Source organism: Spirosoma harenae (assembly GCF_054776975.1).
Genome location: NZ_BAAHBD010000004.1, coordinates 173,014 through 214,320, shown reverse-complemented (window position 1 = coordinate 214,320; position 41,307 = coordinate 173,014). Strand labels below are relative to the sequence as shown.

General features: G+C 47.3%; 33 protein-coding genes and 3 tRNA genes (1 of these 36 only partly in view). 20 read left to right on the top strand and 16 right to left on the bottom strand.

Features of this window, described 5'->3' with window-relative positions:
* Positions 1 to 114: 114 nt before the first annotated feature.
* Together ACYVE4_RS03165 and ACYVE4_RS03160 are read right to left on the bottom strand one after the other, a co-directional pair.
* Positions 115 to 918, bottom strand: coding sequence for a ferritin-like domain-containing protein (locus ACYVE4_RS03165; protein WP_460995455.1), 804 nt, complete (start codon positions 916 to 918; stop codon positions 115 to 117).
* Positions 919 to 930: 12 nt separating this feature from the next.
* Complete coding sequence (locus tag ACYVE4_RS03160; RefSeq protein ID WP_460995454.1) at positions 931 to 1,683, bottom strand: ferritin-like domain-containing protein; 753 nt, start codon at positions 1,681 to 1,683, stop codon at positions 931 to 933.
* Positions 1,684 to 1,770: 87 nt separating this feature from the next.
* Here ACYVE4_RS03160 and ACYVE4_RS03155 point away from each other — a divergent pair, with 87 nt between their 5' ends.
* The 5 genes from ACYVE4_RS03155 (at position 1,771) to ACYVE4_RS03135 (ending at position 5,156) form a co-directional block, all read left to right on the top strand.
* Positions 1,771 to 2,010, top strand: a complete 240-nt coding sequence (locus tag ACYVE4_RS03155; protein ID WP_460995453.1) for a hypothetical protein — start codon at positions 1,771 to 1,773, stop codon at positions 2,008 to 2,010.
* Between the two features lie 149 nt (positions 2,011 to 2,159).
* Positions 2,160 to 2,432 (top strand): hypothetical protein, encoded by a 273-nt coding sequence (locus ACYVE4_RS03150; protein WP_460995452.1) that lies wholly within the window; start codon positions 2,160 to 2,162, stop codon positions 2,430 to 2,432.
* A gap of 244 nt (positions 2,433 to 2,676) precedes the next feature.
* Complete coding sequence (locus ACYVE4_RS03145; protein ID WP_460995451.1) at positions 2,677 to 3,141, top strand: response regulator; 465 nt, start codon at positions 2,677 to 2,679, stop codon at positions 3,139 to 3,141.
* 377 nt (positions 3,142 to 3,518) lie between these two features.
* Complete coding sequence (locus ACYVE4_RS03140) at positions 3,519 to 4,769, top strand: cation:proton antiporter (RefSeq protein ID WP_460995450.1); 1,251 nt, start codon at positions 3,519 to 3,521, stop codon at positions 4,767 to 4,769.
* Between the two features lie 39 nt (positions 4,770 to 4,808).
* Positions 4,809 to 5,156 carry a hypothetical protein gene (locus ACYVE4_RS03135; protein ID WP_460995449.1) on the top strand — a complete coding sequence of 116 codons (348 nt, stop codon included), beginning with the start codon at positions 4,809 to 4,811 and terminating at the stop codon, positions 5,154 to 5,156.
* 306 nt (positions 5,157 to 5,462) lie between these two features.
* On the opposite strand, the gene ACYVE4_RS03130 is transcribed toward ACYVE4_RS03135, so the two are convergent.
* From ACYVE4_RS03130 to ACYVE4_RS03115, 4 genes are all read right to left on the bottom strand, one after another.
* Positions 5,463 to 5,547, bottom strand: a tRNA-Leu gene (locus tag ACYVE4_RS03130).
* A gap of 60 nt (positions 5,548 to 5,607) precedes the next feature.
* Positions 5,608 to 5,680: transfer RNA gene (locus ACYVE4_RS03125), tRNA-Gly, on the bottom strand.
* A 150-nt stretch (positions 5,681 to 5,830) separates the two neighbouring features.
* The gene (locus tag ACYVE4_RS03120) at positions 5,831 to 7,516 is read right to left on the bottom strand and encodes a hypothetical protein (protein WP_460995448.1); all 1,686 of its coding nucleotides are present in this window, start codon (positions 7,514 to 7,516) and stop codon (positions 5,831 to 5,833) included.
* A gap of 21 nt (positions 7,517 to 7,537) precedes the next feature.
* Positions 7,538 to 8,749 carry a hypothetical protein gene (locus tag ACYVE4_RS03115; RefSeq protein WP_460995447.1) on the bottom strand — a complete coding sequence of 404 codons (1,212 nt, stop codon included), beginning with the start codon at positions 8,747 to 8,749 and terminating at the stop codon, positions 7,538 to 7,540.
* Between the two features lie 254 nt (positions 8,750 to 9,003).
* Here ACYVE4_RS03115 and ACYVE4_RS03110 point away from each other — a divergent pair, with 254 nt between their 5' ends.
* The 6 genes from ACYVE4_RS03110 (at position 9,004) to ACYVE4_RS03085 (ending at position 18,914) form a co-directional block, all read left to right on the top strand.
* The gene (locus ACYVE4_RS03110; RefSeq protein WP_460995446.1) at positions 9,004 to 9,624 is read left to right on the top strand and encodes a hypothetical protein; all 621 of its coding nucleotides are present in this window, start codon (positions 9,004 to 9,006) and stop codon (positions 9,622 to 9,624) included.
* A 39-nt stretch (positions 9,625 to 9,663) separates the two neighbouring features.
* A complete protein-coding gene (locus ACYVE4_RS03105) occupies positions 9,664 to 10,821 on the top strand; it encodes a helix-turn-helix domain-containing protein (protein WP_460995445.1) in 1,158 nt (385 codons plus the stop codon).
* Between the two features lie 51 nt (positions 10,822 to 10,872).
* On the top strand, positions 10,873 to 12,246 hold the full coding sequence (locus ACYVE4_RS03100) for a serine hydrolase (RefSeq protein ID WP_460995444.1): 1,374 nt from the start codon (positions 10,873 to 10,875) through the stop codon (positions 12,244 to 12,246).
* Between the two features lie 33 nt (positions 12,247 to 12,279).
* Positions 12,280 to 13,800: a S41 family peptidase gene (locus tag ACYVE4_RS03095; protein WP_460995443.1), complete on the top strand. Its 1,521-nt coding sequence runs from the start codon at positions 12,280 to 12,282 to the stop codon at positions 13,798 to 13,800.
* Positions 13,801 to 13,879: 79 nt separating this feature from the next.
* Complete coding sequence (nfi, locus tag ACYVE4_RS03090; RefSeq protein ID WP_460995442.1) at positions 13,880 to 14,587, top strand: deoxyribonuclease V; 708 nt, start codon at positions 13,880 to 13,882, stop codon at positions 14,585 to 14,587.
* Between the two features lie 196 nt (positions 14,588 to 14,783).
* Entirely contained in the window at positions 14,784 to 18,914 is a 4,131-nt protein-coding gene (locus ACYVE4_RS03085) for a DUF5689 domain-containing protein (protein ID WP_460995441.1), read from the top strand.
* 86 nt (positions 18,915 to 19,000) lie between these two features.
* Here ACYVE4_RS03085 and cydB read toward each other — a convergent pair whose 3' ends face one another.
* Both cydB and ACYVE4_RS03075 read right to left on the bottom strand, forming a co-directional pair.
* Positions 19,001 to 20,035: a cytochrome d ubiquinol oxidase subunit II gene (gene cydB, locus ACYVE4_RS03080; RefSeq protein WP_460995440.1), complete on the bottom strand. Its 1,035-nt coding sequence runs from the start codon at positions 20,033 to 20,035 to the stop codon at positions 19,001 to 19,003.
* A gap of 50 nt (positions 20,036 to 20,085) precedes the next feature.
* Positions 20,086 to 21,468: a cytochrome ubiquinol oxidase subunit I gene (locus ACYVE4_RS03075; protein ID WP_460995439.1), complete on the bottom strand. Its 1,383-nt coding sequence runs from the start codon at positions 21,466 to 21,468 to the stop codon at positions 20,086 to 20,088.
* A gap of 209 nt (positions 21,469 to 21,677) precedes the next feature.
* Between ACYVE4_RS03075 and ACYVE4_RS03070 the strand changes: the two genes are divergently transcribed.
* A complete protein-coding gene (locus ACYVE4_RS03070) occupies positions 21,678 to 22,025 on the top strand; it encodes a winged helix-turn-helix domain-containing protein (RefSeq protein WP_460995438.1) in 348 nt (115 codons plus the stop codon).
* 4 nt (positions 22,026 to 22,029) lie between these two features.
* Here the strand turns inward: ACYVE4_RS03070 and ACYVE4_RS03065 are convergent, their stop codons facing one another.
* From ACYVE4_RS03065 to ACYVE4_RS03055, 3 genes are all read right to left on the bottom strand, one after another.
* A complete protein-coding gene (locus tag ACYVE4_RS03065) occupies positions 22,030 to 23,238 on the bottom strand; it encodes a rhomboid family intramembrane serine protease (protein WP_460995437.1) in 1,209 nt (402 codons plus the stop codon).
* 28 nt (positions 23,239 to 23,266) lie between these two features.
* Positions 23,267 to 24,637 carry a PQQ-dependent sugar dehydrogenase gene (locus tag ACYVE4_RS03060; RefSeq protein WP_460995436.1) on the bottom strand — a complete coding sequence of 457 codons (1,371 nt, stop codon included), beginning with the start codon at positions 24,635 to 24,637 and terminating at the stop codon, positions 23,267 to 23,269.
* A 336-nt stretch (positions 24,638 to 24,973) separates the two neighbouring features.
* Entirely contained in the window at positions 24,974 to 27,253 is a 2,280-nt protein-coding gene (locus ACYVE4_RS03055; RefSeq protein WP_460995435.1) for a tetratricopeptide repeat-containing sensor histidine kinase, read from the bottom strand.
* A 137-nt stretch (positions 27,254 to 27,390) separates the two neighbouring features.
* Here ACYVE4_RS03055 and ACYVE4_RS03050 point away from each other — a divergent pair, with 137 nt between their 5' ends.
* The 8 genes from ACYVE4_RS03050 to ACYVE4_RS03015 all read left to right on the top strand — a co-directional run bounded on the left by ACYVE4_RS03050 (position 27,391) and on the right by ACYVE4_RS03015 (position 37,571).
* A complete protein-coding gene (locus ACYVE4_RS03050) occupies positions 27,391 to 29,097 on the top strand; it encodes a PA14 domain-containing protein (RefSeq protein ID WP_460995434.1) in 1,707 nt (568 codons plus the stop codon).
* 2 nt (positions 29,098 to 29,099) lie between these two features.
* On the top strand, positions 29,100 to 29,438 hold the full coding sequence (locus ACYVE4_RS03045; protein ID WP_460995433.1) for a tRNA-binding protein: 339 nt from the start codon (positions 29,100 to 29,102) through the stop codon (positions 29,436 to 29,438).
* Between the two features lie 58 nt (positions 29,439 to 29,496).
* Positions 29,497 to 31,521 carry a plastocyanin/azurin family copper-binding protein gene (locus ACYVE4_RS03040; protein WP_460995432.1) on the top strand — a complete coding sequence of 675 codons (2,025 nt, stop codon included), beginning with the start codon at positions 29,497 to 29,499 and terminating at the stop codon, positions 31,519 to 31,521.
* A gap of 114 nt (positions 31,522 to 31,635) precedes the next feature.
* Positions 31,636 to 32,169 carry a hypothetical protein gene (locus tag ACYVE4_RS03035; RefSeq protein ID WP_460995431.1) on the top strand — a complete coding sequence of 178 codons (534 nt, stop codon included), beginning with the start codon at positions 31,636 to 31,638 and terminating at the stop codon, positions 32,167 to 32,169.
* An 82-nt stretch (positions 32,170 to 32,251) separates the two neighbouring features.
* Entirely contained in the window at positions 32,252 to 33,637 is a 1,386-nt protein-coding gene (locus ACYVE4_RS03030; protein WP_460995430.1) for a M20/M25/M40 family metallo-hydrolase, read from the top strand.
* Positions 33,638 to 33,668: 31 nt separating this feature from the next.
* On the top strand, positions 33,669 to 34,943 hold the full coding sequence (locus ACYVE4_RS03025; RefSeq protein WP_460995429.1) for an aminotransferase class V-fold PLP-dependent enzyme: 1,275 nt from the start codon (positions 33,669 to 33,671) through the stop codon (positions 34,941 to 34,943).
* 34 nt (positions 34,944 to 34,977) lie between these two features.
* On the top strand, positions 34,978 to 36,975 hold the full coding sequence (locus ACYVE4_RS03020) for an alpha/beta fold hydrolase (RefSeq protein ID WP_460995428.1): 1,998 nt from the start codon (positions 34,978 to 34,980) through the stop codon (positions 36,973 to 36,975).
* A 140-nt stretch (positions 36,976 to 37,115) separates the two neighbouring features.
* Positions 37,116 to 37,571, top strand: a complete 456-nt coding sequence (locus ACYVE4_RS03015) for a lipocalin-like domain-containing protein (protein WP_460995427.1) — start codon at positions 37,116 to 37,118, stop codon at positions 37,569 to 37,571.
* A 138-nt stretch (positions 37,572 to 37,709) separates the two neighbouring features.
* Here the strand turns inward: ACYVE4_RS03015 and ACYVE4_RS03010 are convergent, their stop codons facing one another.
* From ACYVE4_RS03010 to ACYVE4_RS02990, 5 genes are all read right to left on the bottom strand, one after another.
* Entirely contained in the window at positions 37,710 to 38,000 is a 291-nt protein-coding gene (locus ACYVE4_RS03010; RefSeq protein WP_460995426.1) for a hypothetical protein, read from the bottom strand.
* Positions 38,001 to 38,155: 155 nt separating this feature from the next.
* Positions 38,156 to 38,242: transfer RNA gene (locus ACYVE4_RS03005), tRNA-Leu, on the bottom strand.
* A gap of 81 nt (positions 38,243 to 38,323) precedes the next feature.
* Complete coding sequence (locus ACYVE4_RS03000) at positions 38,324 to 39,661, bottom strand: dihydroorotase (protein WP_460995425.1); 1,338 nt, start codon at positions 39,659 to 39,661, stop codon at positions 38,324 to 38,326.
* The gene (hemB, locus tag ACYVE4_RS02995; RefSeq protein WP_460995424.1) at positions 39,658 to 40,632 is read right to left on the bottom strand and encodes a porphobilinogen synthase; all 975 of its coding nucleotides are present in this window, start codon (positions 40,630 to 40,632) and stop codon (positions 39,658 to 39,660) included. Before hemB ends, ACYVE4_RS03000 begins: the two co-directional genes overlap by 4 nt.
* 103 nt (positions 40,633 to 40,735) lie before the next feature.
* Positions 40,736 to 41,307, bottom strand: the 3' portion of a protein-coding gene (locus ACYVE4_RS02990; RefSeq protein ID WP_460995423.1) for a response regulator transcription factor. 127 nt of this gene lie beyond the right edge of the window; only the last 572 of its 699 coding nucleotides appear in the window; its start codon lies beyond the right edge, outside the window; its stop codon occupies positions 40,736 to 40,738.

The following is a 41,307-nucleotide window of genomic DNA, read 5'->3' as shown; positions in this document are numbered from 1 at the left end:
CACCGAACGGGAAAGCGGTGCCGAGAAGCCTCAGCACCGCTTTATCGTATCCGAATTGCTTTCACCCACTTATGGAATCAAAATTCGGGATGACTCATGTTTGTAAGTAAAGGCCTATACCACAAATGGACTGGCAATGGCCAGCACTTTTTCCTTAGTCAACGGCTCGTCAAACGATTCGCGAACAATCTTCTCCGCCGTCATTTCCGGATTACCCTCCTGCTGTTTTAGCTTGGGCGTAACCAGCGAAATTAAGTCAATAGCGTCGTGATGCTTCAGCAGGTTTTCCCCTTCGTAGACGGCCGCTGACGCACCGCCCGTTTCCTGCTCCGATGTCCAAACGCGCAGACCGCGAATGAGCCGTACCTCAGCCGCATGACGCGCTTCTACTGAATGAATCTTAAGCGCCGACAAAAGTACATCTCTATTACCTTTTAATCGGGGAGCTTGTCCTTTATAGGCACGGACGCCCAGATCTTCAAACGACTGGGATAAAACCAGAAACGTACCGTAATTCGACAGTGCGTCCGGGTATTTCCCTTTTGCCGTAAAATCAAAGGTAGGTTTGGCAATGGCACTACCGCCCAGGGCTGATTTGAGAAACTCGACATGCTGTTTTTCGTGTTCGCCAATCTTCATAAATGCCATTCGGTCACTCTCCGGGATCAGGCCCCCTTTTTCTAAACCTTTGGCGTAGAATTCAGCCTCCAGGTATTCCAGCAGCAACGCAAAGTTGAGCACATCCACCACATCGCTGTCGGCAGCAAAGGCTTTGTTGAGGGTTGTTGTCAGCAGACCAGCCGTACCTGCCGTCGCCCAAGCCGTTGTTTTTAGTAACTTCCGACGCGTAAACTCAACCCGTTCAAGGGCCTCGGCGTCCTTATTTTCAATTTCCGAAAAAATGTTAAACAGATTCATAAGACAGTCGAGTTAATATTTTGGCAGATTGGCTACACTAATTTTTTGTTTGATAAACTTTTGGGCTTTCATTACCACCTCTTCCGGTGTTAACGCCCAGTCGCGTCCCTGCGGATCGATCATCTCATGACCCAGCGAGAAATACGATTTGGGTTGAAGCATGTAGCGGGCCAAGGTGGCATGGCGGGCTTCAATCGAAACCATTTTACCGGCTATTTTCAGCACTTCCAGATCTTCAATCAGCGGACCAGTTCCGTTAAAAGCTGCTACCCCAACGTTTTCAAATTGCTGAGCCGCATCGAAGATCGAATTACGATCATTGAAACTGATTCCACTGAAATCAAAGTCGAGCATAGGAATGGCATTGCTTCCTAGAAATGCTTTAAAAAATTCACGGTGAACCACTTCATGGTCGTGTAGTTCAGCGAGTATCTTTCGGTCTTGCTGGCTAACGCCATTGGCTTTCTCGTAGGCTGTCGCATAAAATGCGGTTTCTAGCTGATCCAGCGTATAAGCCAGGTTAGAAATACCAATGTCGCCTGATCCTAAATCAATTGTTCCATCGGGTAGAACAGATGCGCCGGTGCGAGCGCCCTTTAGCGGATTGGCAGCTTCAGGCATTTCGTGGGTGCAGGAGGCCAGAAGGGCAGCCGTTGTGGCTGATACTAAGCCCAGTTGGCGCATGAACATTCGCCGTTCCACCGAAGGAATGGACGGTACGCTTGGTTTACTGGTTGATTTTTGTACTTCGTTGAGTTGTCTCATACTTTTGCTTGTTTTATAGCCTAGCCTGTCGTAGGCTACCTGTACAAAGCAATGGCTCTAAAACTTTGTTAAACGGGAAAAAATATAGTGAGGAAACGTGTCTTACCTGAGCTCAATCTCCAGCTACATCAAAAAGCCCAGTACATTGTACTGGGCTTGGAAGCGCACCGCAATGATGATCTGGCAACTTCACTAGAGCGGATCAGTGAAGGAATCGCTAAAAGCCGGTTGTCCGTTGAGCACCAGAAACCGACAGTAATCCACAGAACCACTCCCCTCAAACAGGTACTCGATCCCGATAATGTCGGAAGCCTGGTGAGGAATTAAGTACTATTACCAGCAAAAGCCAGGGCGATTATTGGCGCGCATCCCTCCTTCTTTAATTAGGAAACGTGCTTATTTTTAGCCAGTTTTGTCGCTTGGCTACCCTTGCTGCTTTCCCACGACGGTCAGATTTCGCCAATTACCGACCGTCTATGTTCGTTCTTATTTCTAGTATTACTACTCAAGGAGAGGTGAAATACTTCTCATTTCGGGTTCCTACTCTCGAAATCGTCTTCAATGTGCTAAGTCAAATCAGAAAGACAGGTGATAGCTTATTATCTATTCAGGTAATCGACGGAAACCAAGTACTGTTCCTACCGGCTGAGGCCTTTGATGGTCAGGATTTTAGCCAGCCTCTTTCCGAATTAGAGCAGCAGTGGAAACGTTTACTCGAGATAAATTCAGGTAATGTAGGTGAGCAGTAGGGGCGTTGGAGAAGATAAGTGGTTAAACGACTTTCAGGCCTTCTATTAGAAACCATACTTCAAAGCAGGCAAGGTTGCTGTTTCGAATCAATGCGTGCATAAAAGTTCAAAACTTGTCTCACCGGGATCAATAGGTCTGGTCATATCAGCAACCGCAATTTGATGATTGTCTACCCTTCTCTAATGGTATTCTAATCCACAGATTGGCAGAAATTGAGTACATTTGACAAATACTGCTGTCTTGATGTCCTCTAATCCCACCAGTAGGCCTCACTTTCCAATTCTGTTGGTCGAAGATGATCTGGCCATTATTGAAGTGCTCCAACGCGCAGCCAAAACCTGCTTTCCTGAAGCAGATATCCTATCCATCACTAGCTTCGACGAAGCGGTAGTTTACTTGTATAATCTGGAAGGGAAAGGACCTCGCTTAATCTTATTGGATGTTTTTTTACCAGGGCAGCGAACCGGATTAGATTTTCTCAGGCTATTCAAAGCCCACCCACTGGGAAAACTGCTGCCTGCCATTGTGCTGTCGCAGAGTGAGAATTTCAGGCACGTCAAGGAGGCTTATCAGTTGGGGGCTGCTTCCTACTTTGTCAAACCGTTTTCGTTTCAGGAATGGAAGCAATTGTTGTCGGATCTACGCTTTTATTGGTACGAAACAGCGACCCTACCGCAAACGTATTTTGAAAAGCAGCAAGAACTGTGACCCTGAACGAAAAGCGTATACGTCCAGAGTGAACAAATGGCCAACAACCCACAAGCCGAAAATGGCGAGCAGAAGGCAATTCGGGTAATCAAACAGGAACGTTTATACATGGATAGGTTCAATGGTCATCAAGGGCTGCTCTTTTTCTAATCGAATGCTAACGTATTTCTAAGGTTTTTCTAATCGACTCATTAGCAAAAGTTTACTGCGCATTTCCGTATTTCGTGCTGTTCATTGCCTCCCTTCAGTCTAGTACACGAGGCAATTCCATTTGCCAGATGTCATGTTAGAATGCATCTTGATTTAGGTGCCCGTAAATAGCCATCTGCTAGCGGCAAATGGCTATTTACGGGCATTCACCTGTACGAAATTACAGTATGGAATTACTAACGCTGATCAATTTACTGATCGTCTTAACTGCGGCCTTCGCCTACGTCAATACCCGGTTTGTCAGGCTCCCTGATACCATTGGCTTGATGATTATCTCGCTGGGCTTCTCTTTGCTGCTGATCTTGGGAAATAAGCTTTACCCTGGCTGGCTTGAACCCACCCGGCAGGCCATCAGCCGCATTAACTATACCACCGTAGTGTTCGATGTGATGCTCAGTGGGCTTCTATTTGCGGGGGCTTTTCACAGCGATAGTCGGGCTCTCCGCCAGGCCTGGGCTAGTATCGCCCTCTTTGCAGTGGTGGGTGTTCTTTTATCAACCCTGCTCATTGGCGGTATGCTCTACGGGGTGTTACAGCTGGTCGGAATACCTATGAACTTTCTTTACTGTTTCTTGTTCGGAGCGCTGATCTCGCCCACGGATCCAATCGCCGTATTAGGCATCCTGACGCGGGCTAAAGTGCCCAAAACCGTTGAGATCAAAATTGTTGGCGAATCCTTGTTCAATGATGGTATTGGTGTGGTGCTTTTTCTGATCCTGCTGGAAATCATCAAACGGGGGCCAGCTTCAGTTGGCTTTCGGGAAGTATCCATTTTGTTCGCACAGGAAGCGGTTGGCGGTGTTGCCTTCGGGCTCATACTGGGATTAGTACTGTATTACTTGCTGCGCTCAGTCGATCACTATCAGACTGAGATTCTGATCACACTGGCTGCCGTTTTGGGGGGCTATAGCCTGGCCAACTCACTGCATGTGTCGGGACCGTTGGCTATGGTGGTCACAGGGCTATTTACCGGGGATCACGCTAAGCAGGGGGCCATGAGTGCCCAGACCGAAGTGTACGTAGAAAAGTTCTGGGAGATCATTGATATCATTCTCAATGCGTTGCTATTCGTACTGATGGGATTTCGCCTGCTGACCTTATCAGTTGAATCCCAGGAACTGCTGATTGGCTTAGCGGCCATTTTCATTACCCTGGTGGGGCGCTACTTATCGCTTCGTATCCCTTTGTTTTTATCCCGCTATTGGCTCTATTCGAAGCGAGAGGATACGTTAATGATGACCTGGGGCGGGTTACGGGGCGGCTTGTCGATTGCCATGGCCTTATCCGTACCTGACTTTATTGAGGGGAAAGATTTAATCGTTACCCTAACGTATATCATTGTTCTGTTTTCGATTGTGGGACAAGGACTCACGGTCGAGAAAGTGGCTAATCGATTGTATAAAGCCAAGGATGCTTAAGCTGTTTAGCGTGCATAAGCTTTCTGTCCTATTCTATCCATGAGGGAGAGCGTATTTATTTATCAAACCGCTACAGTGGCTTCTATCTGCCGATTGCGGTTAGATCGTCACTTACAGATTGCCATCGTGACGGAAATTAGCCAACCTAGTTGCTTGCATCATACCCTTGGTGATGTGATTACAGGGTTGGTGGATTACTTCGCACTCAAGGCAGATCGGCTTCTACTAATTGAGCATTATCCAGCAGGTAGTAGACGCTTCGTGCATTGTGATACTTATTACCTGCTTACTTTTAGCTGGCATGACAAGCAAGCCACTCAAGTTCGTAGGCGACCACTCCCCTTATCCGAATTTAATGAGGTATTAACGAGCTTACAAACAGTTTAAGTTGTTCTTGCGGTAGTGGTATAATAACTCTGAAGCATAAAAAATCATCCCGTTGTGCTACGTAAATCCACTGGTCCGGTTGATTACTGTCGATAAGCACAAATTCAGATAACAGGAACTGGATGATTGGCATAAAACGTACCAAAACAAGTAAGCTGACTAAGATCACAAACCTAGAAAAATACAAATCTCTCCACAAGTATTGGTCTTAATCCATTGATCTTCTTGATCCCTGAAAATCCTGATAAGTTGTCCTTAACAAAAAGAGGTTATATCAACTAGTGATATAACCTCTTGATAATCAGGTACCAGGAGCGGGAATCGAACCCGCACGGGCTTGAGGCCCACAGGATTTTAAGTCCGGCGCGTCTACCTGTTCCGCCATCCCGGCAAACCATTCCGCCGAAGCGGCATTTACAAAAAAAGCACCGGGTTCGGTGCCTCTCTGTAGAGCGAAAGACGGGGTTCGAACCCGCGACCTCGACCTTGGCAAGGTCGCGCTCTACCAGCTGAGCTACTTTCGCGTTGTCAATTCTTCCGATACCCTGGCGAATTGTGGATGCAAATTTAGGTCTTTTTCTTCGTTTGTCAAGCGCTGGTTGCAAAAAAAATTCGGTCTCGCTACCCAAACGTTTTCTAAAATCTGATTCTGAGCGGGTTACTTCTTTCTCAAATTATAGCAATGGGTCATTCACCTGGGTGTCAAATACCCCTGTTAGCACCTGGCCCTTATGCTTTACCTGCACCCAGATACGATAATGCCCAGCCCGTGGAAAGGCATAAGGGAATTCCACCATGTTATTCGTCTTCATGGTATGATTCATTCCCGACATACTTGGGGTTAGTAACTTATTTTTTTCTGCTTCAGGTAAGGCGTTTAGCTTAGCAATATAGGTATCGATACTATCTCGAAAGCGAACGGCATCCGGAAAACGAAACGTGCGGGCCGTGTCGGCAATACGGCCTAGCAGTGAGTTTTCAGCGGCCATTGAATAAGTACCAACAGGATGCAAATGGATATAAACGCTACCATCCGATCGCAAAATAGCTGCGTGACCTCCCATGCCCAGATAAGGCTCTAAAGGAGCAGCTTTCCCTTGTGCATCGGCTACCGCAAATTTCAAATTATATAGCTTTCCGCTTTCCAGACTAGTGCCCGGTTTATCCATCCAGAGCATAGTCGAACCATCAGAAAGTTTACAACTGGCACCAGGTTTCCCGCACGTAACCATGTCGTTATCTAAATGCGGAATATTTTGCGATTCTGTTTTTACGCCCATCGGTTCAGTCACAACCCAGCTATCGTCCGAATCGGTTAGCTTGGCGTTAGCAGCTGCTTCAGGGCTAATTTTTAACGATGGTAGTTCGATCGTATCGGTCAGGGTCTCGGCAAAACCACTGCGAAAAACGACGTCTGCGTAGAGCATGTATTTCCCACCGGGCAGTGGTGGCAAAGCCGATTCATAAGTTAGCGAATCGCGACGGCCGGGGTGTAAATGGGCGAAACCATCCAAGCCTGGTAATCTGACCAAAAAAGCGTGCATCAGTTTACCGTGATCGGGGATAATAAAACTAAACAGCCGACGAATGCGCCGATTATTTCTAGTGCCAGTTGTATCGAATTGAATGGTCAATTGCCGCTGAGCATTGGCCACATGAACCGATGTCTGAATCGGCGCTGGTCGATAAAGTTGATCTGCCCGATACTCTTCTGCTGTGCTATTCCACCAGGATCGCCAGCCGGTTAAAATCAGGCCAACCAACACTAGACCGACTCCCATGCCAATCAGGCGCTTACGAACTACTGATGCCGACTGATCGGGAGTGGTCACGCCATCGGCGTTGCTGGCTCCGATAATAGTAATCAGCATCACCACCAGCAACAATCCCATTAGTGCCAATCCCCAACCCGTTCCGGCGGGCATCGAACGCAAAGCCGTGGCAACAGCCATAACGGGCACAACAACCTGCTGTTTACCATCAGGGCCATTGATGCTTAATTCGATACTCGACGAACCGGAATCCATTAACCACAAATCAGCTACGTATTGATTCTGACCGACCGGTTTTAGTTCGTCGTAAGTTGGCGCTCCTTTATCACCAGAGCGGAAATAAATAGGTCTTGCCCCAATGCTGCTTACCCTCCCTTGCTCAACAAATACCGTCACAACAGCCGTTCCTGGTACTACATCAGGGGGATTCACACTAATCAGCAATTGATAGTTGCCAACCTGTTTCTGTACAATTACGCCAGAACTGCCCACATGGGCATGAACAATGAGTGAATGCGTAAATAACAATAGGAGCGAAAGCAGGCCAAATAGCCATTTCACCCGAAAATAGTTTTGACTAGAATTCATGTATTTTTTCTATTCAGCGATTTAACGAACCACACGCTTCATCCAATTACCCCAGAACAAACCAACCCGCGCTGACAAAATCGCATAGAGCAGTGCTTTACTAAATCCAATTGTGAAATCAGCGAATGTATGGGATCGCCAGGGAGCAAACGCATACCGATATTCCCATTCGGGGGGACTACCATACGTCCAGGAATAGGATAAGAAGATACCATTTCTGGCACCGGGTGCTGTTTGAAGAAATGTACCAAACGGCCACTGAACAACTAACAGTACTACTAAAAACGCAACGCCCAATAAAACAGCTAATAACCAGTCGTTGAGCTTACGTCCTGTTTCAGGATTATCGAATCGATGCAGAATTAAGTCCATCACAAACCCTGGAACAACAAGCAAGGGCGGGAAAACGAAAGGTTGATAGTGCGTAATCGGGTTGAGAACCGGGCCAAGTCGGGGGGTTGCGGGAAAGTGCTGAAGTACCCAACTGGGTAGTAGCATAAATAACATAAAACAGGCGGCAATTGTCGTAATCGGCCAGCGGAGCAGCGATGCTCGTCCGACAGCAACCAAATAGAACGGGAATACAATGGCAGCCGTCGTGTAATAAATAGTACTGTGTGTGTCGCCCCGATCCATCGACTCCGAAAAGAGCGAGAACAACATCGTCAACAGGAGGCTGGCGGCAATCGCAAACAACCACTTCAACTGCGTCGATGACGACTGATTTATACCAGAGCTAGTTTGGTACCTATTTTGTAATGATACCACACCGACAATAGCACCGAACTGTACGCTCATAATACCGATCGCCAGAATGGTGTGAGGAGGTGTGAGGATCTGTACGTCGAGCCCGTAGGTGTTGTGCCACCAGTCATCGAACGGGGCTGATGTCAGCATCATTAAGGCCCCCCATACGCAGAACATGGCCCCTAAAGACCCGTAAAAAACACCCCAGAATGGAACAGCCTCAGTGCGTCCTGGATGGTTTTTAGATAATGTTAAATGTAGAATCTGATAAGCCGAAAAAAGCCCCGACACAATGGCTCCCACATAGATCACAACATGCGGAGGAGCTAATAGACCATCGCGGCCAATGCTCATGTGCCACATAATGTCCCAGAGCAAGCCCATGATCACACAGAAGGAAGAGAAAACAACGGCGTAAATGTAGGTGGGTATACCTCGTCGGCCACCCGGTTCGAGAGCGGCTGATAAAGGATTTGATGATTGCATAAAAGAGGAAAAGGTATTTATATCAGAGGTGCTAAAATTACAAAAAGGTTGCTTATAAAGCATTTATCTGAAAAGATATGTACTTACTATTCGACTGAGCCTACGGGATACGTAACCGTTCATTTATAGCGTTATTTGCAAAACATTGCCATTAATCAGCCAACATCGTATTCGAAAAAATCCACTTGAGATTTATCGCATCGAATCCATAATTCTGTAGAAAACGCTCAATACCAACCATTCAACGACTTATTATGACCCGTTCCGATCGATCAATAAGCCCATTGGCCTTCACCGCCAGACTCTTATTGCTTGTTTTAAGTCTGTTCATGAGCGCCTGCGTACCTGATTTTCTACTCTCCGATCCCGACTGGGTGGAAATCGAAGCCGGTGAACACGAGCCCAATCCCAAACGAAAAGTAGGGCTACTCATCAGCCCCAGCGAAGTATCGGCCGTCGTCACATTCGACAGTTCGTGTATTTATGACATTGGGAATGCCGACGCCGACGACTGGAATAAAGTAATCGGGCTAGGATTTGTCGGGTCAAAAGATCAAAGTCTTGATGGTGTTCCTCCGCATCAGGTCGATGGAGCCCGAGTGGGCTGGCGCTGGAATAAGCAACGGCAACGAATCGATCTGGGCGCGTACATTTATGTAGAAGGTAAGCGAATCGATTTCAAAGTAGCCGAAACGACGATTAATACACCCACCAAAATGGTGATCAAAATTGATTATACCCGCAAATTATATCAGGTGTTGGGCGGTCAGACAGTACCGTTTACGCACGACAAATCCTTTGCTTATAATACGGGCTTGTATTTTGGCGGTAATCAGCCAGCCCCCCACAAAATCCGGGTAAAAATTGAGGATTAATCCGTTATAGTATCGATATAGCTTTCTCTAGTTTACAGCATGACCATTTCTCCTCTCGACCTGATTCTGTTGCTGGGTAGTGTTCAGGGAGTTATTCTGGCTTCGTTGCTGTGGTTCAATCCGAAAGGGACTCGATTATCCAACCGGCTGCTGGCTACGCTCATTGGCTTACTGGCTTCTATGAGTTTTGCCGTGGCAATGCCCATTACCAATCGCTGGGTAATGCTCGTTCTGGATTTAACTCCGCTTATTATTGCTATGCCCATCGGGCCGCTCATCTACTTTTACACCAAGTCGATGCTGGACCCGGATTTTCGGTTTGGTAAAAATGAGCGACATCATTTTTATCCAGTTATTCTGGATCTTGGCTCGAAACTTATAGGGTGGGTTTTCATTATCGGTTTATTGTTTCGGTTTTTTGAGCAGAAAAGCGGGCCGAGCTGGGGAAATGTAATGGATGAATACGATACCTACGTGGATATTCCCCGCTGGCTATCGGCTACGATTTATTTATTCCTGACCAGACGTTTACTTTTTCAGTATCAATCCAGTACATCCAATCAGCAGGCCGATCAGACTCGATCTGTGCGCTGGCTTTGGCAGTTTGTTCATGTTTTTCTGGTTTTCCAGGTCATCTGGTTTATTCATTTGGTGCCTTATATTATTCCTTCGTCACGCGGTCCTTTGCTGGATCGATTCGGCTGGTATCCGATTTATATTCCGATTGCTATCCTGATTTATTGGCTGGGTTTTAAAGGCTATCTGCATTCACGCTCAGAAGTTGCCAACCGAGTAGCGACGAAACCATCTGGTTCCGATTTATCCCTGGAAACGGTTGATCAGGTTGTGAAATCGCTTACCCGTGCCATGGAACAGGAGAAGCTTTTTTTAGATCCTGAGTTAACCGTCGACAAACTGGGGCAGCAATTGCAATTTGCCCCCAAACTGATTTCGGCCGTACTCAATCAGCACCTGCACAAGAATTTTAATGGTTTTGTTAATGAGTACCGAGTTGACGAAGTAAAACGGCGATTGATCGATCCGACTCATGAGCATTTAACGCTAACGGGGATTGCTTTCGATTGTGGGTTCAACTCGCAGGCTACGTTTCAGCGGACGTTTAAGCAGCTAATCGGGCTTTCGCCGGGTGAATATCTCGCCAATCAGAAGAAAAACTCTTCTCAAATCGGGATTTGAGAAGATCAGAACGGGTTTTTAAGGCTGTTTTGGATCAAAAAACAGCGCGCCATGAACCGATTCCACTGGGGACTTATTTTGTTAACGATTTATTGGCTAACAATCTCTGCCAAGGCTCAATCTCCCAAATCAACTCCTGAAAAACTTGAGGAATACCTAAGTACTGCCGCCAATCTGCATCGATTCAACGGCTCTATTCTGATCGCTCGAAACGATTCGATTTTGATTAAAAAGGGATATGGATGGCGCAACGAGAAAGCTAAAATCCCCAATGATACCAATAGTATTTATCAGCTGGGGTCGATTACTAAGACATTTACAGGTGCCGCGATTCTTCAGTTGCAGGAAGAGGGGAAATTATCAGTCAAGGACAAATTGAGCCGGTATCTGCCCGACTATCCCAACGGTGATCAGATTACCATTGAGCAGCTTTTTGCTCATACCTCCGGCATTCCTGATTTTAAAGGCGTATTGTACAGTAAAGACAGTCTGGAATTTACAAGGCCTGTCTCCAAAGAGCGAGTGCTTTCTACCTTCAAAGATAAACCGTTACTGAATAAACCGGGCAAAGCGGTAAACTACTCAAATTCAGGTTATTTTCTATTGGGTCTGATCATCGAAAAAGTGACGCAGAAACCTTTCGAAACCGTTATTCGGGATCGATTTATTAGCCCTCTTCAGCTCAGTCGCACCGGATTTGATTTTATCAACTTAAAACGGCCGGAGAAAACAACGGGCTACACATACTGGAAAGATTCTGTTTTAGTTGCTACTCGGCCACTGGATTCAACGGCTGCTTATGCTGCGGGGGGCATGTATAGCTCCGTAACTGATCTTTACCGCTGGGCGCGAGCCATACGAGCGAATCAATTGCTAAAATCGACTAGCTGGGCCACGGCTTTTACACCGATTTCACCCGGAACCTGGAGTTATGGCTGGGGAATCAATTACTTTAACGGAAAGAGAAAACTGGTTTTTCAGAATGGAAATCTGCCCGGATTTGCTACCTTTTTTGTACTAGTCCCTGAAGATAATATCACCATTGTTATGCTGGCGAATGTCGATGATACATCGGATATAACCACGCTGGAACCCATGATTCGGGACCTGTTTTTCATCACCTACGGAATGCCATACACATTACCGATCAGCTACAGGCCAGTTGCAGTCAGCGAGAGTACGCTCAAACAATACGTTGGACAATATCAATTAGCGCCCAAACGAATACTAGCCATTACGTATGACCACGGCAAGCTTTTTCTACAAGTTACCGGACAGGATAAATTCGAAATTTTCCCATCCAGCGAAACCGATTTCTTCCTCAAAGCCGTCAATGCGCAGCTAACGTTTCAGAAAGATTCTTCCGGACAAATCACCCAAATCGTCGTGCACCAAAATGGCGATACAGTAGCGAAACGCTTATAACACTTACCTTCACTCTCAAACGAATACAAGTCTGTGAACTACATTCACTGCCTGATTTTCTGTCTACTTACCTGCTCACTCAGCGCACAATCCGTAGTTGATACATTACAAACCAAAGTTCTGCAACCGGCTGACATGCAGGCTGATTTCCGCTACTTCCGCCGACTGCTGGAAGAAACGCATCCGGGTTTATATCGATATACCCCCAAACCGGTTATGCAGGCCAAACTGGATAGTATCGATCGTAATCTGGACCGTCCACTGCCATTTTATACGTTTTTCAGGACGATAGCTGCGCTGGTTGCGGATGTTCGATGTGCTCACACCCACGCTTTACCAGCAAAAAACTGGCGGAACTCTTTCAACAATAGCTGGAAGATGGTCCCATTTTATATGTTTCCTTCCGGGAACCGTTCGTATGTTCTGCTCAACGGTACTACTGATCAAACGATCAAACCTGGATTTGAGCTGCTTACAATTAATGGGCAACCGCTGGAAGAGATTCGACAACAACTGTATCGATACTATTGGACAGACGGGTATATCGAATCGGCGCGGGCGGCTACCCTTAAGGGGGAGTTGCTGGATCTATTTTACTATTGGTTTATTGACCGACCCAACGAGTACGTTTTTACGTTCCGAACCCCGACGGGCGATACAATTCGATTTACGGCACCAGGACAGCCCTTTTCCACCACATTGAAAACGATGATGAAAAACCCCGTAAACAAGCAGATGGTGGCATGGCATGTCAATAAAAAACAAAAGCACCCCTGGCGACTCTCGTTTCCCGATACATTGGCACAAACGGCCTTCCTACGCATCGATGGTTTCGGGGCCAGGGGTATCAACAACGGCGAACAGGCCATCCGTCGGTTTGAGGAATTTATGGACGGGGCTATGGCGAAAATGACTAAAAAGCGAACGCAAAACCTGATCGTCGATCTTAGAGGAAACCCCGGCGGATGGGATAGTCAGGGAATTGAACTGTTTACGTACCTGATGAAGTCCGATACCGCCGTTGCCTATTACGCCCGTCAGCACAGCGTTACCGACAGTTCCGAATTCATAGCATTTTCTGATCTCTCCGAGGCTGATCGGAAGAACGTAAAAAACGAACTCATCCCGGAGGAAGACGGCACGTTTACACTCAAGCAGGGTAGTAATACCCGTACTCCTAAACGGTATTCACCTAAACCCAATCGATTTCGAGGGCAAGTTTATATACTCATGGACGCCCAAAGTGCGTCGACAACGTCGGAGTTTCTGGCAGTGGCCCATGCAAACAAAATAGGTGTATTCGTCGGCGTTGAATCGGGGGGAGCCTATGAAGGAGGCAACGGCAGCAGTTTTATTACGCTCGAACTACCCAAGTCTGGAATTCAGGTATCTACACCATTGGTTTACTACGACAACGCTGTGCCGAAACCAGCGCAGAAAGGACGAGGTACTCTTCCCGATTATATCGTTTCTATCACTATGGACGATATTTTGTATCATACGGATTCGCAGCTAAACGCTGTCGTGAAGCTGATTCGAGCGCGTAAAAACTAGCTCCTTTTTCGGGTATTTAACCCATTCTGATAACCGTTAGCCGTTTTCGGACGTTATATACTCACAAACTTAACCCAGCATGGCTACCTACCAAGTTCTTCATGACTGGCATGTAACCCCTGCCGAAGCAGTCGCGTTACAAAAACAACTGCGCTCACAAATTCGAATTGAGCCGTTGTCGAAACCGCCAAAAACCATAGCTGGCTGCGATATTTCGTTCAATAAGTTTGAAGAAACTGTTTATGCTGGAATTGTTGTCCTGGATCTGGAAACACTCGAAACCATTGATGAAGCTGGCGTAGTGAGTTCAGCATCGTTTCCTTACATCCCTGGTCTGTTATCCTTTCGCGAAATCCCATCGCTGCTAAAAGCCTGGCAAACCTTAAAAACAGAACCTGATGTCGTGATGTTCGACGGGCATGGTACCGCGCACCCACGTCGAATCGGTATTGCTTCGCACGCCGGACTTTTCCTGAATCGTCCCACATTTGGCTGTGGGAAATCAGTGCTCGTCGGAAAATACGATGAACCGGCCCCTGAACGGGGATCCTGGTCGCCAATGATGCATTATGGTGAAGTAATTGGTGCCGCCCTGCGAACAAAAAACAAAGTAAATCCGGTCTATGTCTCACCGGGACACTTGATCGATTTGGAAACGGCTATCACGCTCACGCTTCAATGCGATGGTGGCTATCGCATTCCGGAACCTACACGCCGGGCGCACAATCTGGTAAATGCCTTACGAAGACAGGCTGGAATTACGTCTACAGAACTCGATTCACGATAAACTAGTAGCAAATATTTCGGGCATTATAGCTACATAAACGGTTATATATCAGCCATTACATAAGATTATACTATATCACTCTACTAATATAGTATAATTATAGGATATTATTAGACAAATAGAGCAAGGTAATAATTTGTTCATTTTACCCTATTCGCTTTTCGATAGCTTTGTAAGCTAACAAAATTACACTTCTATGTACTCACGTTTATGTTCAGCAAGCTGGCTATGGGCCTCGCTTGCCCTCATCTTTTATGCCCAAATCAGCTGGGCCCAGTCCCCACTTTTAACCGAGGATTTCAACACAACAACGCTGCCTTATTCGCTGACTAGCGTTCCTAACTCTTGGTCGGCTCATAGTGGAACAGGAACTAGTCTTTCAGCCACGGCTTCCAACCTTACCTATCCCGGTCTGGTAACGGCGGGAGGAGCCGTTACGGTCACAGGAGGCAGTGGCTCGCGTGAAGATGCAAACCGACCTATTAGCGCAACCATTAATAGCGGAAGCGTTTATGCATCAATGCTGCTGAACGTAGGAACCGCGCCGACTACTGAAGATTACTTTTTCCACTTTATGCCTCCTACAGGTGTATCTGATTTTTATGCCCGACTCTTTGTAAAGGCCAGTGGAGGAGGTTTTCAGCTAGGTATCATTCGAAGCACAGGAACAGTTAGCTATGCAACACCCGTATTAAGTACAGGAACAACCTATTTCATAGTAGTAAAATACACCTTTGTGGCTGGTGCTACCAATGATATAGCATCCTTATTCGTCAGCCCAACTTTAGGAGCAAGCGAGCCTACTACTCCTGGTGCATCTTATTCCGCTACTGGTGGTGAAGCTACTTCCCTATCTCGTATTGCTCTGCGACAAGGTGGCAACACGTATAATGTTTTGACCGATTACATCCGTGTCGGCACAACTTGGGAAAGCGTTACCAGTGGCTCGACGACACTCAGTGCCAACCCAACCGCCCTAAGCAGTTTCAACGCAACTCAGGGAACGGCTTCTGCCGCTCAAACGTATGCACTCACCGGAGCGGGTTTGAGTGATCCGGTATCGGTATCAGCTACCGCCAATCTTGAATTGAGTACAGACGGGTTGGTATTTAGCCCAACGCTCGTCCTTTCGCCTACATCGGGAAATCTCTCTCAAACAGTTTATGCACGAATAGCCGCGACAGCGCCTTCGGGAGCTTTCAACGGAACGATCACCAATACTGCATCGGTCACATTAGCGACTTCGGTAAGTGTCAGTGGCCAGGTCAATGCGGCTAATACGCCTATTTTGAGCGCGAATCCAACTTCCCTGACAAGTTTTAGTACGGCTCAGGGAACGGCCTCAGCCACTAAATCTTTTACGATAAACGGTCAGGATTTATCGCCCAGCGCATTTACAGCAACTGTTTCATCAGGCTTTGAAATCAGTTTAGATCAGTCTTCAGGTTTCACAAATCAATTTACGTTCAGCGATTTACCAAATCCATTTCGCGTTCAGGTTTATGCCCGCTTAACTTCTTCAGCAGCTGTTGGGCCTGCCAGTGGTACAGTTGTCATAACTGGCTCAAATAATACATCAACAGTTGTTACTTTGACAGGCACGGTTATCCCTGACCCCAACACACTGGTCCCTATTTCAACAGCTCGGTCCAGCATCAGGCAGACCGTCACGATTGAAGGGCGCGTAACTGCATCAACCCAGTTGGGTGGCCGACAGATTTATGTTCAGGATGCTACGGGTGGTATTGCAGTCTATAGCGGTCCAAGTGGTACGGATTTAACGTCCGTTGTTCAACTAGGCGACCTGTTCCGGGCAACGGGACCAATCAGCGTATTCAATGGGTATCTCGAAGTAAATGGAGTTACTGGCTATACTGTTGTCACGGGTGCCGGGACCGTGATTCCAACGCCAGTTTCGGTTACGCCCGATCAGTTAGCGAACTATCAGGGGCAACTAGTGACCATCGCCAACGCAACGATTACACCAGCAGGCTCGACCTTTACCGGCGGTACAAACTATACGGTTACGTCAGGTGGTCAGTCAAGCACGTTACGTATTAGTGCGAACTCACCTCTCGCAGGTGCCGGCCGAACAAACGAACCTGTGAGTGTAACCGGTATCGCCGACCGCTTTGTTTCGGGAGCGAATACTACTGGTACTAACGGAATGCAACTTCAGCCCAGGATTCTGGCCGATATCCCCAATACGGTGGCTGCCGAAGACCAGCTCTGTACTATTCCGAGTAGTTCTGTTCTAAACCGGGATCAAACCCTCGACATTGCGGCCTGGAATATGGAATTCTTCGGTGCGGACGGTGGTATTATCGATTGCCCCAAAGGAAACCTTGTTTACAACGATATGGGGCCAACGGATGAAGATAGGCAACAAAGTAATGCGTCTATTGTCCTGGGAAAACTGAATGCCGATATTATTTCTGTTGAAGAGGTCAGCGACATTAACCGATTTGCTGCTGCCGTAAGCAATATTCCGGGAAGTTATAGTTACGTTTGCTCCGATCGTTTCTCGTACTATTTCCAGAACGAATGTGATCAGGTTCCATCAGGCGGAACAGTTTTTGGGCCAACCTCACTGGCACAGAAAGTTTGCGTTATCTACAATACGGAAACGGTAACACCAGTCCTGGCCGAAACAAAGGCTTTGTTCGATGGGGATTATAATTACCCGACTGCCAACAACTGGTCGTCAGGACGTTTACCGTTCCTGTTTGTTGCTGATGCAACGATTAATGGCATTACAAAACGAATCCACGTCGTCGCTATTCATGCTAAATCGGGTAGCTCTACTTCAGGAGGGGCTAATTCTGATTACAGCCGCAGAAAACAGGATATCATTGACCTGAAAACGTTGCTGGATACTACCTATCCAAATGCGAACGTAGTTATTCTGGGTGACTACAACGATAAGTTGAATGGTTCCATCGCAACAGGCCAGGAGTCGACCTATGCTAATTTTGTGAACGACCCAGCTAACTATTCGCCACTGACATTGCCGCTCGAACTACAGAATTGCTCAACGTTCAATTCGTCGGCCAGCTTTATCGATCATATTATTGTTTCGAATGATCTGAATGCAGCTTATGTGGAGAATTCAGCCTACGTGCTGCTCCCCTTTAGCATTCCAAACTATGCCAACACGACGTCTGACCATAATCCGATCGTATCCCGTTTTGATCTGAGTCGCTTGACTACAGGAGGTGATTTCTCGATTACGGATGTAACGTCTGTCATTTGTTCGACTGTATCAGCCGGTCTACGCTCGCTGACATTTACTCCACAGTACGCCGGAACGAATGGTCAGCCAATCAGTTTCTCAGTCGTTAATGAAATGCTGCCGACGACCAATTCAGCACCATATACATTGAGTTTATACATCGACAATCCAACCATTACCCTGAAAGCGACTCAGTCAGGTACACCCGGTGAAGCTTCGTATACGTACAATTGGTTGGCAAACTGCGGAACAACATCCACGTCCTCTCTGTCGATTACAGGTCTGACCAATGTAAACTGTGCTACCGTATCAGCCGGTCTACGCTCGCTGACATTTACCCCACAGTACGCCGGAACGAATGGTCAACCGATTAGTTTCTCCGTCGTCAACGAGAAGTTGCCGACGACAGATCCAGGGCCTTACACACTCAATCTGTACATCGACAATCCGACGATCATATTAAAAGCAACTCAGGCAGGCTCACCAGAGGAAGCTACGTACGTTTACAACTGGCTGGCTAATTGTACGTCTACTCCCAGCGCATTTGCGATCACAGGGATAGCTTCGGCAACTTGTACGGTCGTTACACCAGGGCTACGTACGCTCAGATTTACGCCACAATACACCGGAACGACAGGTCAACCGATCAGTTTCTCAGTGGTCAATGAGATGTTACCGACAACAGAGCCAGCACCTTACCAGCTCAACCTATATATCGACAATCCGATAATCACGTTGAAAGCTACTCAATCAGGTACACCTGACGAAGCTAGTTACGTTTATAACTGGTTATCATTCTGTAACGCTGGCACCCGTCAAGCCGCGCAAGAAATTGGCGACCAGTTAAGCGTTAAACTGCTTGGTAATCCACTATCGACAGGATTCGTACGTGTCGAAGTGAGGGGTGCCGATAATCAGTTAGTACGCTTCCAGTTAAGCGATGTGAAGGGAAAAATTATAGCTGATCAACAGATTCAATTACAATCACCCGTAGAGCAGCACACGATTGAGGTAGGAACCAACTCAGCTACACTACTGCTGCTACGAGTGAGTACCCCAACGCAATCGCAAACGGTGAAAGTCATTAGACAATAGAACTGCAACGCACAAATAAATCGGGCCGGTAACTTCGCCCCTAGTCCCTCTACTGTTTTAGGAGAGAGGCTAGGGGCGAAGTAAATTCAATAACTGTGGTCCTCCAGTTTCACTTTACCGCGAAACGTCCAGAACATAAAGATGGTATAGGTCGCCACGAGCGGCATACCGATGAACGCGAACAGTAACATAGTCCGTAAGGAAGCATCAGTAGAAGCGGCTTCGTAAATGCTAATGTTTCCTTTGGGATCGGCATTCGATAAAACGAGATTCGGATAGAGCCCCATGGCAAACAGAATAAGCAACAGAGCGGTTGTGATGGCTGATGAAATGAAACCGCGTCGGTATTGCCGTTTTTCAATACTTCGGCGAATGTTCAACACAATGAGTACAGCAGCCATGGGCAGCACAAATAATTGGGGATAATTTTTGAAAATATCCGTCATATGCGGCACGTAAATCAGGGTTGCGTTCGAGGCTGCCATGAAACACAGGATGAAAAACTTACTGGCGTTATTAGCGATAATGGTCAATTTCGCATAGAGCCGATCTTCAGTTTTCATGAGCAGGTACATAGCACCATGCATCATAAATAAGGATAGCACAGTAATGGCAATCAATCCGGCATACGGATTAAAAAAGTCGCGTAAACGCCCGACAAATTCGTGATTGGCATTCAGGGGAATACCCTGTATCAGATTACCGAGCACGAGTCCCAGCAGAAGTGAGATCACAATGCTGGATACGCAATAGCTTACATCCCAAAGCTGATGCCACCATTTCATCGGCTCCTTACTTCGAAACTCAATCGAAATACCTCGAAAAATAATCGCCACCAAAAATAGGATAAACGGCAGATAGAAAACCGACAGAATGGTGCCGTAAACGAGCGGAAACGCAGCAAACAAAGCGCCAGCGCCAATAACCAGCCAAACTTCGTTACCATCCCAAACCGGGCCAATGGCGTTGAGCGCGACCCTCCGACTCTGTTCTTTCCGAAAAAACAGATGCAAAGCACCAGCACCCAGATCGAAGCCATCCAAAATACCATACCCACTGATCAGCGCGCCAATCAGCAAAAACCACCAGGTGGGAAGATCGATGCCAAGAACGGTATCCATAGGGTAAAAGAGTGAATGAGTGAAAAATCCAACCGGAGGGCTTCACTCATTCACTCATTAAGAATTGGGTTAAACGACGGATTCATCCGTGATGATGTTTCGCCATTGGTGGCCACATCAGGGCCGTGCTGTATCTTTTTGTTCAGCAGATATAAAAACAGCCCAAATAACATCACGTAAATAAATGTAAAGAGAATAAGCGATGCCAACACATGCTCAGCCTTGACTGCCTGCGACAGAGCGTCGGACGTTCGGAGCAATCCATACACAACCCACGGCTGGCGACCGACTTCGGCCGTATACCAGCCTACCTGATTTGCGATCTGAGGAAGCAATACCGAAAACACGAAAATGACCATCAGCCAGCGTGTTTCAAACAATCGCTTTCGGTATAGCATAAACAACCCGAACATCGTCAGGGCAATTAGCGTCATACCAATAGCGACCATTAGGTGATACGTCTGAAACACGAAATTAACAGCCGTTGGGCGATTTTCGGACTTGATACTATTCAGGCCGGGAATGGGTGCGTTGACATCCTGATGCACTAACAGAGAGAGGCCGCCGGGAATTTTCAGTCCGGTTGTTTTCTGGGCCTTCGCATCGACCCAACCTATCAAATACATATCGGCGGGAGCATATTTCTCGAAATGTCCTTCCATGGCCGCCAGTTTTGCGGGTTGATATTTCGTAACGACTTCTGCCGATTTATGACCCGTGACTAATTGCCCCAGCGATGATACTGCCGCTACCCAAAGCGCTATTTTGAACGCAGCCTGCGCATGAACAACATGCTTCTTTTTTAGTATGTACCAGGCACTTACACTCAACACCAGAAACGAACCCGCCAGCAAAGCGCCAATTAGCACATGCGAGTAACGCTCAATTGACGATGGGTTGAAAACCATCTCCCAGAAATTCGTCACGACAGCCCGAGCCTTCATGCCTTGGCCCTCAATTCGATAACCGGAGGGTGTCTGCTGCCACGAATTAGCGACCACAATCCAGAGAGCTGAAAAAATAGAGCCGAGCGCCACCAGAATCGTAGCCATGAAATGTACGCGTGGGCTTACTTTGTTCCAGCCAAACAGCAGAATCCCCAGAAAAGCCGATTCGAGCGCAAACGCAAAAATACCTTCAGCGGCAAGGGCCGAACCAAAAATATCGCCGACGTAGCGCGAATACGTAGCCCAATTGGTACCGAATTCAAACTCCATGACAATACCCGTAGCTACGCCAATTCCGAAAATAAGCGCAAAAATCCTGACCCAGAATCGGGTTAATTCTTCGTAAACTTTGTCTTTGGTTTTGAGGAATAATCCTTCCATGATAACCAGGCAAACCCCCAGACCAATACTCAAAGGCGGGTAGATGTAATGAAATGCGATGGTGAAAGCAAACTGAATGCGGGAGAGTAATTCGACATTGTCCATAACCGTTAGGATAGCGGGGACGGGTCGCCGAGGTCGCAGACAGGCAGTGCGATATAGGGCGAACAAGGCGAGAGAACTATCGCCCGAAAGGTACAACCCGATTCGCAAATAGGGAATTTTTTACTCAGGATAATTGAGGAAAAGCCCAAAAGGTCTCGCAGACCTTTTAGGTTTGTGTTTTGATACTCTAAACCAACTTTATTTCTGCGATGAATCTCCGTATTAATGGTCGCATCTGGCTCGAAACAACATCTGCCGACACTACCGAGCGATTTATGGGAATTGGTCGGCTGGAATTACTGAGCCACATTCAACAAACAGGCTCCATCAATCAGGCAGCTAAGGCTATGAATATGTCGTACAAACGGGCCTGGGATTTAGTCCATTCGATGAATACACAGGCCGGTACGCCACTAGTAGCCACCCAAACGGGCGGGTCAACAGGCGGAGGAGCTATTATAACTGAAGAAGGCCAGAAATATGTTGCTTACTATCACGCACTGCACGAACGATTTCAGCAATTTATAACTCATGAAATGGCTAATTTGCCTTGTTAATTAATTACTGTTTTTTCGGTGTTTTTAACTGTTTTAGAATGCCCTGTATTTGTCGATCATAGTTTGTAATCTGCTGATCATACACATGAGTTGTATCGGTTAGTGAGCGTTCCAGTAGTTTGAAACTATTGAGTCTCAGCTGGCTATACTGACGAAGAAGTTTATTTCGCTTTTGGTATTCATCGGGCAGATTAAGCTTATCGGCTTCATTGAGTAGCTCAATCGTCTGTTTCCAGGCCGGAATCCCTCGATCATTAATGGCTTTGGCTACGCCAGCCGCTGATGTGTTGGGTGGTAATTGAAAAACGTTCATAGCCTGTTGTTCAAGCCGACCGAATTTGCCCATTATCCGATCGTAGTCGCCCAAGACATTGGCCGTATTCAGGTAGACAACCGCTGCCAGGATGAAGACTACGACGGGAGAAATGAGGATTGGCCAGAACATGCTGGTCGCAGATCGATTTGGGCGGAAAGCGGCAAAATAAACGGTATAGCCAAACAACATCCCGGCTAGTAAGCCGCCAATATGCGCAGCATTGTCTATACCTGCCTGCAACCCAATTACCAAATTATAGCCAACAAAGAGCAGTATGCTTTTCAGGAGGCTGCTTCGGGTTTCGGCATCAAACAAATTAGTGGTTAACAACGCTAGAAATACGCCGTACAAACCAAAAATAGCCCCAGATGCGCCCGCACTCAGCGTAATATCATGCCACCAAAGACTCCCCACACTACCGGATATACCCGCTGTCAGATACGCGATTATGAACCAACGAGTTCTGAGTAAGGGTTCTAGTACCGCACCTATCTGCGTTAGCGCGTACATGTTGAAGAGCAGGTGAATAAGGCCGATGTGTATGAAACAGCAACTTAATAACCGCCAGGGTTGCTCGCCAAGAGTTAGGGGAGTGTAGTTAGCGCCCCAGCGGATGAGATCCTGCCCAGATGGCAGGAGAAGATTCACACCCGTTAAAGCCATAAGTACGAACACCCCAACATTCAACCAAATGAGTATGGGCGTGACCGTATAACCCTCCGTTGGCTTGAGTAAGTCTAGCGGATTCGTTGCATTAGCCACTGGTGAAGCGGTTTCGGTAGCAGGCTCTGTATCGTGATTGCTTGATGTATTATCCTTATTCGCTTCGGCTGATGATTCTGATTCATTGTCTGATCTGTTTTCAGAGCCATCTGATTCCGACGATTGGTTGGTCATAGTTACGGTGGGATTTCCTGAAAAACGATTATTTCTTTGCTGTATACGTTATTTTCCAGACTTTCCCTTTTACAGAGTCAGTGATATACAGCGCACCATCCGGTCCTTGCGCCAGACCAACCGGACGGGCTAATGCATCACCGGGGCTGGCCAGATCGAGTTTACCTGCGTTGACGTTCGTACCCGGTGTACCCTGTTCGGCAACACCTGCGAAATTTTCAGCAAACACTTCATACTTACCCGAAGGACGGCCGTCTGATCCGAACGGAATAAAGGCGACAAAATATCCGCCCTGTTTCAATGGAGCACGATTCCAGGAGCCGTGAAAGCACACAAACGCACCGTTTTTGTATTTAGCCGGAAAGGCGTTCGCGCGCCCGGTGGTACCCGTATAAAACAACAGATCATTCGGTGCCCAGTGGCCGGGGAACGCCATAATCGGTTTGTCTTTGCCCGCACAGCGATCTTCTTTGGTGCCATCGCCACCATATTCGGGAGCCAGAAATTTCTTGTTTTTGGAATGATCATTATAGCAATACGGCCAGCCAAAGTCCGACCCTTCTTTTACCATCAAAAACTCTTCAGAAGGCAATTCAGCACTGACTTCGTCCGTAAATACACCGCCCCAGTTATTCAGATTATCACGACCATGTTGCAGCGCATACAGCGTATTAGTGGCTTTGTTCCAGTCGAGGGCAACCGCGTTTCGGATACCGGTTGCATAGCGTTTTCCGTCTGATTTGTGCTGGTTCAGCTTATTGGCGTCAAATTGCCAGATGCCACCGTATTCTTCCAGAATTGGGCAGGGGTCCATTCCTTTCGAGCCTTTCTGACGGTCTTTTTCCTGGCAGGCATTCGAGGGAGCGCCAAAATTGACGAACAACTTACCATCGGGCGAGATCGTCAGCGATTTACTGGCGTGCTGCCGTTGGAGCGTCAAGCCAACAATAATGGGTTCGGCGGGAGTCGTTTCGGCCACTTTACCATTCGTCAGCTTGTAGCGATAAACGGATGTATCGGACGATGCGTAGAGATAGCCATTATAGATTCCCATACCCGTACCCGTGTTGTTGCCAAACATGATAGTCTGATCCGAAACGCCATCGTTATTCGCATCGATGAGTTCAACAATTCCTTTGCCGTTATTGAGTTTTTCCAGTTTGATAAACACCGCTCCGGCATCGCTAACAATGACGTGACGGGCTTTACCCAGATTATCGGCAAAAACCGATGCTTTAAACCCATTCGTCAGTTTTATAGCTGCGTTATCAGGAGGAGTCGTCGGGCGTACTGATTTCTTTCCGGCAGAAGCGCCTTTCGCTGGATTTTTGGGGGATGCGGTAAGCGGCCCTGCGAGCGAAACGGTTATAACCGTGGCCAGCAATAACGTTAATTTCATGATAGTAGTTGGCGTTAACGGGTGTATTGATGATTTTCACCTAACGGCCTGTCAATACAGACTGTTTAGGCAGTGTTCCAAAACGAAAGAACACCTATTGCTTCGATTACTCATGACGGGCAATCTGTTTACTACTTCTTAATGTGAAGCTAACTATGAGCTGTTGACTCCGTAGCGGTCTAATGTTTGTAGAACCAGTGTCCACTTCCCAGCTCCTAGGTCTGTGTCCTCACAGAACCCTGGGCGTCAGCCAGCACTGCCATCCGGTAAGGGGTCTGTGAGGACACAGACCTAGGAGGTGGATGCCCGGCGATTTGGCCATTATTCAAACAGTTTCTAAACCGATGGACCCGAAATCCGGCTGAAGGGAATATCGATCACGACCAATGTACCGCGATCCTGTTTTTGTTTGATTTCCATCTCACCATTCAGGTAAGATATTTTCGTTTTCATGTCCCGAATACCCTTTCCTTTAACAACGTCATTCTCTTCGAACCCGACACCGTTGTCTTCGACAATAATCGAAACGCTGTTTGTATGGTCGATGAATTCAATCGTTGCTACCGTTGCCTGAGCGTGTTTCAGAATGTTATGAAGCAATTCCTGAACGATTCGATACAGATCATTCAAAAAAGCAAGTGGGTAATCCGCCGTGTTATCAAAGCCGACGACGATTACGTCTAGTTTCAATCGCTCCGATGCATTGACGGTTTCGCCCAAATCCGCAATTGCTCTGGAGAAACCGTATTTTTCGATGGCTAATGGCGTCAGTCGATGGCTCAGTTCCCGGATGGTTGAGGAAACCGACAAGAGTACTTCCTGCGTTTTATGTAATTTCTTCTCCGATCGCTCGTCTGATAGCCCTTTTTCCAGCGTCGAGGACACGTTCAGCGCTGCCAGCGCCAGCATCGCGCTGACTTCATCGTGCAATTGATCAGCTATTTTGCGCCGTTCGGCTTCTTCGGCTCCCATAATTCCCTGCATCAGTTCGATATGGCGCTCTTTTTCAAGCTGTTCCAGCCGACTTTGTTGCAAAGCTTCTTTCTGGCGACTGCGGATTTGCCGATTTCGAAGATATAGGATCAGAAACAGAATAGTCAGCGCAGCCAGCACCATCAGCACTGTGTAGAAAATACGCTCTCGTCTGATCTCTCGGTCGCGGGCAACGCTGGCTTCGTTTAGTCGAACAATCTGCTGCTCTTTATCGCGAATCCGTACTTTGGCCAATATTTCCTGAACGGCACGGTATTGATTCAGATTAGTCAGCGAATCTTTAATGGCGTAAAATTTCTCCTGGGCCTGTGCATACCCTTTATAGTCGCCTTTGGCTTTTAAAAACTCCGCGAAATACTGGTAATAATATAAGCCAGAAGCTGTGTATTCCCGGTTTTTCACTCTCGGGCTGTATGTCTCAAACGCTTGTTCGGCTTTATCCATTTGCTTGTTGAGCATCAGCACATGGGCATACGCTACCGGAAAAGGCAATACACTCAGCCCTTGCCCTTCGCCTTCTTTGACTGCTTCATAATACGCCAACGCTTTTGCATACTGACCTGAACGCTCAGCCAATTGCCCTGCTGCCAGAAAATAACCACTGTATGGAATCTCCGCTTCGGGTACGCCGAAGATCGCTTTACTTTTGGCCAGATAATCGCGGGCGGTTTTCAAATCACCTTGATACATTTTCACAATAGCCACCTCCGCGTTGAAATAACCGGCTTGTATACTCCTCGGATTCGGTTTTACCGTGGCATCATAGAACAGCTCGGCGAATTTCCAGGCATTATCATAATCCGTTAATAACAGATTAATCTGCATCAACTGATAATACACACTCGGACCTGCATTTCGGAAGGTAAAAGCGGTTCGTTCGTACAATTTTCGAGGGTACCGATTCAGGCTGGAATCTTTCGCCAGTTCCAGCAACGATTCAAATTCAGCAACCTGCTTCTGCGGGTTGTATTGATAGTATCGGACCGTATAATTGTAGCGAGCCGTAAAAAGCGCATTCTTGTCGGGCAAATCTTTGGCTAATTGAATGGCGCGTTCAAAATGAGTACGCATTGCCGTTGTATCGCTCTGTAAAGAAATGGCTGTGAATGTGTTAACAAACGACAGATTTTCCTTGTCATTTGCTTTCTGACTTTCTTCCTCAGCCAGTTTTAGATAGCGTTTAAATTCATCTTCCTTTCCCCATTCGCCGTACATAACCGCCGTTGCCACCAGAGCTTCCCGATAGAATCGCGTATGTGGCCCAGCGTTTTCCCGCGCCTGTCGGAATAAGTCTTCTGCTTCTTTCGAAAAGATCATGGACGATTTCGCTCGTCCCCAGCCCATTAGTAACACATGTACCCAGGTACGATTGCCCGTTTTTCTAACCATTGGCACATATTCCGCCAGCATCTCGTAACCCCGGCTGATATTCGAGCGAGCTGTATTCTGCATTAAATCGCAGGCAACCCGAAACGTCGATTCCGTAATTGGCTGTTGTTTGAGCCGATTCCACTCCGTTGCATTAGCTGAACCAGCTGGAGTCTGTGCCAAAATTCCCCTACTTAGTATCAGACAAATACTTAAACCTAGAATGCGTAGCATGGCGTAAAAGAGGATAGTCATTGACCTTCAGGTAACTAACCAAAAATAGTGAGAATTTTAACCGAAATACAGTTTATGTTACCCGACAGAATCAATAAACAATTGCCTTTATTTAACTTTGATGGGTACAATTGTAGCGGTCGCTACTTTGCTTCAGTATGCACAAATTCTTACGATCTTTAGTACGCCGGACAGCCCTGTTAACCGCAATTTGGTTTTGGTCGCAATCCGTTCAGGCTCAAGGTGATCTACCTCCTATATCCCTGGCGCAACTTCCCCATCCCAATAGCTGGCAATCAGCGGGAGCCGTGTCGGTAAATGCCGACGGTGCCTCAATAAAGCCGCAGCCTGGAAATACGATTCTGATTGGCAGCAGTGATCCGCTAACCTTGTTGACCCCGACGGATGATTTTCGGTTGCGGTTCGACGTATTGCTTTCATCGGGTGCCGATGCCGTCATTACGCTGCCAACGGGTCAGGCCATTAGTTTTGCCAGTTCGCGCGAATCGTCTCGATTGCTAAAAGCACCTGGTTTGTGGCAAACGGTTGATCTGTGGTACAAAACCAAGGGGCCAGGAGGTATGTCTGTTCTTGAAAAACTTGCCCTGAATGGCGTCACCGTTCGCGAAAGTCAGACTCTGACGAGCAATAAACTAGCCCCGCTGACCATCATGACGAAGTCAGGCAATCTGGCGATCCGCAATGTTGGTTATCGGGTGATGTCACCTCGAAATGTAGCCCAGTGGAGCAGTCCGATCAGTTATACAATTGTCGAAGGTGGTTATATTCAGAATCCAGAGGATGCCGCTCGTAAGAAAGTACTGAAACAGGACACTACGGGTCTGTTGAACTACGAAGTATCGTACGGCCAGCCGCGACAGTACACAATCTTTTTCTCCGGAAAATTGAATGCTTTACAAGCAGGTGATTATGTATTTGATCTGAATCAGGGCGGTTTAGCTGCTTTATGGATTGATGGGAAAGACGTCATCCCAATTAACCATCTGGAGCTTGGTCAGCCCAACAGCGGGCACGTCAATCTGACTGCCGGTCCGCACGATGTAAAGGTTTATTTCTCCCGATCCTGGTTTCGTCCGGGTTTAGGATTGTATGTTTCACAGGCCGGTACGCGACCACAGCCATTACATGCTCAGGCATCGCTGCCAGAACCTGATCCGATTGCGGTTGTCAGCGTAAATCCTGACTACAGCGATCCGAAGAATCAGGTGCAGCGCATTCGTTCGTTTGTGCAATTGCCAGGCGAAAAATCCAAGCGTACCCATAGCCTGTCTGTCGGTTCGCCACTGGGTATTCATTATACGATCGATCTGAATCAAATGGCGTTGCTCCAGGCCTGGAAAGGCGAATTTGCCAATACAACCGAAATGTGGTACGAGCGCGGAGAACCGCAGCTACTCAGTCCGTTAGGCTCTGTAGTTCGTTTACCAGGTCAAACGCCCATTATGATCCTGACCAATGAATCGACCGCCTGGCCCGACAGCCTTAGTGATAATGTATTGCAGTACAAAGGACTGAAAATTGATAAACAAGGCCAGCCAACCATCGAATACACACTGGCGGGTACAACCATTAACGATGCGATTCGGCCGGAAGGAACGGCACTGTCTCGAACACTCACGCTGGTAGGATCGCCAGACGGAACAGCCTATTGTCGTTTAGCCGCTGGAACTTCCGTAGAAGAAGTGGGCAAAGGACTATATGCCGTTAACGATCGTAGCTATTTTATTCGTTTCGACCCTAAGGCAAAAGCAAAAGTCCGCCAGAGCAATGGAAAGCAGGAGTTGATACTGCCTGTTGATCTAAAAAATGGATCAGGGTCTGTGCAGTATTCGATTGTATTTTAACCATGAATGACACCATTACCTGGGCCGATTTCGAGAAAGTTGACATCCGTACGGCTACCGTGATAGCCGCTGAAGCATTTCCACAAGCTCGAAAACCGGCCTATAAACTAACACTTGATTTCGGCGATCTGGGTATTAAACGAACATCCGCCCAATTGACGAAACTGTATCAGGCTGACGAGTTGGTAGGAAAACAAGTAGTGGCGGTCATAAACTTTCCACCAAAACAGATTGCCACGTTTATGAGCGAATGTCTGGTTCTGGGAGCCGTTTCCGACGATGGTACAGTTACCCTCCTCCAAACCGAACGTTCAACCCTAAACGGACTACGAATTGCCTAAGACAAACCAGACCTGACGGGTTTTAACAATCTGTCAGGTCTAAGCTAATAGAATAACAATGAAGAAAATCGTTCTCTTACTTTTCACCCTTTCACTCGTTCACTCATTCGCATTTGCCCAGCGTCCGGCAACGGAAGGAGATTACTATCGAATTATCACCCTACCGATACCGGAGGAAATTAAACTGGAAGTAGGTGGGCTGGCTCCCCTACCCGATGGCCGGTTAGCCGCTTGTACGCGCCGGGGCGATGTGTGGATTATCAGCAACCCGTATATGCAGGGGAGTCGTGTTCCTACGTATAAAAAATTTGCCTCGGGTCTGCATGAGCCACTTGGACTGATGTGGCATCCTAAAGGTTATTTTTTGTGTACCCAACGGGGTGAAGTTACGAAGCTGGTGGATGTTGACGGCGATGAAATTGCTGACGAATACAGTTCGTATTATAAATGGCCTTTGTCGGGCAATTATCACGAGTATAGCTACGGTCCTGTGTTGCTGCCCGATGGGGATATGATTATCACGCTCAATCTCGACTGGATTGGCTACGGTGCTAGTCTGGCGAAATGGCGTGGATGGATGCTCAAATTGCGTGAAAAAGCGGGCGGCCAGGTTGAAATGACGCCCTGGGCAACGGGCCTGCGTTCTCCGGCTGGTTTTGGCGTGCTAACCGATGGCAGCATTTTTTACACTGAAAATCAGGGTGACTGGGTCGGTTCTGGTCGGATGACACATCTTGAAAAAGGATCATTTGCTGGCAACCCAGCCGGTTTACGCTGGTCGAGCGAGCCGGGTTCACCTTTGGCGCTCAAACCCGAAGATGTACCCAGTACAGGCAAACCGATGTTTGAAGTAGCGAAAACGGTTAAGAATCTAAAAGTCCCTTCGGTCTGGTTTCCGCATACGCTGATGGGCATTTCCACGTCCGATTTTCGGCAGGATACAACCAGAGGAGCCTTTGGTCCTTTTGAAAATCAGTTATTTGTAGGTGACCAGGGACATAGCAAAATCATGCGGGTAGCCATGGAAAAAGTGAACGGCGAGTGGCAGGGTGCCTGTTTTCCCTTTCGCGAAGGGTTTTCATCGGGCATTCTTCGCACCACTTGGGGGCAAGATGGCTCCCTGTTTGTTGGTATGACCAGCCGGGGTTGGGCCGCAACGGGCAAAGAACCCTATGGTATTCAGCGGTTGGTCTGGACGGGACGAGTGCCTTTCGAAATAAAAACGATTACGTCTAAACCCGATGGTTTTGAGGTAACGTTTACCTTACCTGTTGACAAAAAAACAGCCGAAAATCCCGAAAGCTATAGCCTGAATAGTTTTACGTATCGCTATCACCGCACGTACGGCAGTCCGATTGAAGATGCAAAACCTGTTCCAATTCGGGGTATTGTTGTAGCTCCTGATGGCATGAGCGCTCGTATCGTAGCCGACACCGTTTTGCGCGAAGGATACATTCACGAAGTTAAAGCAGAAGGTGTTCGGTCGGCATCGGGCAGTATGCCACTGCTGCATTCGGTTGGTTATTATACCCTCAACGCCATTGCACCAGGCGAAAAATTAACCTTACCCGCAAGAGCTGTTGCCATCGCTAAACACGAACACGCCGATATGATGGCTACGGAGAAAAAAGCCGCTACCACAACCGCTAAAAATGTCAAATCGGTAAATGCGAAACGGACCGTCACCATGCCTGCCGACTGGACTAACGGGCCTGATCAAACGCTGACGATTGGTACGAAACCAGGCTTAAAATTCGACGTCGATAAACTGGAGGTGAAAGCGGGTAGTCGCATCAAACTCGTCTTCAACAACAACGACGATATGTTGCACAACTGCGTGATCACCAAGCCCGGTGCGGCCAACGCCGTTGGTGAAGCCGCGCTGAAATTGAATCTGAACGGCCCCAAGATGAATTACGTCCCTGCTTCGGCAAACGTGTTGTATCATACCAATATTCTACAACCCGAGACCTCCGAAACCATTTATTTCCTGGCTCCTACCGAACCTGGCGACTACCAGTTCGTTTGTTCGTTCCCCGGCCATTCATCCTTAATGCAGGGAACGTTGAAAGTCGTGAAGTAGTGGATTGCTGTAGGGCATCGCAAAACCTTTCGGTAAAAACAATGACGCTAATTAAAGCGTCATTGTTTTCTTTAGAACCTTCTGCTAAATCGCATTATTTTTCGTTCTATGCGTATGCGAAACGTTTTCTGGCTCTCCATACTTCTTTTAATTTCATTCTCAAGTCATGCCCAGCGTCGGCGCGACGACGATACATCGCATTACCGAACGCTGCCGATTCCGGCTCATTTGCTTCCGATAGAACGGGCTTATGGCTCATCGTCCATTGGAAGTGTGTATTTCTATGGTGGCAAAAAACTCTCCTCGCCCTATTCGCTGGAAGTCCCTTTTTTCGAATTGAACGATCCAACAGTGAGTCATCATTTCCAGACCTTCCGCACGGTAACCACTTTAGGTCGATTCACCGCTTTGATTCCGTTGGCTTATATTTTATTGAGCAGCAACAAAAGTAATGGTACGTACTGGACAATCTACGGCAGCTCCATTGCGGCTACAGTTACGTTTACCATAATTGGTAATGGGCAAATCAATAAAGCCGTTACCCGCTATAATGAACTACTCCGACAACCAAGAATCGGTATGTCGGTGGCTCCCGTTCCGTTGACAGGGCTCAACGCCGTAGGTGCGGGTGTTGCCTGGTCGTTCTGACAATTTTCGCTGAATAGAGAAGCGCAGGCCCCTGGTTTGCGCTTTTTTGTTAGCTTCGCTTACCCAATCATCAATCAAACGTATGCAACCTAAAACTGTACTCACTTTCCTCTTTTCTTCGCTTCTTTTCTCCTCTTCATTAAAAGCCCAAATAGCCATCAATCGCGACACACAGATTGCGGATTTGGTTGCACAGGTTTCGGCAGATAGTTTGCAGGCACACATCAACGGGCTGGTTAGCTTCGGCACCCGGCATACCTTGAGCGTTCCTGCCGATGCCAATAGCGCTGTTGGCAAAAAAGGACTCGGTGCGGCCCGACAATGGATTCTGAATAAATTTAATCAATACGCCAAACAGTCGAACGGGCGTATGACAGCCACACTCGATACATGGACGCTCCAACCAGATGGACGTCGGGTGGATAAACCGGCGAATATGGGGAACGTGATGGCGACACTCAAAGGTACTGACCCACTGGATAATCGCATTTTCATCGTGCAGGGGCACATGGATAGCCGCGTAACAAATGTCATGAATCGGGAATCAGATGCGCCGGGTGCCAACGACGATGGCTCAGGTACGGCGGCTGTTATTGAGCTCTGTCGGGTTATGAGTAAATCATCTTTTCCGGCTACGGTCATTTTTGTAACCCTAACCGGCGAAGAACAGGGTCTTTTAGGAGCTGAACATCTGTCGGAACGAGCAGTAAAAGAGAACTGGAACGTAGAGGCCGTGCTGAACAACGATATTATGGGCAGCAACAACAGTAGCGATACCCGTATTATCGATAATACTCGTCTACGCGTATTTAGCGAGGGGCTACCATCCAGTTTACTAAAAGACACAACCGGACGGATTGGTCAGATTCAACGGTTTGGCAATGAGAACGATGGAAAGGCTCGTACATTGGCTCGTTACCTCAAAGAAATCGGCGAACGGTACGTCGAAAATCTGGAGGTGGTGATGGTTTATCGCAACGACCGCTACCTACGCGGGGGAGATCATACTCCGTATGTACAACGTGGAATTGCAGCGGTGCGGATCACCGAAATGAACGAAAATTACGAGCACCAGCACCAGGATTTGCGTACCCAGAATGGTATCGAATACGGTGATTATCCGAAGTTTATGGATTTCGAATACCTCCGAAAAAATACCGCTGTCAACCTGGCGACGCTGGCAAATCTGGCCAAATCGCCAAGTGTGCCGCAAAACGTAACGGTCGATGTACGTAACCTGACGAACTCAACGGTATTGTATTGGCAGCCATCCAAAGCGGGAAAAGTGAAAGGTTATTATGTATTGATGCGCGAAACGTATTGGCCGTTTTGGCAAAAGAAGTTTTTCACCAACAGGCTTGGTATGACGCTCCCCTACTCGAAAGACAATTACTATTTCGCCGTGCAGGCCGTGAGCGAAGATGGAAACGAAAGTTTGCCTGTATTACCCGTTCCGAATTTGCGGTAATTTATTTATTACCCTAAACGTTCACTCCATCATGCCTTCTCTCTCCAAACGTCAATTCTTAAAAACCCTTGCTGGCGCAACAACCTTATCCACCTGGTCTGGTCTTGAAGAATCGCTGGCCAGTGTGGTAGCCGTATCCCCGGCAACGTTGGCCAGTAAGGAAGATTTCTGGGAGGGTATCCGAGCGGTATATCCCGTCACTAAAGACTTTATTCAACTCGAAAACGGATATTATTCCCTATCGGCACAACCCGTATTGGATAGTTATCTGAAGCATATTCAGGCGGTGAATAGCGTATCGTCATTTTACATGCGAACGCGTCAGTTTAACGACAAACGGGAATCTCAAACGCAGTTGGCGGCTTTGTTAGGCTGTTCGCCCGAAGAACTGATTATTACCCGAAATACGACCGAATCGCTGGATACGGTCATTGCTGGCCTGAACTGGAAGGCAGGAGATGAAGTCGTGATGGCGCACCAGGATTACGGTGCCATGCTCGACATGTTCAAGCTTCAGGCTCGGCGACATGGCATTGTAAACCGGATGGTTTCGATTCCTAATCATCCGAAATCCGACGATGAACTTGTCAGTCTGTATGAGAAAGCGATTACGTCCAAAACACGATTACTGATGGTTTGCCATCTGGTAAACATCACCGGACATATTCTGCCGATCCGAAAAATCACGGAGATGGCGCATCGACACAACGTTGAAGTGATGGTCGATGGAGCGCACGCATTTGCTCACCTGAACTTTAAAATCAGCGATTTAGGGGGCTGTGATTATTATGCCAGCAGTTTACACAAATGGCTGGGTACGCCATTGGGAGCGGGAATCCTTTATGTGCGTAAAGACAAAATTGCAGGTCTCTGGCCCATGTTCGCCGATAGCAATTTTGCTGATGATGATATTCGTAAATTAAATCATACAGGTACTCATCCCGTCGCCACGGACTTAGCTATTCAGGATGCTATTCGCTTTCACAACGACATAGGCATTGCCCGAAAAGAAGCTCGACTTCGTTATCTACAGCGCTATTGGACCGACCAGGTACGCAATAATCCGAAAATTATCCTCAACACCCCGGAAGATCCGACCCGCTCCTGTGCCATCGCTAATGTTGGTATAAGCGGGAAAAAGCCTGCGGAGTTAGCTAAAACGTTATTTGATTCCTATAAACTATTTACCGTTGCGATCGATAACCCAGCTGCGACCGTACACGGCGTACGCGTAACTCCCCATCTCTACACGACTACTGCCGAACTAGATACGTTCGTAAAAGCGCTCAAAGCGATTGCCGGTTAAATCTCTTACGTCAAAAACCTTATCACTCACCATCATGACTATTCGTTTACCAGCGCTTGGTGTATTTACGCTCTTGAGCATCGTAAGCCTAGCGCAAACGCCAATAAAAAAACGTCCCCTGACGTCGAAAGATATGTATCGGCTGCAAACGGTCAGCGATCCGCAGGTTTCGCCGGATGGAAAGTGGGTTAGCTACGGCCTTTCAACGGTCGATTCCACGAAAGACAAACGCAATTCCGATCTTTGGATGGTTAGCTGGGACGGCGAAGAATCGGTTCAACTGACCAATACACCCGATGGCGAATCGAAAGCCCGATTCAGTCCCGACGGGAAATATATTTCGTTTGTATCGGCTCGCCAGGGAGCTACCAAAGCTCAGATTTGGCTCATGGATCGTCGAGGTGGTGAAGCGAAAAAACTGACCGATCTGAAAACTGATCTGGAAGATTACGTATGGTCGCCAGATGGGAAAAAACTGGCGCTGGTACTGCGTGATCCCGACTATTCTGATTCCGCAAAAACGAAAGTTCGGAAACCGTATGTGCTTGACCGCTATCATTTCAAGGCCGATATAAAAGGCTATTTGGAGAAAAGTCCTGTTCACCTTTATGTATTCGATCTGGCAACTAAAAAGCTGGATACGCTCACAACGGGCCCTTACGAAGAAATCTCACCAGTATGGTCGCCCGACGGGAATCAGCTTGCCTTTGTCAGCAACCGAACGGATGACCCTGACCGCAATGAGAACACGAATATTTACGTAATGGAGGCCCGTAAAGGTGCAAAAGTAAACCAGTTAACTACCTGGATGGGATCGGACAATAATCCTGCCTGGAGCCCCGATGGAAAACGAATTGCGTATTTGCGCTCTACATCATCGGGCAACTTTATTATGTACGATCAGCCCGTTCTGGCCGTAATTGGTCGGGAAGGCGGTGAACCGAATTTGTTGTCTAAAACCCTGGATCGACCTGTTCGTAATCCGGTTTGGGCTAAAGATGGACAAACTATCGCAGTGCAAATACAGGATGATCGCCAAACGTATGTTGGTCAATACACGGTTGCCGATGGCAAATTCACTAAACTAACTGGGGGTAATCGCGTATTTAGTAATCTTCAGTCCGCAACAGCCGGCAATTGGGTAGCTATGCTCAGCGATCCGCAAACACCCGGTGAAGTATATGCTATCGAAGCTGGAACTCCTCGTCGATTAACGCACATACACGACGAGTTTCTGGCTCCGCTCGAACTGGCAACGGTTGAAGGATTTACGTCGAAAAGTAAGGATGGAACGCAGGTGTCGAACGTTTTGTACCGACCTGCCAATACACCTACTGGTAAAAAACTACCCGCTATTTTCTTTATCCACGGTGGCCCCGTATCGCAGGATGAGTATTCGTTTGATTTGACCCGTCAATTGATGGCGGCTGGTGGATACGCTGTTGTAGCCGTTAATTATCGGGGCAGCAACGGCCGTGGACTGGATTTCACCAAGGCTATTTATGCCGATTGGGGCAACAAGGAAGTACTGGATATTCTGGGAGCTACCGATTATCTGATCGAAAAAGGCATCGCAGATCCTGATCGACTAGGTATTGGTGGCTGGAGCTACGGCGGTATTCTGACCAACTATACGATCGCTACCGATACGCGCTTCAAAGCTGCCGCCAGTGGAGCCGGAAGTTCGCTGCAATTGACTATGTATGGCATTGATCAGTATACGAACCAATACGAAAACGAGTTGGGCGCTCCCTGGAAAAATCCCGAAAAATGGCTGAAACTTTCCTATCCCTTTCTGAAAGCGGATCGGATTAAAACACCAACGCTGTTTATGGCGGGCGAGAAAGATTTCAACGTTCCATCGGCTGGTAGCGAACAAATGTATCAGGCCCTTCGGTCGTTGGGAATACCGACGCAATTAGTTATTTATCCGGGTCAATTTCACGGCATTACCGTTCCGAGCTACCAGAAAGACCGCGTTGATCGGTATTTACAATGGTTCGATAAGTACTTAAAACCCAAAACATTATAGATTTCCTTTGATCTGATTATAACACCGTGCATCAAAAAGTCAGGTTTGCGCGTATGATTAGGTATTGCTTTATTCGTTTTTTTCGTAGTTTACCGTTCCTGTTCCATTGTTGAACTCAGAATCTCTAAAATCAACTGATTATGAAGCGTTACGTATATGCACTTTGCCTGGCCCTTTCCTTTGTGGGCTTAATTTCCTGTAGCAAAAACAGCGACCCTGCTCCGTCTTCACCTGTGGTAGGCCGTTGGGAATTAAACAGAGGAATCTTAAGTGCCTTCCCTACTTCGGCAAGTGTCAACGGAGCCGCTATTGATTTATACGGTATTGAGGGATATGGCTCTACTATCGATATATATTCAGACAATACATTCAATGAAAATTACCGTTCTACGGTTGTCGCTGATGCTGGAGGCACCTGGGATTTTTCGAACAACACGTTGACATTGAAATACGATGGCGGTTCGCAGGATACCTATACGTACGCGAAAACCAAAAATATTGAAGAGCTTACAGCGACTACGCTTGTGAACTACACAATTCCTGTATCGGCTTCAGCTACGTCTACCGGTAAAATTCAGGTTATCTACCGGAAATAAAATTGATATTCTGTGGATTTTGTCCACTCAGTAAAATAGCGACAGGTCGATGAGCGCTCATCGACCTGTTGCTATTTTTTTTATAATCAGAAAATTGAGCTTCGGTAAGATAGTTACTCAAAATAGATCCTAAATCGGTTAAGCCATTTCAAGACAATCGATCACAAACTGGATTTGCTGTTTGATTGACGCCAATGTCTCGCTATTCCCCGTTGATTCGTACTCGATTCGATCAATCCAGGTATACTGATTCATTAGGCTATTGGACATACGTAAGACCTCAGCTATAGGCCAACGTTCTTCCAGGTTTTGCAATTCGAGCCGAAACAAATCAAATGTTTCGTTGAACTGGTCCTTTATTACTGATGTCTCCAGATCATCAGCCAGCCTTCTTAATCGTGTGTAAGATATCTCTTCTGTTGGTTGCATAGCTAAACCTCTATGCCCACCCTGTTGCACGATCCGTGCCAAACTATTAACAGCAAGCTTAACTTAAGATTTAGAAATAGCCTCCACTTTTTCCGTTTCCAACCACAAAAGCAAAAGCCGCAACCAAATGACTAACAATTGATTGCGGCTTTATTTGGTGCCGAAGGCGAGACTCGAACTCGCATGTCCGTAAAGACACACGCCCCTGAAACGTGCGTGTCTACCAATTTCACCACTTCGGCAGCACTGTTCCCCGTATTGGGATTGCAAAGATACGGTTTGCCAAAGAAACAACGCAAGATTTTTAGGGATTTTTTCGAACCCTATCGGGCAAAGGCTAAACGCTTCCCGGTTTGATCTGATACGAATGTACCGTTCTGATAAATCAGTTCACCAGATACAATTGTATGCGTCACACTAGCGCCAAATGTATGCCCCTCCAATGGCGACCAACCGCATTGATACAGAATATTTTCCTTCGAAACCGTTGTTGGTTGAGTTGTATCGACCAGAACCAAATCGGCCCAGTAACCTTCCCGAACATAGCCACGTCGGTCGATCTGGAAACAATCGGCGGGAGCATGACTCATTTTTCTGACTACCGTTTCGAGCGATAGTTTACCCTGCTTCACAAACTCAAGCATGAGTAATAAAGGGTGTTGCACAAGCGGCAAGCCGGAGGGAGCCTGCCAGTAAGGTTGCTGTTTTTCAGCCCAGGTGTGTGGCGCATGATCGGTGGCAATAATATCAAGTCGATCATCCAGAAGCGCGGCTAATAGCGCTTCCTTGTGATGGGGCGCTTTTATAGCTGGATTACACTTTATTTGATTACCCAATCTGGCGTAGTCGGAACTATCGAACCACAAATGATGCACGCAAACTTCCGCTGTTATTCGCTTTTCCGTTAGCGGAAGCGTATTGTCGAATAAAACCAGCTCGTCCGCTGTCGATATGTGCAATATATGGAGCCGAGCGTTATGTCGACGTGCTAAGTCAATGGCTAATGACGATGACTTATAACAGGCTTCTTCATTGCGAATCAGGGGATGTAGTTCAGCCGTTGCAGAATCGCCATATTCAGCTTTGTATCGCTCGGTGTTGGCCCGAATCGTTGCTTCATCTTCGCAATGCGTGGCAATCAGCATCGGACTATTCTGAAATAAACTATCCAGAACCTGCTCATTATCCACCAGCATATTCCCCGTCGACGATCCCATAAATACCTTAATGCCGCAGACGCTCTTCGGATCAGTCTTTAGGACCTCATCGAGGTTTGAATTCGATGCCCCCATAAAGAAGGAATAATTTGCCAGCGATGTCTTGGCGGCAATCGCATATTTGTCGGCTAGTAATTCCTGAGTCAGCGCGTTTGGAACAGTATTGGGCATCTCCATAAAACTGGTGACGCCACCCGCTACAGCCGCCCGCGCTTCTGACCGAATCGTCGCTTTATGCGTCAGGCCAGGTTCGCGAAAATGTACCTGATCGTCGATGACTCCAGGAAGTAAATATTGTCCTCTTGCATCAATGATCTGGCTAACGCCTTCGTCTGATAATCCAGATTTGATTTGTGCAATAAATCCATTTTCAACCAGAACGTCGGTCTCTACAGTACGCCCTTCGTTGACTAACTGAGCGTTACGAATCAGGAGTTTACTCATAAAATCCGAGCGGCTTCTTTCGCGAAATAGGTTAGAATTACGTTTGCTCCGGCCCGTTTGATAGATAGAAGTACCTCCATCATAGCGCGTTCGCCATCGAGCCATCCGTTTTTAGCCGCCGATTTAATCATCGCATATTCGCCACTAACGTTATAGGCAGCAATGGGTAGATGAAAATTGTCGTTGAGAAGCTTGATAATGTCCAGATACGCTAAGGCGGGTTTTACCATCAGAAAATCAGCGCCTTCATCGTAATCAAGCTGGGCTTCAATGAGGGCTTCGCGGCTGTTGGCCGGATTCATCTGATAGGTTTTTTTATCGCCAAACTTTGGAGCCGAAGCCAGCGCATCCCGGAAAGGACCGTAAAAAGCGCTGGCGTATTTAGCAGCATACGACATAATGGCAACGTCATAGTATCCTGCTTCATCGAGTACCTGCCGAATATAGCCAACACGTCCGTCCATCATATCCGATGGCCCGAGAATATTAGCGCCCGCCTGTGCCTGAGCCAATGCCATTTTGCCCAATACTTCCAGTGTTGGGTCATTCAGGATTTTACCATTTTCCACAACGCCATCGTGCCCATCGGAACTGTAAGGGTCCATCGCTACGTCGGTCATGACCATCACGTCCGGGAAGCGATCTTTAATGGCCCGAATGGTTTGCAAATACAGCCCTTCTGGATTATGGCTTTCAGTAGCGTATTTATCTTTTTTCGACTCCGAAATATTAGGGAATAAGTCGAACGTTTTGATACCTAAGTCAACGCATTCCTGAATTTCTTCCAGCAGAAAATCCGGTGATAATCTGTAGATACCTGGCATGGAAGCCACTTCTGACCGAACGTTCTGGCCTTCCATGACAAAAAGAGGTAGAATAAAATCAGTAACAGACAGGCGAGTTTCCTGCACCATATCGCGGATCACAGCAGACTGTCGATTCCGGCGAGGGCGACGAATTAAATTGGCCAAAGTTATCGAGGTGTAAACGTTATAAAGTTGTAGTGTTGTCGATTGCTGAATGCGTTGGTACCGCAACTAGACAACGTTATAACCCTACAACTTTACAACTTGCTTAAACAATGAGTTTAAATCCTTCTCCGTGTACATTCACGAGCTGAACGGAGGGATCTTCTTTGAGGTATTTCCGCAGCTTCGTTACGTATACGTCCATGCTTCGGGCGTTGAAATACGAATCATCGCCCCAAACCATTTTCAGGGCAAAGCTACGACTGACGGGCTGATTGAGGTTCTGTGCCAGCAATTTTAATAACTCAGATTCTTTGCTGGTTAATTTCTGCGGTTGTGATTCCGGCTCGTTAGTCGAATCTCTGGAGAGCAGTTGATGAGGGTAATCGAATGAAAATGAGCCGATTTGATAAACCGAAGGTTCTCCTGAATCGGTTGAGCGCTGGTAGCGACGTAGAATGGCCTGAATGCGTAAGAGCAATTCTTCCATACTGAATGGCTTCGTGATGTAATCGTCGGCACCGACTTTAAATCCCTGAATGGTATCTTCCTGCATGGATTTGGCCGTCAGGAAAATAATGGGGACTTCCCGATTCGCCATCCGAACTTCTTTGGCAAGCGTAAAGCCGTCCTTCTTGGGCATCATCACATCGAAAATACACAGGTCATAATTTCCAG

Coding starts and splice junctions, on each gene's coding strand:
- ACYVE4_RS03165 (WP_460995455.1), bottom strand. CDS start 918: ATGAATCTGTTTAACATTTTTTCGGAAATTGAAAATAAGGACGCCGAG.
- ACYVE4_RS03160 (WP_460995454.1), bottom strand. CDS start 1,683: ATGAGACAACTCAACGAAGTACAAAAATCAACCAGTAAACCAAGCGTA.
- ACYVE4_RS03150 (WP_460995452.1), top strand. CDS start 2,160: ATGTTCGTTCTTATTTCTAGTATTACTACTCAAGGAGAGGTGAAATAC.
- ACYVE4_RS03145 (WP_460995451.1), top strand. CDS start 2,677: ATGTCCTCTAATCCCACCAGTAGGCCTCACTTTCCAATTCTGTTGGTC.
- ACYVE4_RS03140 (WP_460995450.1), top strand. CDS start 3,519: ATGGAATTACTAACGCTGATCAATTTACTGATCGTCTTAACTGCGGCC.
- ACYVE4_RS03135 (WP_460995449.1), top strand. CDS start 4,809: ATGAGGGAGAGCGTATTTATTTATCAAACCGCTACAGTGGCTTCTATC.
- ACYVE4_RS03120 (WP_460995448.1), bottom strand. CDS start 7,516: ATGAATTCTAGTCAAAACTATTTTCGGGTGAAATGGCTATTTGGCCTG.
- ACYVE4_RS03115 (WP_460995447.1), bottom strand. CDS start 8,749: ATGCAATCATCAAATCCTTTATCAGCCGCTCTCGAACCGGGTGGCCGA.
- ACYVE4_RS03110 (WP_460995446.1), top strand. CDS start 9,004: ATGACCCGTTCCGATCGATCAATAAGCCCATTGGCCTTCACCGCCAGA.
- ACYVE4_RS03105 (WP_460995445.1), top strand. CDS start 9,664: ATGACCATTTCTCCTCTCGACCTGATTCTGTTGCTGGGTAGTGTTCAG.
- ACYVE4_RS03100 (WP_460995444.1), top strand. CDS start 10,873: ATGAACCGATTCCACTGGGGACTTATTTTGTTAACGATTTATTGGCTA.
- nfi (WP_460995442.1), top strand. CDS start 13,880: ATGGCTACCTACCAAGTTCTTCATGACTGGCATGTAACCCCTGCCGAA.
- ACYVE4_RS03085 (WP_460995441.1), top strand. CDS start 14,784: ATGTACTCACGTTTATGTTCAGCAAGCTGGCTATGGGCCTCGCTTGCC.
- cydB (WP_460995440.1), bottom strand. CDS start 20,035: ATGGATACCGTTCTTGGCATCGATCTTCCCACCTGGTGGTTTTTGCTG.
- ACYVE4_RS03075 (WP_460995439.1), bottom strand. CDS start 21,468: ATGGACAATGTCGAATTACTCTCCCGCATTCAGTTTGCTTTCACCATC.
- ACYVE4_RS03070 (WP_460995438.1), top strand. CDS start 21,678: ATGAATCTCCGTATTAATGGTCGCATCTGGCTCGAAACAACATCTGCC.
- ACYVE4_RS03065 (WP_460995437.1), bottom strand. CDS start 23,238: ATGACCAACCAATCGTCGGAATCAGATGGCTCTGAAAACAGATCAGAC.
- ACYVE4_RS03060 (WP_460995436.1), bottom strand. CDS start 24,637: ATGAAATTAACGTTATTGCTGGCCACGGTTATAACCGTTTCGCTCGCA.
- ACYVE4_RS03055 (WP_460995435.1), bottom strand. CDS start 27,253: ATGACTATCCTCTTTTACGCCATGCTACGCATTCTAGGTTTAAGTATT.
- ACYVE4_RS03050 (WP_460995434.1), top strand. CDS start 27,391: ATGCACAAATTCTTACGATCTTTAGTACGCCGGACAGCCCTGTTAACC.
- ACYVE4_RS03045 (WP_460995433.1), top strand. CDS start 29,100: ATGAATGACACCATTACCTGGGCCGATTTCGAGAAAGTTGACATCCGT.
- ACYVE4_RS03040 (WP_460995432.1), top strand. CDS start 29,497: ATGAAGAAAATCGTTCTCTTACTTTTCACCCTTTCACTCGTTCACTCA.
- ACYVE4_RS03035 (WP_460995431.1), top strand. CDS start 31,636: ATGCGAAACGTTTTCTGGCTCTCCATACTTCTTTTAATTTCATTCTCA.
- ACYVE4_RS03030 (WP_460995430.1), top strand. CDS start 32,252: ATGCAACCTAAAACTGTACTCACTTTCCTCTTTTCTTCGCTTCTTTTC.
- ACYVE4_RS03025 (WP_460995429.1), top strand. CDS start 33,669: ATGCCTTCTCTCTCCAAACGTCAATTCTTAAAAACCCTTGCTGGCGCA.
- ACYVE4_RS03020 (WP_460995428.1), top strand. CDS start 34,978: ATGACTATTCGTTTACCAGCGCTTGGTGTATTTACGCTCTTGAGCATC.
- ACYVE4_RS03015 (WP_460995427.1), top strand. CDS start 37,116: ATGAAGCGTTACGTATATGCACTTTGCCTGGCCCTTTCCTTTGTGGGC.
- ACYVE4_RS03010 (WP_460995426.1), bottom strand. CDS start 38,000: ATGCAACCAACAGAAGAGATATCTTACACACGATTAAGAAGGCTGGCT.
- ACYVE4_RS03000 (WP_460995425.1), bottom strand. CDS start 39,661: ATGAGTAAACTCCTGATTCGTAACGCTCAGTTAGTCAACGAAGGGCGT.